The sequence below is a fragment of the Nostoc sp. genome (assembly GCF_036917615.1).
GTDB lineage: Bacteria > Cyanobacteriota > Cyanobacteriia > Cyanobacteriales > Nostocaceae > Nostoc.
In genome coordinates, this window is sequence record NZ_JBALCZ010000035.1 from 1 (window position 1) to 57,671 (window position 57,671).

Annotated in this window: 48 protein-coding genes, 1 tRNA gene and 4 pseudogenes (1 of these 53 running past the window's edge); 21 read left to right on the plus strand and 32 right to left on the minus strand. The window is 41.1% G+C overall.

Features of this window, described 5'->3' with window-relative positions; all coding sequences use genetic code 11:
- A partial coding sequence (locus tag V7K85_RS13135) for a hybrid sensor histidine kinase/response regulator (protein WP_334814105.1) occupies positions 1 to 2,931 on the plus strand: 2,931 nt, incomplete at its 5' end.
- 1,053 nt (positions 2,932 to 3,984) lie between these two features.
- Complete coding sequence (locus V7K85_RS13140) at positions 3,985 to 4,329, plus strand: DUF1815 family protein (protein WP_069074034.1); 345 nt, start codon at positions 3,985 to 3,987, stop codon at positions 4,327 to 4,329.
- An 87-nt stretch (positions 4,330 to 4,416) separates the two neighbouring features.
- On the opposite strand, the gene V7K85_RS13145 is transcribed toward V7K85_RS13140, so the two are convergent.
- Together V7K85_RS13145 and V7K85_RS13150 are read right to left on the minus strand one after the other, a co-directional pair.
- Entirely contained in the window at positions 4,417 to 4,566 is a 150-nt protein-coding gene (locus V7K85_RS13145; protein WP_334814106.1) for a hypothetical protein, read from the minus strand.
- 244 nt (positions 4,567 to 4,810) lie between these two features.
- A pseudogene (locus V7K85_RS13150) lies at positions 4,811 to 6,880 on the minus strand (CHAT domain-containing protein).
- 117 nt (positions 6,881 to 6,997) lie between these two features.
- Here V7K85_RS13150 and V7K85_RS13155 point away from each other — a divergent pair.
- The gene (locus V7K85_RS13155) at positions 6,998 to 7,498 is read left to right on the plus strand and encodes an acyl-CoA thioesterase (RefSeq protein ID WP_334814107.1); all 501 of its coding nucleotides are present in this window, start codon (positions 6,998 to 7,000) and stop codon (positions 7,496 to 7,498) included.
- A 116-nt stretch (positions 7,499 to 7,614) separates the two neighbouring features.
- On the opposite strand, the gene V7K85_RS13160 is transcribed toward V7K85_RS13155, so the two are convergent.
- The 3 genes from V7K85_RS13160 to V7K85_RS13170 all read right to left on the minus strand — a co-directional run bounded on the left by V7K85_RS13160 (position 7,615) and on the right by V7K85_RS13170 (position 10,922).
- Positions 7,615 to 7,812 (minus strand): hypothetical protein, encoded by a 198-nt coding sequence (locus V7K85_RS13160; RefSeq protein ID WP_334723505.1) that lies wholly within the window; start codon positions 7,810 to 7,812, stop codon positions 7,615 to 7,617.
- Between the two features lie 455 nt (positions 7,813 to 8,267).
- Positions 8,268 to 9,464: a 1-deoxy-D-xylulose-5-phosphate reductoisomerase gene (dxr, locus tag V7K85_RS13165; protein WP_334814108.1), complete on the minus strand. Its 1,197-nt coding sequence runs from the start codon at positions 9,462 to 9,464 to the stop codon at positions 8,268 to 8,270.
- 549 nt (positions 9,465 to 10,013) lie between these two features.
- Positions 10,014 to 10,922, minus strand: a complete 909-nt coding sequence (locus V7K85_RS13170) for a beta-1,6-N-acetylglucosaminyltransferase (RefSeq protein WP_334814109.1) — start codon at positions 10,920 to 10,922, stop codon at positions 10,014 to 10,016.
- Between the two features lie 533 nt (positions 10,923 to 11,455).
- Between V7K85_RS13170 and V7K85_RS13175 the strand changes: the two genes are divergently transcribed.
- Together V7K85_RS13175 and V7K85_RS13180 are read left to right on the plus strand one after the other, a co-directional pair.
- Complete coding sequence (locus V7K85_RS13175; protein WP_334814110.1) at positions 11,456 to 12,289, plus strand: hypothetical protein; 834 nt, start codon at positions 11,456 to 11,458, stop codon at positions 12,287 to 12,289.
- 671 nt (positions 12,290 to 12,960) lie between these two features.
- Complete coding sequence (locus V7K85_RS13180; protein ID WP_334814111.1) at positions 12,961 to 14,226, plus strand: hypothetical protein; 1,266 nt, start codon at positions 12,961 to 12,963, stop codon at positions 14,224 to 14,226.
- A 78-nt stretch (positions 14,227 to 14,304) separates the two neighbouring features.
- Here V7K85_RS13180 and V7K85_RS13185 read toward each other — a convergent pair.
- From V7K85_RS13185 to V7K85_RS13215, 8 genes and pseudogenes are all read right to left on the minus strand, one after another.
- A pseudogene (locus V7K85_RS13185) lies at positions 14,305 to 14,469 on the minus strand (Uma2 family endonuclease); the annotation flags it as partial.
- Between the two features lie 182 nt (positions 14,470 to 14,651).
- Complete coding sequence (locus V7K85_RS13190; RefSeq protein WP_334814146.1) at positions 14,652 to 16,196, minus strand: ArnT family glycosyltransferase; 1,545 nt, start codon at positions 16,194 to 16,196, stop codon at positions 14,652 to 14,654.
- A gap of 492 nt (positions 16,197 to 16,688) precedes the next feature.
- On the minus strand, positions 16,689 to 17,000 hold the full coding sequence (locus V7K85_RS13195; protein ID WP_334814112.1) for a DUF6887 family protein: 312 nt from the start codon (positions 16,998 to 17,000) through the stop codon (positions 16,689 to 16,691).
- Positions 17,001 to 17,003: 3 nt separating this feature from the next.
- Positions 17,004 to 17,123 carry a DUF6888 family protein gene (locus tag V7K85_RS36515; protein WP_442940580.1) on the minus strand — a complete coding sequence of 40 codons (120 nt, stop codon included), beginning with the start codon at positions 17,121 to 17,123 and terminating at the stop codon, positions 17,004 to 17,006.
- Positions 17,124 to 17,193: 70 nt separating this feature from the next.
- Positions 17,194 to 17,517: a clan AA aspartic protease gene (locus V7K85_RS13200; RefSeq protein ID WP_334814147.1), complete on the minus strand. Its 324-nt coding sequence runs from the start codon at positions 17,515 to 17,517 to the stop codon at positions 17,194 to 17,196.
- Position 17,518: 1 nt separating this feature from the next.
- Positions 17,519 to 17,995: a hypothetical protein gene (locus V7K85_RS13205; protein ID WP_334814113.1), complete on the minus strand. Its 477-nt coding sequence runs from the start codon at positions 17,993 to 17,995 to the stop codon at positions 17,519 to 17,521.
- 586 nt (positions 17,996 to 18,581) lie between these two features.
- Entirely contained in the window at positions 18,582 to 18,881 is a 300-nt protein-coding gene (locus tag V7K85_RS13210) for a type II toxin-antitoxin system RelE/ParE family toxin (protein WP_251956103.1), read from the minus strand.
- A 3-nt stretch (positions 18,882 to 18,884) separates the two neighbouring features.
- The gene (locus tag V7K85_RS13215; protein ID WP_229549494.1) at positions 18,885 to 19,118 is read right to left on the minus strand and encodes a type II toxin-antitoxin system ParD family antitoxin; all 234 of its coding nucleotides are present in this window, start codon (positions 19,116 to 19,118) and stop codon (positions 18,885 to 18,887) included.
- A gap of 328 nt (positions 19,119 to 19,446) precedes the next feature.
- Here V7K85_RS13215 and V7K85_RS13220 point away from each other — a divergent pair, with 328 nt between their 5' ends.
- Entirely contained in the window at positions 19,447 to 19,983 is a 537-nt protein-coding gene (locus V7K85_RS13220; protein WP_334814114.1) for an NUDIX domain-containing protein, read from the plus strand.
- Positions 19,984 to 20,028: 45 nt separating this feature from the next.
- On the opposite strand, the gene V7K85_RS13225 is transcribed toward V7K85_RS13220, so the two are convergent.
- The 5 genes from V7K85_RS13225 to rimI all read right to left on the minus strand — a co-directional run bounded on the left by V7K85_RS13225 (position 20,029) and on the right by rimI (position 26,906).
- The gene (locus V7K85_RS13225; RefSeq protein WP_334814115.1) at positions 20,029 to 20,913 is read right to left on the minus strand and encodes a hypothetical protein; all 885 of its coding nucleotides are present in this window, start codon (positions 20,911 to 20,913) and stop codon (positions 20,029 to 20,031) included.
- Between the two features lie 2 nt (positions 20,914 to 20,915).
- Positions 20,916 to 21,893 carry an AAA family ATPase gene (locus V7K85_RS13230; protein WP_334814116.1) on the minus strand — a complete coding sequence of 326 codons (978 nt, stop codon included), beginning with the start codon at positions 21,891 to 21,893 and terminating at the stop codon, positions 20,916 to 20,918.
- Positions 21,886 to 23,127, minus strand: a complete 1,242-nt coding sequence (locus tag V7K85_RS13235; RefSeq protein ID WP_334814117.1) for a TIR domain-containing protein — start codon at positions 23,125 to 23,127, stop codon at positions 21,886 to 21,888. Before V7K85_RS13235 ends, V7K85_RS13230 begins: the two co-directional genes overlap by 8 nt.
- A 259-nt stretch (positions 23,128 to 23,386) precedes the next feature.
- Complete coding sequence (locus tag V7K85_RS13240) at positions 23,387 to 25,855, minus strand: ATP-dependent Clp protease ATP-binding subunit (protein WP_334814118.1); 2,469 nt, start codon at positions 25,853 to 25,855, stop codon at positions 23,387 to 23,389.
- Between the two features lie 499 nt (positions 25,856 to 26,354).
- Entirely contained in the window at positions 26,355 to 26,906 is a 552-nt protein-coding gene (rimI, locus tag V7K85_RS13245; RefSeq protein WP_334814119.1) for a ribosomal protein S18-alanine N-acetyltransferase, read from the minus strand.
- A 92-nt stretch (positions 26,907 to 26,998) separates the two neighbouring features.
- On the opposite strand from rimI, the gene lysA reads away from it, so the two are divergent.
- From lysA to V7K85_RS13260, 3 genes are all read left to right on the plus strand, one after another.
- Positions 26,999 to 28,408, plus strand: a complete 1,410-nt coding sequence (gene lysA, locus V7K85_RS13250) for a diaminopimelate decarboxylase (protein ID WP_334814120.1) — start codon at positions 26,999 to 27,001, stop codon at positions 28,406 to 28,408.
- A gap of 225 nt (positions 28,409 to 28,633) precedes the next feature.
- Positions 28,634 to 29,557 (plus strand): diadenylate cyclase CdaA, encoded by a 924-nt coding sequence (gene cdaA / locus V7K85_RS13255; protein WP_334814121.1) that lies wholly within the window; start codon positions 28,634 to 28,636, stop codon positions 29,555 to 29,557.
- Positions 29,554 to 30,309 (plus strand): isoprenyl transferase, encoded by a 756-nt coding sequence (locus V7K85_RS13260; protein ID WP_334814122.1) that lies wholly within the window; start codon positions 29,554 to 29,556, stop codon positions 30,307 to 30,309. The genes cdaA and V7K85_RS13260 overlap by 4 nt, the downstream gene beginning before the upstream one ends.
- 385 nt (positions 30,310 to 30,694) lie before the next feature.
- On the opposite strand, the gene V7K85_RS13265 is transcribed toward V7K85_RS13260, so the two are convergent.
- The 4 genes from V7K85_RS13265 to dnaK form a co-directional block, all read right to left on the minus strand.
- The gene (locus tag V7K85_RS13265) at positions 30,695 to 30,967 is read right to left on the minus strand and encodes a DUF3143 domain-containing protein (RefSeq protein ID WP_334814123.1); all 273 of its coding nucleotides are present in this window, start codon (positions 30,965 to 30,967) and stop codon (positions 30,695 to 30,697) included.
- Between the two features lie 31 nt (positions 30,968 to 30,998).
- Complete coding sequence (locus tag V7K85_RS13270; protein ID WP_334814148.1) at positions 30,999 to 31,523, minus strand: J domain-containing protein; 525 nt, start codon at positions 31,521 to 31,523, stop codon at positions 30,999 to 31,001.
- Positions 31,524 to 31,676: 153 nt separating this feature from the next.
- Entirely contained in the window at positions 31,677 to 32,672 is a 996-nt protein-coding gene (locus tag V7K85_RS13275) for a J domain-containing protein (protein WP_334814124.1), read from the minus strand.
- Positions 32,673 to 32,831: 159 nt separating this feature from the next.
- On the minus strand, positions 32,832 to 34,934 hold the full coding sequence (gene dnaK, locus V7K85_RS13280) for a molecular chaperone DnaK (RefSeq protein ID WP_334814125.1): 2,103 nt from the start codon (positions 34,932 to 34,934) through the stop codon (positions 32,832 to 32,834).
- 317 nt (positions 34,935 to 35,251) lie between these two features.
- Between dnaK and V7K85_RS13285 the strand changes: the two genes are divergently transcribed.
- The 4 genes from V7K85_RS13285 (at position 35,252) to V7K85_RS13300 (ending at position 42,899) form a co-directional block, all read left to right on the plus strand.
- Positions 35,252 to 36,100 (plus strand): M28 family peptidase, encoded by an 849-nt coding sequence (locus V7K85_RS13285; protein WP_334814149.1) that lies wholly within the window; start codon positions 35,252 to 35,254, stop codon positions 36,098 to 36,100.
- Between the two features lie 448 nt (positions 36,101 to 36,548).
- Positions 36,549 to 38,081 (plus strand): SagB/ThcOx family dehydrogenase, encoded by a 1,533-nt coding sequence (locus V7K85_RS13290; RefSeq protein ID WP_334814150.1) that lies wholly within the window; start codon positions 36,549 to 36,551, stop codon positions 38,079 to 38,081.
- Positions 38,082 to 38,569: 488 nt separating this feature from the next.
- Positions 38,570 to 41,371 carry a PAS domain S-box protein gene (locus tag V7K85_RS13295; RefSeq protein WP_334814126.1) on the plus strand — a complete coding sequence of 934 codons (2,802 nt, stop codon included), beginning with the start codon at positions 38,570 to 38,572 and terminating at the stop codon, positions 41,369 to 41,371.
- Between the two features lie 7 nt (positions 41,372 to 41,378).
- Positions 41,379 to 42,899 (plus strand): hybrid sensor histidine kinase/response regulator, encoded by a 1,521-nt coding sequence (locus V7K85_RS13300; RefSeq protein ID WP_334814127.1) that lies wholly within the window; start codon positions 41,379 to 41,381, stop codon positions 42,897 to 42,899.
- Positions 42,900 to 42,924: 25 nt separating this feature from the next.
- On the opposite strand, the gene trhO is transcribed toward V7K85_RS13300, so the two are convergent.
- The gene (gene trhO / locus V7K85_RS13305; RefSeq protein ID WP_334814151.1) at positions 42,925 to 43,839 is read right to left on the minus strand and encodes an oxygen-dependent tRNA uridine(34) hydroxylase TrhO; all 915 of its coding nucleotides are present in this window, start codon (positions 43,837 to 43,839) and stop codon (positions 42,925 to 42,927) included.
- Positions 43,840 to 43,910: 71 nt separating this feature from the next.
- Between trhO and V7K85_RS13310 the strand changes: the two genes are divergently transcribed.
- A tRNA-Ala gene (locus tag V7K85_RS13310) sits at positions 43,911 to 43,983 on the plus strand.
- Positions 43,984 to 44,159: 176 nt separating this feature from the next.
- Here the strand turns inward: V7K85_RS13310 and V7K85_RS13315 are convergent.
- A complete protein-coding gene (locus tag V7K85_RS13315; protein WP_334814128.1) occupies positions 44,160 to 44,564 on the minus strand; it encodes a hypothetical protein in 405 nt (134 codons plus the stop codon).
- A 179-nt stretch (positions 44,565 to 44,743) separates the two neighbouring features.
- Between V7K85_RS13315 and V7K85_RS13320 the strand changes: the two genes are divergently transcribed.
- From V7K85_RS13320 to V7K85_RS13330, 3 genes are all read left to right on the plus strand, one after another.
- Positions 44,744 to 45,310 carry a DUF2127 domain-containing protein gene (locus V7K85_RS13320; protein WP_442940581.1) on the plus strand — a complete coding sequence of 189 codons (567 nt, stop codon included), beginning with the start codon at positions 44,744 to 44,746 and terminating at the stop codon, positions 45,308 to 45,310.
- A gap of 133 nt (positions 45,311 to 45,443) precedes the next feature.
- Positions 45,444 to 46,850 carry a 1-acyl-sn-glycerol-3-phosphate acyltransferase gene (locus tag V7K85_RS13325; protein WP_334814129.1) on the plus strand — a complete coding sequence of 469 codons (1,407 nt, stop codon included), beginning with the start codon at positions 45,444 to 45,446 and terminating at the stop codon, positions 46,848 to 46,850.
- Positions 46,851 to 47,207: 357 nt separating this feature from the next.
- A complete protein-coding gene (locus V7K85_RS13330; RefSeq protein WP_334814130.1) occupies positions 47,208 to 47,567 on the plus strand; it encodes a hypothetical protein in 360 nt (119 codons plus the stop codon).
- A gap of 82 nt (positions 47,568 to 47,649) precedes the next feature.
- Here the strand turns inward: V7K85_RS13330 and V7K85_RS13335 are convergent.
- The 5 genes and pseudogenes from V7K85_RS13335 to V7K85_RS13355 all read right to left on the minus strand — a co-directional run bounded on the left by V7K85_RS13335 (position 47,650) and on the right by V7K85_RS13355 (position 49,805).
- Positions 47,650 to 48,822 (minus strand): annotated as a pseudogene (locus V7K85_RS13335) (sulfate ABC transporter substrate-binding protein).
- 283 nt (positions 48,823 to 49,105) lie between these two features.
- Positions 49,106 to 49,393 carry a hypothetical protein gene (locus V7K85_RS13340; protein ID WP_334814131.1) on the minus strand — a complete coding sequence of 96 codons (288 nt, stop codon included), beginning with the start codon at positions 49,391 to 49,393 and terminating at the stop codon, positions 49,106 to 49,108.
- Positions 49,344 to 49,505 carry a hypothetical protein gene (locus V7K85_RS13345; protein ID WP_334814132.1) on the minus strand — a complete coding sequence of 54 codons (162 nt, stop codon included), beginning with the start codon at positions 49,503 to 49,505 and terminating at the stop codon, positions 49,344 to 49,346. The genes V7K85_RS13340 and V7K85_RS13345 overlap by 50 nt, the downstream gene beginning before the upstream one ends.
- A 12-nt stretch (positions 49,506 to 49,517) precedes the next feature.
- Complete coding sequence (locus tag V7K85_RS13350) at positions 49,518 to 49,676, minus strand: 2Fe-2S iron-sulfur cluster-binding protein (protein WP_334814133.1); 159 nt, start codon at positions 49,674 to 49,676, stop codon at positions 49,518 to 49,520.
- 18 nt (positions 49,677 to 49,694) lie between these two features.
- On the minus strand, positions 49,695 to 49,805 hold the full coding sequence (locus V7K85_RS13355; protein WP_334814134.1) for a DUF3598 family protein: 111 nt from the start codon (positions 49,803 to 49,805) through the stop codon (positions 49,695 to 49,697).
- Positions 49,806 to 50,017: 212 nt separating this feature from the next.
- Here V7K85_RS13355 and V7K85_RS13360 point away from each other — a divergent pair, with 212 nt between their 5' ends.
- Both V7K85_RS13360 and V7K85_RS13365 read left to right on the plus strand, forming a co-directional pair.
- The gene (locus tag V7K85_RS13360; RefSeq protein WP_334814135.1) at positions 50,018 to 50,212 is read left to right on the plus strand and encodes a hypothetical protein; all 195 of its coding nucleotides are present in this window, start codon (positions 50,018 to 50,020) and stop codon (positions 50,210 to 50,212) included.
- A 130-nt stretch (positions 50,213 to 50,342) separates the two neighbouring features.
- On the plus strand, positions 50,343 to 51,530 hold the full coding sequence (locus tag V7K85_RS13365; RefSeq protein WP_334814136.1) for an FAD-dependent oxidoreductase: 1,188 nt from the start codon (positions 50,343 to 50,345) through the stop codon (positions 51,528 to 51,530).
- 1,320 nt (positions 51,531 to 52,850) lie between these two features.
- On the opposite strand, the gene leuD is transcribed toward V7K85_RS13365, so the two are convergent.
- The 3 genes from leuD to V7K85_RS13380 form a co-directional block, all read right to left on the minus strand.
- Positions 52,851 to 53,459 carry a 3-isopropylmalate dehydratase small subunit gene (gene leuD / locus V7K85_RS13370; protein ID WP_334814137.1) on the minus strand — a complete coding sequence of 203 codons (609 nt, stop codon included), beginning with the start codon at positions 53,457 to 53,459 and terminating at the stop codon, positions 52,851 to 52,853.
- A 76-nt stretch (positions 53,460 to 53,535) separates the two neighbouring features.
- Positions 53,536 to 54,939 (minus strand): 3-isopropylmalate dehydratase large subunit, encoded by a 1,404-nt coding sequence (gene leuC / locus V7K85_RS13375; RefSeq protein ID WP_334814138.1) that lies wholly within the window; start codon positions 54,937 to 54,939, stop codon positions 53,536 to 53,538.
- Between the two features lie 129 nt (positions 54,940 to 55,068).
- Complete coding sequence (locus V7K85_RS13380) at positions 55,069 to 55,251, minus strand: hypothetical protein (protein ID WP_334814139.1); 183 nt, start codon at positions 55,249 to 55,251, stop codon at positions 55,069 to 55,071.
- Between V7K85_RS13380 and V7K85_RS13385 the strand changes: the two are divergent.
- Positions 55,244 to 56,614: pseudogene (locus V7K85_RS13385) on the plus strand (ATP-binding protein). The gene V7K85_RS13380 and the pseudogene V7K85_RS13385 overlap by 8 nt on opposite strands.
- Positions 56,615 to 56,819: 205 nt before the next feature.
- Positions 56,820 to 57,671, plus strand: partial view of a hypothetical protein gene (locus V7K85_RS13390; RefSeq protein ID WP_334814140.1) — the 5' end (the start) only. The gene runs 1,233 nt beyond the window's last position; the window shows 852 of its 2,085 coding nt (coding positions 1–852); it begins with the start codon at positions 56,820 to 56,822; the stop codon falls past the right edge of the window.

Sequence of the window (57,671 nt, forward strand, 5' to 3'; positions counted from 1 at the left end):
GAAGATGTAGCCACAGATAACTCCACCTATATTCAGATGGACACCACAGATAATACTGTGGATGAACAAGAAGCTAGAGAAACTTCTCTAGATATTAATTTTGGGGAAACTTCAGATTTAGTATCATCCCAAGCACAGCCAGGTGATTTGTTCGGCTCTTTCGATGAAAATTCGCAACTGCTGTTTGAAGATGTAGCCACAGATAACTCCACCTATATTCAGATGGACACCACAGATAATACTGTGGATGAACAAGAAGCTAGAGAAACTTCTCTAGATATCAGTTTTGGGGAAACTTCAGCTTCACCCCAGACAAGCCCAGAAGTTTTAGATACTGAAGGGAACAAGAACTTAGAAACTGCCTTTGAGTTCCCAGAAAATACAGATTTTGAAGCTACAGAACTAGATTTTGCAAATGATTTATTGTTTACAGAAACTGCTCTGCCAGAAGCAGCAAATCAGGAAGAATTAAGAGAAAACGCGGCAACAATTAACTCACAAGATGTCAATGACTTCACACAAACGGTTATTCAGGAAAATGTAGAAACCGATTTGTGGGATCTAGAAGAGACATCTGAGCCTGTACCAGTAGCAGAGGCAGAAAATGCTATTGTTGCTTCAACCGAAGAATTGGCAACTACAGAAACCGTTGAAGTAGTTGCTTCAGAAGATGAATTTGCATACTTGGCAGCATTACTAGGAGAGGAAGTAGCACCCATCCCCAAAGCTGCGTCAATAACAGAAGTAGATTTTGCTGCCCTAGAAGAATTGCTAGGTACAGATGACGATCACGATGTCTACGACGGGCTACACCAACGCCAGCCCTTGAACATTCAACCAGTCTTGGCTAAAAATGCCATTCCATCACCAGCCATAAAAGATGAATTTGGGGACTTGGAGAAGTTGCTGGCAGAAGCAGATCAAACAATATCCCATTCGCCAGTAGTAAAATATAACACCAGCAAAACTCCCCGCCCCTCTACTCGTCGGGCTGCGAGATTTGAAGAAACGATGAAGGTTCCAGTTAAGCAACTGGACGATATGAGTAATTTAGTTGGGGAGTTGGTGGTAAATCGCAATACTTTAGAGCAAGATCATGAACGGCTGCGGCAGTCATTAGATAACTTGCTGATTCAGGTACAACAACTCTCCGATGTGGGCGCAAGGATGCAGGAGTTGTACGAGCGATCGCTACTGGAAGCCTCTCTGTTAGCTGGACGCAAAAAGATAGACTCCGGCTTTCAAGCCCCTGATTCCAATGCCGATAGGGGTTTTAGCGAGTTAGAAATGGATCGTTTTACTCCTTTCCATACACTCTCACAGCAGATGATTGAGCGGATTGTGCGCGTGCGTGAGTCGGCAAGTGACATTGATTTCGTTACCGAAGAAACCGAGCGAGTAGCAAGGCAATTCCGCCAAGTAACCACCCAGCTACAAGAGGGATTAACAAGAGCGCGAATGGTGCATTTTGCCCAAACTATTGATCGCTGGCGGCGAGGAGTGCGCGACAACGCCATTAAGTGTGGCAAACAAGTGGAGTTGGTGATCGAAGGTGGCGATACCTTAATTGACAAGATGATTTTGGATCATCTTACCGATCCGTTAACTCATATGCTGAATAATGCGATCGCTCACGGTATTGAAACGCCACAAGAGAGGCAAGCTGCTGGGAAACCACCCGTGGGAATCATTACTATCCGTGCCTTCCACCAAGGCAATCAAACGATCATTTCCGTAGGTGATGATGGCGCAGGTATCGATTCAGCAAGGATTAAGGCTAAGGCGGTGAAGATTGGCATGATTACACAAGCGGAGGCAAAAGCCATGTCTCGCCTGGAAGTCTACGATCTGCTGTTCCAATCTGGTTTTACGATCAAAGACCAAGCAGATGAAATTTCTGGTCGTGGTGTAGGTATGGACGTAGTGCGCTCCGAGATTAGCGAAATTCGTGGGACAGTGAACACCGATTCTGCGCTCGGTAAGGGAACCACCTTCACCATTCGTTTACCACTGACTCTGAGTATTTGTAAAGCTCTCTGCTGCGTCTCTGATCGAGCTAGAATTGCCTTCCCGATGGATGGTGTAGAAGATACGCTGGATATACCAGTCAAAAATATCCAGCACGATGCCAATGGGCAATCATTTATTTCCTGGCGCGATACGGTGCTGCCATTCCGACCCCTAAAGGAACTTTTAACCTTTAATCGCCAGATCAGTCGGGGTAATGTTTATGGCGGCACCAGAGATGATGATATGGTTTCTGTAGTTGTGGTGCGATCGGCAAATACCCTGATTGCTTTACAGATTGACCTGGTGTTGAGCGAACAAGAAATTGTAATTAAGCAATTTGAAGGGCCAGCGCCTAAACCCATTGGTGTCGCTGGTGCTACAGTCCTGGGTGATGGTCGCATTATGCCTATTGCTGACGTGCTGGAAATAATTGACATTTTCCAAGGACGGATTTCTACAGAAATTGGTAGCAATTCTTGGCAACAGAAAGCTACTCCTCCAGATACCTCTCCTGCGAAGATTGACCCGACAGTGCTGATAGTCGATGATTCAATTACAGTTCGAGAATTGCTATCCCTAACGTTTAACAAAGCAGGTTATCGTGTAGAACAGGCGCGTGACGGGCAGGAAGCTTGGGATAAACTCCGTTCTGGTCTGCCTTGTGATATTGTATTTTGCGACATTGAAATGCCCCGTTGCGATGGTCTGGAGTTACTATCTCGCATTCAGAAAGACTCTAACCTCAACCACTTACCGATCGCTATGCTCACCTCGCGGGGTGCAGACAAGCACAGACAAATTGCAGCTCAACTCGGTGCTAGTGGCTACTTTACCAAGCCCTATCTCGAAGAAGCTCTACTTGAAGCTGCGGCGCGGATGTTGAAAGGGGAAAAACTTGTTAGCACTACAAGTAATGTTTAGTAAGTAAGTAATGCCGTGTGCGACTTTCTCTCAAACTTAACCCCTAACCCCTTACGCCAGCTGCTACAACTCTTGGAACCCCCGCAACGTACTGGCTCCCCTACTAGCATTGGGGAGTAAGAATCAAAGCCTCTCAGGAGCGTGGGACTCGGGGCCCCTTTTGGGGATTGGGGGAAAGAAGAATAGAAGCCGGGTTCCAAGAATAAGTTGCGCATCGCGTTAAGTAATAAAACACCTTGGCACTAAACCTGCCAAGGTGTTTTATTTAAACGAGATAAAAATTAAAATATAGCAACCGCCACAGAGTAAGTAAGTCGGCTAGAAAAATTCAATGTATATGAAGAAATATAAGCACCGACTTACTTAATCCCAAAATATCTGAAAATATTGCCTAAATGGCAACATTGCTCTCCTGAGTTTAGTTATTGTCAGTCTTGAGTTGATCCATTGTGGATTCTACACTAGACTTATCTACTCACGTACGTAAGTTTGTATAAAAGATTTTAATTAATCTTTTACTAGTACTGAATCTAAAATTTGCACTGCCATCGGCTCAACTTTATATATACAGGAGGAACGAATTTGGTATACCAAATCATTTGTCTATACCAAAATCTACGTTAGAAACAGAACAGATTAAACATCTAAGCAAAAGACACTATAACGATGCAAAACTACGTTATAGCCTCTAATAGCAGTGAATTTGGCTACACGTCGCCAATAAAAACGCAATATGTAGCTTTTCTGTAGTTGACTATTGCTAGATTTAAGTTACTCTTAAGGCGAATCGCTTCCTGTAAGAATCTACCCTGACAGAAATGTATAAAGATATAGTTAAATTTAGCAATTCTGTCCGAGATTTTTAATTTGTAAACTGAATAGTTTGATACGGCGCTCAAAACCCTGATGCACTACCCTAAACAAGGTAGTCAATTAACGACTCAATATCATCTGTCTGGTAATTGTATTGAATAGTTTACAATACCAGTGGATGAGAAAATCTAAAGAAAATATAAAAGAGACTCAAATGACTGTGGTGTCTGGAGGACAAAAGTGTTTCTGAGACTAGCACATCAACATCGACAATTCGTCCAAGACTTGGTAATGAACCTGCAAGCCTTGGCGGTTGTATTAGAGCGACGTGGGTATCCTGCGTCCTGCTACACCTGTGGCGACCAAATGAATAGTGCATCGTTTATGGTTAGCTTGGGTGATAACCATCTGATTCGGTTTTTAGTGTCCGATTACGGGATTACTTGGACGGAAATGCGGGATGACCGCGAATTGATGAAGTTAGAGGGTGCGGAGGCAATAAGCCAATTAGACGAACTGGCTAATCTTGTCAAGCAATCTATGCAAACTGATACAGGCTCTAAAACTCTTGCCAAGAAGTATTAAGGTTCCAAAGGTCGATCGCTTTCTTAGAAATTGATTATCGATAATTGGTAATGGTGGCTTAGTTGGCGATCGCTCTTACCTATTTCCTTACCTTAAGTGATTGGCTCGTCGCTGGCCCATCGCATATTTTTTTATATCTGCCAAAACCTCACGAGCCGGATTTTCAGCCTTTAGCTGGAAGGTGTTAAAACGCACCAAAGGCAGAGGTTGGGCAGTTAGCCGCTCCTCTTTGCCCAAAATATCATCAAAACGCGATAACTTCTCTACGAGACGCTACGCGTAGCTTCCCCGTAGGGGTACGTTAAGCTCCGCTAACGCAATTTTCCTTAGGGCTATGTAAAAGGATTCAGTAATGGAATATGGCAGCTACCGAAATCGCCGGTGTTACGCGTTACTAAGGTCAGATAGTGAATCTGGGTAGTAGCAACTATCATTATATCTGCTTGACTGTGTGTTTTCCCTAATTTATGAATTTTTACTCCTATTGTCCATTACCAATCAAAATAAAAGGTGCCCAATAGTACGGGTGACTAAAATCGCTAACTGCTGCTACGGGTACATTATGACTTATTGCCTTCCAGTCTCCAGTAATTAATGAGATTTGAGCTTGTCGTAAAGCTTCAGTTTTAGTCAATTTATCCGTGGAGAGGATACCATAAAAAGCACTCATAAGTACCTATGTACCACTATCATCCACAGACCACAACGAGGCGATCGCGGCTCTAGCGTCGGTTTGTTGCATCTGATAGCCAAAGCCCAAAATTTCCTCACCGTTATCCAACTTGCCTCCCAAGCCGGTTTCACAGGCGCTCAACACGATCAAATCTACATGGGGAAGTGACCAAGTGGCGACATTTCTAAAGTTAACGCGCTCGCCATTCCCGAATAAAATAAACGAATCTTCTGGTTTACCCACCACAAAGGCTGCATGAGTCGCTAAATGGACAATTGTATAATCATCTATTTGGGGTACAGTGACTCTGGGGCTAAAAGCATCGTCTAAAAGTGTCGTAGTTTCAGGAACCGTAGCTGCTAAACTCTCCACTTCCCGCGTTGCAAAGGGCAAACCAGCGAAAGCAACCTGCCGATTACCAACTTTGATTTGATAATTCCCTTTAGTAAAAGCACCAGCTAAAACCCGCAAAGTAGATTGTTTTGGGGTGTTTAAGTTAGTCAGGCTGGCAGATGTAATGTGATTCACATTGAAGCGCTGCACTAGCCATTGTTTGCCATCATATAAAGCAGTTAAAGGAATGTAGCGTAACTGGTCATCTGGAGCGTAAATCAGAGTTTGTGTACCTGATAGCTTCAGGTCTTTCTCTATCGGTTTAATTAGCCAGTCATATAATTGGCGTGCAGGTGCTTTAATGTTTCGACTGGGATTGGTTAAAGCTTGGCGGAAAGCAGCAATTGTTTGATGGAGGTTTTCACGTTTTACAGCAACGGTGCGATGAATTGGTGGAGAATCAGGAGTTACCAATACCAATTCCAAATTATCTTTTAAAATCAGCGGGTAAAGTAGTGCCGATTTTTGCGGCAATCGCGCCAAACTATCTCGAAGTTCGTTGAGATTCTCCAAATCCAAATTTTGCCGCCTAGCTGTGCGGCTAATTTGCTCTACCTGTGCTTTCACTGAAGGACTATTGATAAATTCGTTAAATCCATCCAGGAGTTGCTGTTGATTTAGGACTAATTGCTCGATCCGTTGTTTCTGTTCGAGCGATCGCTCTTTGGAGGAAATTTTCCGTAGTGTCGTCAGTTGTTTACCCAGCACAACAGCATTATCCAGAGTTTGCTCCAACTTTTGTTTAATTGGTTTTTCTCTTGCGGCTATATTAATACCTTTGACAGTACGTTGATTACCTGGCACATTCTGGAGATATTCTTCTAGTTCTTCAACTTTGAGTAAATCTATTGTCCTTTGTGCTTCAGCAACACGTTCTTGTTTGAGTAATCGTCCAGCTAAAATGCGATATGTCTGGCTAACAGTTATGCTATAAGCATCTGGTTGTGACGCACTCAGTGCTGATGGATTCAAGCGAGCTTTCTCACAATTAATCAAGCAGTGCTTATAGAAAAAAATTGCTAACTCTGGTTTGTTTTGGATATCGAATAAGTAACCTATGTTACTGTAGGTTTTGCCAACTCGAACGAGATCCCCAAGTTCTTTGTTAATTAAGAGAGCTTGCTGATAAGATTGAAGTGCTTCAGGATACTTTCTTTGACTTTGGTAGATTCTGCCGATATTATTGAATATTACCGCTTCCCAAGAGCGCTCTCCAAGTTCTCTGCTGATGGTTAATGCTTTTTGTAATCTCTGCAACGCTTCTTTAGATTGACCTTACCGAGATTCTTGGATAGCTTCTTCGTTGAGACTTTCAATTTCTGAGAGCTGATTATTCTTGAGTAAAGCTTGAGCTTTTTCTCCGGAGTCGTACCTCAACCTTGCATTTGTGCTTACCTGGTTCTTGTCTGGGTACGCCATCTCAAAACCTAGTAAACTAAGTAGAGTCAAAGTAACAACACTCACATACTGGAGATTAGGCTGCATAACAAAACACTCTCTATACTCGGAAGTGTAAATATTAAATTAACAAGTCTGGCAACGCAATTAATTTTTATGCTATTCAATGATTTGGAAAATTTATAGGTGCTTAGAAACTTGAAGATGTCAGAAGAAAAACCCAGTCAACCAAAACTACCACCAACCAGCGCCCTTGACAATCCATCAAGTCATGAATTTGGGAATTGGTTTGAATATCCTGTGAGAGTGCAACCCCACCACACTGACTATAGCGGTATTGTCTGGCACGGTTCCCATGTAGCTTGGATGGAAGAAGCACGGATTGAATGCTTACGATCTATAGGGATTGAATTTGCTGATTTAGTCGCTATAGGTTGTGATTTACCAGTTGTAGAACTGTCGGTGCGCTATCACCGTTCAATTCAATTAGGTATGACAGTAATGGTAAAAACGCGCATGGCTGAGGTGACTGGCGTCCGGATCAATTGGGATTATGCCATTGTCTCAACTGATGGACAACAATTGTACGTCACTGCCAAGGTGACTTTAGTAGCTTTAGATCGCGAAAGAGGCAAAATTATGCGTCAGTTGCCGGCGAGTGTTAAGGATGCGTTGGCTAAGATTTCAGCATTAAATAATAATTGACCAATAAAAGTTGTAAACACCACAGAAACTTTGACGCAACTGGCATTAAAGTTAAAAATTTTGTCATTTCATATTTTATACTTCACCTTTCATGAGAAAAAGTGAAGTAGAGATTTTTACTTGCCACTTTGGATCTGCGACAGATTTTGAGCAAACTGCGTTACGTAATGCCAAATATCTTGTGGAGTAATGCCAAAACCGATATTTAATAAAACAAGGATTGCCGCAATAGTCAATGCATTACTCACGGTTGCTTTCAACAACTTCCACAATATTATGAAGACGATCCAAGCTACAATCAGCGTAGCAATCATATATTAATATCCTTAATAATTGCCTTTATGTGAGAATGGGTTGATTCAGAAAGGGTAAGTTTTTGTTTTGGTAATAATCACTGGTACAAAAGATGCTAAACCCAATTTTTAATATCCACTATAATGAGACTTTTTGTGATAATTAGCCTGGGGATATTTTAGCTAAAAATGAGATAATTATTGATGTAAAATGCCGCCTTGTTTGCAAAGGTTTTGTAAGGATTTTTAATTTTTTTTTGGATATAAATTATAGATATACATAAAATTGATGGCTGATCCGGAAGCCACCGAATATTTTGAAGAAAGTTTAATTTGTTAACTTTTTGTAGTTCAGCTAGTATGTCTTTGTGATCAGCTTAAATGATTTCCATATTAATTGGATTAGAGGCTGGGGATTAAATATTGGGGACTAGGCATCAATTTCTAATCCCCAGTCGAATCAGCTCTAAAGGTTTTTATCGCAGAGAAATTATCCGCGAGTCAGTTTCTAACTTTTCAGTCGCTGTTAAAACTTCTTGTCTTGCCCATTTATCTGCTGCCAAAATGTCATCTAAAGAGGGATTTGCACGATTATCATTTTGATGGCGATCGCACACCCATTCGATACACCGGGGAATATCTAAAAACCGAATTTTTTCTGATAAAAATAAAGCCACAGCTTGCTCATTTGCGGCATTCAACACAGCTGGCATCGAACCACCAGCTTTACCCATAGCATAAGCCAACTGCATACAAGGATACTTCTGGTGATCTGGTTCACTGAAGGTTAAATTTCCAGCTTTAACTAAATCTAGTCGTTCCCAGTTGGTATAGATGCGATCGGGCCAAGATAGAGCATACAGTAAGGGTAAGCGCATATCTGGCCAACCGAGTTGGGCTAAAACTGAAGTATCTTGCAGTTCAATCAGCGAGTGAATAATGCTCTGGGGATGAATGACAATTTCGATATTGTCATAATCCAACCCAAACAGAAAGTGAGCCTCAATTACTTCCAGTCCTTTATTCATCAAAGTAGCAGAGTCTACTGTGATTTTACGCCCCATCGACCAATTAGGATGCTTGATGGCGTCAGCAACGGTCACTTCTGCTAACTTTTCTACATCCCAGTCTCGGAAAGCCCCACCAGATGCAGTGAGCAAAATTTTCCGTAAGCCGGACTTTGGCACGCCTTGGAGGCATTGAAAGATTGCGGAATGTTCGGAATCGGCTGGGAGTAATTTTACACCATGTTTTTCGACTAGGGGTAGAACCACAGGGGCCCCAGCAATCAGGGTTTCTTTGTTCGCTAAGGCAATATCTTTACCAGCTTCAATGGCTGCGATCGTAGGTAGCAAACCAGCACAACCAACGATACCAGTGACAACGGTTTGGGCATCGCCGTAACGAGCGACTTCAATAACTCCGGCGTCACCTGCCAGTAAAATCGGTTGGGGATCGAGGTCAATGATAGCTTCTTTGAGCGCTGGTAATTTCTCTTCTGAGCAAATTGCTGCTATTTTCGGTCGAAATTGCCGAATTTGAGCAGCGAACATTTCGACATTGCGCCCAGCTGCCAATCCCACAATCCGAAACTGATCTGGGTACTGAGTGACAATATCTAAAGTCTGAGTACCAATAGAACCAGTGGAACCAACGAGAGTAATCGCTTTCACAATTGCTTAAGGATTTACAGACAACTCTCACTATAAATTGCTTGGGACTATTTAATAACAGCAATCACTATAATCGATACACTGACGCAAAGGAGAGACGCAAAGAAAGAAAATATCCCCCTGTCCTCTATCCTCCTCAAAAGTGGTGATTATCATTTTTATTATCAATGTTTTGAGTATTTAAACTGATTGACAAAGGGCACTTTATCTTAATCTCTCACGGATGCTGGTGGACTGTCCGCTCGCCTAACAATGGCGGCTGGAGCAACTTCAACCTTGAGCAATCATCTGAGAACCTATCCCACTATTCTAAAAATCCCTACTTCTTTTCGTAAAATGTGCTTGAAAACCTTGATTTTTCGTTTTCAGTTCTCAATAAGCTTAAGCTTTGTAGCACAAATATTATTAGTGGGATAGGTTCGAGTGTTCTTGAAATTACGTTTGGTTCGCGGATATTTTACCCAAACCACTCTTTTTTGTCCAAAGTTCAATATTCAGGAACATTTATTATTTCTTCTCTACGACCAAAATTCAAAATTAATTTGCAAGTTAAGATTGACTCGATATCATTTCATCAACCATATCTAATATATCCGGGTCTATAGTCATATCAAACTTTCTGGCAAATAATTTTTCTGAGTCTCTAATTTTATCAAAATCATTTTTTTCTAAAATTTTGGGGTGAAGGGCATTAACGTTAGACCACTCTAGATATGTCAAGCGAGTGTTAATAATTTTATCCTTAAAAGGCGAATTTACAATTAGGATCTGGTAAAACAATTCATCTGGACAATAAGTGTAATTAAACCGATTAATAAACTTAGGGTTTTGCTTAACAAAATCATTTATCCATTTTATCGATTCTCCTGTTAAGCACCAAAATGCTGAACCTCCATAAAGAGCAAAGCCTTCAGGAAATTTATGTCTTTTCGGTAAAAGCAAAATCAACAATGAATATAAAAAAGAGTTAATGCGAGATTTAAACTCACGCTTTTCTGGTATCCAAAAATCCTTATCTTTCCAACGAATATACCAAGATTCTAATCTTGTTAAACCTCCACGATACCATTTATTACAAGGTAGTGGAAAATACTCTAAAAATTCTTTACCTTTATTTTGTTGGAGAAACTTCTTAATCTGTTCATTTGACTTGATCAAATAGTCTTGACCCGATAAGTATATAACATAATCGAAGTAAGTACCTGTTTCAACTATTGATTTTATTCCTTGAAGACTAGCTCTGACAATATCAAAACTTCCCCATGCTAAATGGTATCTTTTTATGAAAGAGACATTTGGAAAATCCTTGAATTGAGTCAGTACGTGATGATAAATTTTAGAATCCGCTTTTTTATCTATATGTATAAAAAATGAAACATCATCTGTGTTTAGTTTATAAATAAGACGTACTAATTGTTGCGGATATTTATGCGCCAAAATTATATATGCTATTTTCATAAAAACTGCCTTATTAAATAAATCAAGGTTCTTTGTTTACAAGCTGTTTTTGTGTCACCTCTAATTTAGCCAGGTTCAAAGCATTGCCTGTTTAATTACTCGCCGATTTAATTTCACAAACTCAAAGCCTTGGCTAAACTGTCGTCGGTAGGTCTTCTCCAAGATTTGACTATAGCGACTTAGATTTGTGAAGTTCACTTTTCCCAACATAATCCTAACTATAGTAAATAAAATTACTAAGTATTTATAATGAGGTTTGCTAAATTACCCATTTGGGCGAGTATCGTTTCTACCGTATTCATAGCTGATCTAGCGGTATGCTTTTTTTGAACTATTTGCAGCCTACAACAATAAGTGGCTTTTTTATCCATTGGGGCGAAAACTGTCCGGAGTATTGTTAAATTAAGCGAAAAGGCTGACGGAGGCGTCACAATTGTTTTGCAGATTCGTAGTAAAATCGAATTTAGGAAAAAATTATGTTGATGGTGTATGCTCTAACCTTTGCTCTAAATACAGTATGAAAGGATAAAGAAATGCAGAATATGCAAAATTTCAGTAATGATTTGTGGAAAAAAACATCATTTTCTACATGCTCATATATTAAGTCGTTACACGATTACCGTAGGTTCATTGTTTGTCGTGCTATACAAAGCTGGGCTAAAGTACTAGAGCTTCCTTTTGCCGAAAAAATATTTTTAGATGATAGTAGCCCTGATTTAAATGGGATGAAGCTACTTCAATCATCCAATCAAATCAATCATTTTGATTCTGTAAGATATAATACTATTAGCCATCCCCCTCATAGTAATTTTGGAATTCTTATTAGTCTGAATCTTTGTAAATCTGATTATATTTTACATCTGGATGACGATATTCAAATAGTGGGAACACATCAAGACTGTATTAATATCTTGGAACATGGTCTTACTATTCTTAATGAAGATAAAAATATTATGGGAATAAATTTAATGCATGTAGATAGAAGTGCTGGGGGACAGTGGGGTCCAGGTAAAGATTATTTTGCAAGTGATGTTTTTTCTCATCCCATTCAATATTTTGGAAATTCAGCATGTTTAATGAGAAGGGAACTTTTAGAAGTCGTGAGTTTAAACAAAATTTTTAATTGGGGCAAAGAACAGCCTACTAATTGGGAAGAGTTAGTCTCAAATTCAGATAATACTTCTTCGTTTCTTGTAGCTAAGGTTGGAACTCCCTTTACAGTTGATAATGATGCATGGTTATTCAAAAGTACATTTCGTGTGTCTACCTGGGAAACATATAAATATTTATTACTTAAGAAATTAGGTTTAGGCACGCTAGCATCCCAATTTTCCAAGATGATAAAAGAAAGGGAATATAATTCGTGATTGGAGCTTACAAATTAAAGTGGAAGACCATAAAATTGCAAAAACTTTGATAAAGATTTAAATATTCCTTACCATCTAAAAACGGTATACTACTAAAAAGTAACTTTTCACTCGCACCCCATTGAGTGGAATAAAATTCAGCCAGTTAAAACATTTGTTGATGCGGAAGTTAATATACTTTAACCAAGCTAATAAATATAAAGAACTCGCTAAGAACGCACCTAATCTTTATCAATGGGTTCTCAGTAACTTTTATAATATTCTTGTTCCCATAGGTTTAACTTTAAGTATATCTGCAATATTTTTATTGTCATATATTGTTTATAAAAGTAGATAAAAAATTACTCAGAACAGATTAATATACTTAGCCACTATATCAGTTTTATTTATGCGATATATCCTGCCCAAAATGCACGACAGATATTTTTATCCTGCTGATATATTTTCTCTGAGCTTTACCTTTTACTTTTCACGATATTTTTGGGTGGCTATCGTTGTGCAAATATCCTCATTTTTTGGCTATTTAGGTACTCCTATATATCCAATTGTTTTCTATACCTTTAGGTTTTACACTCTGGTTTGTTGTGCGAAATTGTGAGATGATTTATCCAAAATTAAAAGCTGAATTTTGCTAAAATATCAATCAAAAGTTAATTTATCTATCTGCAAAGATGAATATCAGGAAAAAATTTTTGGCTAATGGCTTATTTTTTGTCATGGCAATGTGGCTGTCTAGTAGGCTTCTAATAGCCATCACTATGTTACTGATTGCCCCATTGTTTCCAACTTCATCAGCTGGCGTTGCTGCCACCTTTAGTTGGGATGTTTTCTATGCTTGGGACAGTTTTTGGTATGAGAGAATTGTGACTTCTGGTTACGACTTTTCCAGTCAAGTAAAAGAAATGCACGCAGTTGCATTTTTCCCTTTATTTTCATTGTTAAGCCGGATAATTATGTTCATCGGCTTGCCTTTTAAAGTGGCAGGTATATTAGTTAATAATGGCGCTTTTTTAGCTGCCTTGATCATACTTTATTTTTGGGTACAGGAGCTTTACGGCACAAGCACAGCACGATGGGCAACAGCTACTTTAGCATGGTGTCCCTATTCCCTTTATGGAACCGTAATTTACACTGAAGGTCTGTTTTTGTTGTGTACCACATCTGCCTTACGAGCTTTTGATAAAAAGCAATATATTTGGGCAGCATTCTGGGGAGCATTATCTACAGCAACGCGACTACCTGGAGTTGCTCTCATCCCCGCTTTTATGTTTGTTTCTTGGAAAGAACGTAGAGGAATAAAAGCCTATATTGCCAGTTTAACTGTTGGTTTGGGTATATCTCTGTACAGTCTTTATTGTCAAATAAAATTTGGCGACGCTTTGGCTTTCATCCATGCACAAAAAGCGTGGCGTGGTGATGCGACAGGGTTTGCTTGGGAAGGTTGGTGGAAGATGCTGATGCAAATTACGGTAGGTCCCACTAATTTTAAATCTGGCTATATTCAAGACCCTTTGTATCCATTATTATTTTTAATAATTATTGGTAACGGCTGTTTGTTATGGCGCTTTCGTTTATATCTGGGGATGATTAAATTCCGCTATGGATTATATTTTTTATGGCTATTGTTATGGTTATTGACAGGAGATGAACTAGTGAAAATTGCACTAGTTTTTGGTGGGATCTATTTACTATGGTTATCACGCGCTAAAATTCCCCTTGTTACTGTTGCCTATGGGTTTTCTTCCTTCGCTTTAATTTTAAACACTGGGATTACAGCCTCGGCTGAACGCTACACTTACGGTATTATATCGCTGTCAATGGCATTCGGATTATTACTTGCCCGTTATCCTCGTTGGGGATACCTAATTATGTACTTTTTTGGAATACTAATGTTTACATTTTCTATTCGATTTGCCCGCGATCTTTGGGTAGCTTAGGTTGATAAGATCATTCATTGGTGGTTTACCGATAAATAAGATCCCCGACTTCTCAAAGAAGCCGGGGATTTGTGACTTTCAGTTACTAGCTTGAAAAATCTGTTCAGCAGTCAAATTCAACTGTGGGAAAGTTGGTGAGCCTATTTTGTTGCTACCCCTAAACTGGTTAATCTGATACTCATACTTAACCAACGAGTAAACTAATATAGTAGGCTGTTTCGGATTACCAACGAATTTATGAGCGCTTCTGTGTTGAGTCCAATACAGACTTAACAATAACAGCCCCAACCCTTGTAGCGTTGGGGGATAAGATTCAAAGCCTCTCTCCTAAAAAGAGAGAGGTCAGAGTGTATTTCATACAAACGAGAAACGCTATATGAGCGCTAATAGCAAGATAATCTACTATCCAATATTCATTGGTATAACTAATTTTTGGTAATCAGCGTAAATCCGTTAGCTGCTCCGATAATTTTACTACCAGTTAAATTGATTTGCTGTAAAGCCACATTGTCTAAGAGCAAATAAGATTTATTAGATAACATTTGTTGTAAAAGTGGCACAGTTGCAGGAGTTACTTTGCAATCGCTGTAAAAGTCCAAACTAGGACGCCCATAAGCAAAAGAGGTGTAAATTTGTGTTCCTGGTGAAACATTTGCCCGAATTAAGTCTGCAACTGGCTTGACTGGAAAAGCTTCTTTTAATTCCCAAATCCAAGATTGTGAACTCATCAATAGTGCTAAAACTAAATACATCCCTGTGAATAACACTGGAATAAAGTTGCGATCGTGTTGTTTAATTAGCCATGCTGCGATGCCCATACTTATTGCCGAAACAATGCTCATGACTATTAAAATAGGCTCTTTATTTGCAATAATAAAGTAAACACAACCTCCTAAACCAGCAACAGCAATAATAGCCAGAAATATTGTCCAACTTCGCACCTTAAAATGACCGTACTGCCAAATTTCACTAAGTTTAGCACCAATTGCCAAAGCTAAAAATGGATATACGGGCATAACATACCACGGGAGTTTAGTTTTTATTAAAGAGATAGTTCCTAAATAAACAATTGTACCAATAATAATTAGGCGACCCCAGGCAGTATGACGTTTTTTCCAAGCTAGATAAAAACCCCCCGGTAAAAATAATAGCCAAGGAAAACTATACTTAATTAACTCAATTAAATAGTACCAGGGAGGCCCAGTATGACCTTCAACAGATTGTCCAAGGCGATCAAAGGTTTGTGCTTGAAAATTTACTTGGAAGAAATTTTCGCCATAATGTTGCGATTGAGCAGCAAACCAAGCGATCGCTGGTGCATTTCCTAAAAACATTCCCAGTAATAAATAGGGGCTTGTTAACAAAGCAAGCTGCCGATCAGCAATCAGGAATAAAAAAGCGATCGCCCCTAGCAGCAAAACTATCATCCCTTTAGTGAGAGTGATTAACCCTAGACAAAATCCCACACCTAGAGCATACCGACGATTCTGACGTGCTTTTAGCAAACAAAATAACAATAGTAAGAAAAAGGTAATAGTTGTACCATCTAGCATTGCTAGCCGTCCGTGACGCAGCACAGGCAACATCGTCAGGTAAACTAAAGCGGCAAACAGAGCTGGTAAACTTTGGTTAAAAAGCAAACATCCCACCAAGTAAAGCAAAGGCACTCCCAAGGCAGTTAAGACTGCACCCGGTAGACGTGTTGTCCACTCATTCACGCCTGCGATGGAGTAAGTCCAAGCAATTAGTAAGTGCATTAGGGGTGGCTTATTATAATAAGGTTCACCTCCCAAGGTGGGGTAAAGCCAACGCATTGAACCAAGTGGGGCACGCCAAATTTCACGCGCAACCTGTGCCACAGTACCTTCATCCCAATCTCGTAAAGGGGAGTTTCCCAAAAATATCAGCCATAGAACTAGAGATATTATCAATAGGCTAAATAACCATTCTTTTTCTCGGAATAGACGCATATCTAAAATCGGGATAATCATTTCAAAGACTGTAAGGCGGTATTGTACCCCAGATTCTGCAATGGGAGTTTGGTTAATTTTGTTTTAAAAGCGGCGTTTATCCGGTGCGATCGCATTTTATTCTTATTCTGACAACTTCTCAAGTTCTGCGATAACGCGCCGAAGTAATTCAGCCATGATTTTAAAAAGCGGATAGTTTTTTATATGGCATCATAACGGCTTGCTAAACCAGTCTTTGGATACAGCGAAGTGTTAAGCTTCCTCTGCTGAGAAAATGAAGACTTCATCTGATGTATTCGGCCAAATAAATAAGTTCTGTTTTGCAAGATCCAGGTCAATAGCAACTGCTTCTATCTGATTTATAGAGTTATCTTGACCTCTATATTTGACTAATGTAGTTAATTCACCAATTTATAAACTTGGTTCATTGATACGTACTTGCACGGGCGGATTAATTTGAATTAGTTCCCAGATACCTGTTGCTTGCTCAATTTATATCCCAGTAATATGATGCTTTATAATAAGTTTATTATCTAACTGATGCCACCATTTAGTAATTGTCTGAGCTTCCTTTATATATTTTTGTGTATTATTACAGTACCAACGAATCTCATTTGAACTATATCTAATTGCTTGTTTAACTTGGTCTTCCCAGTTCTGATCATTCAAGTCAATGCTAATCATTCGCCCTTCAGATTTTGAGCGATTGATATACACATGGAAAGTTGCAACATCTTCCCGATGAGTGAGAATATGGCGACGTAGTTCATTGAGATTCATCGCTTCATGCTTAGCTACTGTCATTGTTCATACCCTCCAGTTGCGTTTAATCTCAAAGTCAAGATTTTCGCCAGCAAGTACGTATAAGTTGCCAGTCCGTTCATCTACCCTAATAAGTTCGATGTTTGTTTGAGACTCAAATCTCAAATCTTACTCAACCCTTTGGGGTAATAATTTTTATTGCTGTTAATAGAAAGCCGATATATCCCGAAAGCAACTACAACTCCTCAATTGTTACTAAACCGCCCTCAGTAAACTGTATAACAAGTTCATGCTCATCAAGTAAAGCAGTTCCTAGCAAAGGTCGCTTTCCTGTCTCAAGTACATTCACTTCCCGTTCTTCTTCATTCCAAATAATGTTAGCTTGATGTATTGGCAAGATTACATTACTATTGTCAGCTAAATTTGCATACATATCATACACAAAAGGAAAACCTAATAGAGTAACTGCTGCTGTGGGTAAGGAAAGAAACTCTGTAAAACCTGTATTGATAACAAATTCAATAGTAAAGTCTGGTTGATTAGGCAGCCGAAATATGATATTAACGGTTGCGCGTCCGTTCTTGTTGTTCTTTTAAGCTCATAAGTAAAGCTTGCTTTTCTACCCTTCGTCTCGCTATTTCCTTTCTTTTGGCTTCCTCTTTTTCTAATTTCCGTTTTTCCTCCTTTCGTATTTCTGTTTTATATCTTTCTCTCTCTAGGTTTTTTGCTTGCATTAATTGAAGAATTTCTTCATAACAAAAAGGCGGATCTATCTTATTGAATTCGCTAATAAATTCTTCTATCCTGAAGAATTTGCATCTGAGACAATCTCTAGCTCCAGCAGAGTCTCTTACAGTAATTGGTAAATCTACACGTATTTGTGATCCTTTTCCTCTATCGCATAATAAAACAATTCTTCCTCGCATTCCCCAAAAATTTATAACTTCTCTTCCAACTAAAAAATTCCAAAGGTTATCGTTATTGCCTATTAATTCTACAAAACTTTGAACATTATCAATCTGTGAACCGCTATACATACTTTGCTTTACTCTTAATCAACTGCTTGCAGCGACTTAAGCGCCTATCTATTCTCAGTTTTCCCGTAGACAGAGCATAATTAACAGCGAAGCAGAATTTATAGAAGGAATAAGGTTAGATTCATCTGCTGTTTGTGTTTTTGCCGTATTGATAGACAACAAAAAAACGGTACATAAGTTTTGTCTTCTACCGTTTTTTGAATATTGATTTTTATCTGCTTATTTAAATGAAGAATTGAAACTGACTTTTAACATCACTCTTCTATCAGTTGTCTCAGTTCATCGATATTTGAGGAAAACTTTAGTTCACTATTTTGCTGTTCTACTTGCGCCATCTGAAAATTTTGATAAATCTATTCACGCCTTTCTTCCCGTAGATATTGCTGCAATAACAGTTGAATTTCTAACTTTTCCTCACTGGAAAGACTTTTAATTGCTTCAACTACATCACTGAAGGTCATAACTTGGAATACCTTTTAGTGCTTATCGGATCAATCTAATATGCCAACGATAAAGCTAAAATTTTAAATCCTATTCAACCCCTTGGGGTAATAATTCTCATGTTAAAGAATAGGTTGTCTTTGGGTTAGTCTTCGTTGAAATAAGACTCCACATCCATACGATCATGCAAAATACGAATAATATCGATAGTTTCATTGGTTTCCTGATAAAAGATCAAATGTCGTCCGATGTGGTACTTGCGATATCCTGAGCGAATATCATCACAAGTACGTCCCCTGTGTGGCTCTCGTGCCAAGAGATGAAAGCAATCGTCCAAGATAGCAAGATAACGGTTTCTCTGCTCAGTTCCCCATGTTTTTTGGGTGTAGCGACCGATTGATAGCAAGTCTTGAGTGGCTAATTCAGTAAGGCGAAATGCTGACATGCGCTATTCACGATCAAGTTCTGCAAGCAATCCTGAGAGAGAATAGTCAGCAAATCCGCTGTTCTCCCCATCTGTCAATGCTCGTTGCAAAGCGGCAAGTTTTATTTCTCGCTCTTCTAAAAGGCGCAGTCCCGCTCGAATCGCTTCACTGGCGCTGGCAAAACGACCGCTGTCAACTTGATTGGCGATAAACGCTTCAAAATGCTCACCCAAGGTAACACTTGTATTTTTTTGCATACAATTTTCTCCTGTATAATACCAATATATAATATTTGTTGGTATTACTCCAGATGAAAGCTGAAAACAGCTAGATTCCAGAATTACGAGCAAAATCAAAACATAACGATCGCAAACTCAGATATTTTCACACAAAAAACGATATGAGTGAAGGAGCTATGGGGATTAATCCCAGAGACTCCACTATATTCACAAAGCAATTTTTATTTCTGTAAACCTTCCGTAGCAAGCGTTTCAGATTTTCCGTGGCGGCTCATCTCACCCTCGCTACTTTTACCCCAATTAGTGAGGTTGACATCTGAATAAATCAAGTACCGGAATATAGCCAATGGATACGGATAGAGTCATCTTTAGCACCCAGTGGATTGCTGTTAGGGAATCTTCTCAAGGATTTCAATATTTGGAACGAAATGGTAAGGATTCAGTTGCGGTATTTCTTTTGAGAAAGAGCGGCGAAAATCCGGCACAGTATGATGTCCTAATTCGACACCAGCATCTCTGTATTGATAATCAAGAGGTAAATGGAAGACTAAAGCTTTTTCCCTGCCCAATTACAGGTGCATTGGATGAGGGGGAATCACCAGAAGAAGCTGCCATTCGAGAGGTCTTTGAAGAGACAGGATATAGGGTTCAGGTTTTACCTTTAGGCAAGTATGTCGTTGGTACTCAAGTAAATGAAGTCTGTTATTTGTATTATGCAGATGTTACAGGTATAGTGCCGGATGAGGCTCAAGAGGATGGAACTTATTTGGAGTCCATTGGTAGAAACGAATGGCATCCCTTTAATTATTTAGAAATGTGTGAGTACTCGGCTTGTCAGATTGGATTCTTTAAGCTGCGAAAGATACTTTTTCAAGAGAGTTAGTTTTATTTTACAATCGAGTGGCTCTCGTTATAGTGGAGTACTATGTCAAGCAACGATCTGGACAGAGTTAAAGAGGATCGAGACTTTTTGATTAAACAAAGTGAAATGCTGCAATCTGTAATTAAACGTATGGCAGACAATTCGCTTGAAGCTAAAAAGTGGTTCTAGCACATCGTCATTGGCTCCTTCAGCAGGAACGTTGTGAAAGTAGTAAATTGCTGTATCTTCCAACCTCCCCGCCTGTTGAATTGCTTTACAAACCTCCTCACAAAAAGCATGGAAAGGAGTCATTGAACCTTGACGATCCACCAACAAAAGTAACCGAGCAACTTTGCGGCATCTAGGTCTTAAGATAACTGGTACTGCTACTCCGAGTTGAGAACGGCGGGTAATTGTAGCTTCCACATCCAGTTCTGTTGGTTGTCCTTCCCACACGGGACGGTGTAAGCGCCGCCAAGTCTGAGCCACTTCTCGGTAATTTAATGGGAATTGTGGTACAAAGATAAATCGACGTTTAAAAATCTCTGCATCGTTTGAGGAAATCTCAGGCAAGCCTGTAGGAGATTTAGTTACAGCTATCTCATCCTTATGAGGCTGCGACTCATCCAGAGGTTTCTTTTGTTTTGTTTGATTGGAGCTACCAGTATCAGAACCTTTTTCTTCTGGCACAGAAGATAATTGCCAAGCCTTGTCTTCTCCTGCCACTTGCTTAAACAAGAGAGTAAGAATTTCCTGTTCCTGGCGGGATTTTGCCCACAAACAATTACAAAGTTCCCGCAGTGCTAGTCCTTCTTGTGATGGCCAACCAAAACCAGCCTGTAATGACTGTCGCAATGCTTCTAAATCATCTGGTGTTAATGGGAATCCACGACGGCGTAAACTTTCAAATAATTGCCGAAGAAACTCAGGAAGCTTGGGCTGCTGTTTCACTGCTAGACAGACCCTCCATTTGCACGTTTGCGATCGCTCTCTTGCTTAAGCAGTGCGCCTATATATGGCAGTTTGTCAAGTTCCTCTATTGGTGTTCCCACTGCTTCTAAATAACCCACCCAGTCAAGCAGTTCGCTCAAACCCGGTGGCTTGTTCAAGTTTGGGTCGCGAAGCGCTAACAAGACTTCAATCGCCTTTTTGCTTAATTCTTGGTCAGTAATCTGGTAAGTTTTTAAAATCTCTAGCAAAAGCTCCTTGTCTTGGGGAAACTCTACGTAGTGAAAAATACATCGACGCAAAAATGCAGTGGGTAATGCTTTTTCTTCATTATGCGTGACAAATATAATTGGGCGTGGGTTGTCACCAACGCTGTAATGAATCTCTGGAGCTTCAGTTACCTGAAATTCTAACCGATCTAACTCCCATAACAAATCGTTGGGAAAGTCGAGGTCTGCTTTGTCGATTTCGTCAATCAGCACCACTGAGCGACGACCATACTGAGCGCGGGCAATTGCTCTGCCTAGTGAACCTAAATAAATATACTCCTTAATATCTAGGCTCATTGGCTTACCATCTTTTTTTTGCCGTTCATCAGGTTTCAACTGAGCATTGTAAAGACGATTAATTGCATCATAAGTGTAGAGTAAATCTTGGGCGCGACTGGTAGATTTGAGATAACTAACTTCCAAAGGTAAGCCTAAGGCATAGGCAACAGCATAAGCTAAGCGCGTTTTACCAGAACCAGGTTCGCCTTGTAAAAGTAAAGGGCGACCTAAGGCGATCGCTAAATCAACTGCTTCTGCTAGATCCTTATCAGGTAAGTAGGGTTCCTTGTCTATTCTTTGCTTTTCCTTTGGAGGGTCTTTCTCGGGATCGGGTATGGAATAAACCTGAAGGTCTTCGATTTCAATAAAGTCTGGTAAAGAGTTGTAATCAATAGTAGAGAACCTGGTAGTAGTATCAATAGGGTGTCTAGACATCAGCCGGAATCCTTTGCTTAAGTTCTTCTAGAAACGCTTTTGCTGGAGGTGGAGGGTTTCTTCGCAAAAGTTCCTGACTGTAGCTCAAATGGTCATACACACTTCCGATATCCATCTGTTCACTTGGAGAATGGCTGGGACGACAGTCAGTAATCATCGTTTGCATCCATTCCTGTATAATATCTTCTTCCCACCTCCGTATCTTACTGATTTTGATAACCCATTGACGCACATCCACTTCTTCAAACTTTGGAGGTTCTAGCTTCTTCACGTCTTTTGGAAAAATTTTGTCTTTACTGCCCACCATAATTATGATTAAACGACGTTCAACATTTGGGAATGCAGTACATATTTCCTGCCAAAATTCATCTGAATAGCTTTTATCCTTTTTGTTAACCTCAACTCGAATAGGACAAATAATATCTTCTTTTTCTAAACATTTTTTGTACCTTTTTATAGAATTTACTGTATATTCTAAATTACTCTTTTTACGATCCAATGTCAGAGTATTTATGATTCTGGCGTTACTTATACCATCATCCTCCTTCAAACGCTCACAGAAGTGATTCCGAAAAGCATCATCGTTGCAGGGGATAGCCAGCCCAAAAAGTCCCTGCGTCTTGACCAGTAATACCTTCATACTTTCTCTAATTAATTGCTCCAAGTCAAAGTTGCATGGATTCAGCAATGTATAAGAATGTTTAGAGGAATTTGCCTTTACTTTTGATGCCTTCAAGTCAGTAACAGGATTTTTTGACCCTAAAACAGGCTTATCCTCATAATTCTGAGTTATATTGTTACTGTTCAGTCGCTTAATAATAAACGAAGCAATTTCAGGCGGTGAGAATTTACCTGCATGAATGAAACCGGCATTTGGAGGCACCCCATCTACAGCGCCATCATCCATCCGAATTAGCATAATTAATTTGTTTCCATTCGGTTTGATGAAATCTAAACCACGAATAGTCTGCCATTCTACCTTGCACCAAGGCTTTTTGTTATAGAACTCGCCAATGAACACGACAATTAATTCACATTCTTCGCGATAAATTTTTTGCAGATGTATGTCTAAATCAAAGCCAGCAAATTCAGCTATATAATTGTAGTCATAAAAAACTTTTTCTTGACCCAATGTCTCAGTTAATTGTTCAGCAACCTTTTCTACATAATCTCGATCTTCGCCTGCAAACGAAAGCCCTACTCGAAATCGAAAACCATTTTCTATTATTTCCATCGATTTTAGTGCCTATAAAAATAAAGTTTTTTTACATAGATTCCCTAGCTAATAAAGACCATTGGAGAATTAATAATTTGATTGACCATCTTATTCAGTATATAATACAAGGCGGTTTAGAGATATACTACCGCAGACTAAATGCTACTAGATCCAAATTTGAAGCACTTAATTAATATTTAGTAAAAAACGGTAGAGCAATAAATACTCTACCGTTTGCTAATTTTCTATTTGAGATTTAAATCCCAAACTCTAAATCTTACTCAACACCTTGGGGTAACAATTCCCGACGCTGTTGAGAACTAACTTGGACAACGCCATTTTCATCCACATCAACAAGGGCTGTATCGCCATCCTTAATGCGACCAGACAGAATTTCTTCTGCTAGGCTATCTTCTAACAGGCGCATAATTGCCCGACGTAATGGCCTTGCGCCGTAGCTGGGACTGTAACCTTCAGTGATCAACCGATCCTTGAAGCGATCGGTGACTTCTAAGGTGATACCCTTTTCCGTCAGACGACCAAATACTTCCTTGAGCATAATTTCGGCGATTTGGGTCACTTCAGGCTTGCTCAACTGACGGAAGACGATAATTTCATCGAGTCGGTTGAGGAACTCTGGACGGAAGTATTGCTTCAATTCTTCGTTCACCAAAGAGCGAATCCGGTTGTAAGTTGACTCGCTGGCATCTTCGGAGAATTCAAAGCCGATACCGCTACCGCCTTTTTCAATTACCTTAGAACCAATATTGGAAGTTAAAATCAGCAAGGTGTTCTTGAAGTCTACCGTGCGACCTTTGGCATCGGTTAACCGACCGTCTTCCAAAATTTGCAGCAGCATATTGAATACATCGGGGTGGGCTTTTTCGATTTCGTCGAACAACACCACGGTGTAAGGACGCCGCCGCACGGCTTCGGTCAGCTGACCACCTTCGTTATAACCAACATAACCTGGAGGCGAACCAATCAGCTTGCTGACGGTGTGACGCTCCATGTATTCCGACATATCCAAGCGGATCATTGCTTCTTCGGAACCGAAGAAGTAGGCAGCCAAGGATTTCGCCAACTCGGTTTTACCTACACCAGTCGGCCCAGAGAAGACAAAGCTAGCTATGGGTCGATTGGGATTTTTCAAACCGACACGAGCGCGACGAATTGCTCGTGAAACTGCCCTTACAGCTTCATCCTGACCAATTAAACGCTGATGCAAGGTGTCTTCCATGTGCAGCAGCTTTTCAGATTCAGATTCGGTGAGTTTGTTCACCGGTACCCCAGTCCAGGAAGCGACAATGTGAGCAATGTCTTCTTCTGTAACTACAGGTTCTTCACCTTCTGTGCCAGTTGCATTAGTCTTGCTTTGAGCGATCGCCCGAATTTCGGCTTTAATTTCCATCTCCCGATCGCGCAATTCCCCAGCTTTGTCAAAGTCTTGAGAGCGCACCGCGTCATCTTTTTCTTTTAATATCTGACGCAGCTCTTTGTCTAACTCTTTGGCTGCGGGTGGCAGCTGGGAGTTAATCAAGCGCACCCTAGAACCAGCTTCATCAACTAAGTCGATGGCTTTGTCTGGGAGGTAGCGATCGCTAATGTAACGGTCTGATAACTTCGCCGCCGCTACCAATGCTTCGTCGGAGATTTTCAGTTTGTGGTGTTGCTCGTAGCGTTCGCGCAAACCATATAAAATTTCAATTGTTTCATCTACAGTGGGTTCGCCAACCATCACTGGTTGGAAACGCCGCTCTAGCGCTGCATCTCGCTCGATGTGCTTCCGGTATTCATCTAAAGTTGTAGCTCCGATGCACTGCAACTCACCCCTGGCCAAGGCTGGCTTGAGGATATTTGCTGCGTCTATGGCACCTTCTGCCGCACCTGCACCAATTAAGGTGTGTACCTCATCAATCACGAGAATGACATTACCCGCAGAGCGGATTTCATCCATGATTTTTTTCAAGCGTTCTTCAAATTCACCCCGGTACTTGGTTCCTGCTACGAGCAAACCAATGTCCAGCGTGACGACGCGTTTATCTTCGAGGATGTCAGGGACATCTTTAGTGGAAATGCGTGAAGCTAAACCTTCAGCGATCGCTGTTTTACCAACCCCTGGCTCCCCAATCAGCACTGGGTTATTTTTAGTTCGGCGACCCAAAATCTGGATCACCCGCTCAATTTCCTTGGCGCGTCCCACCACCGGATCAAGCTTATTGTCTATTGCCATCTGGGTCAGGTTTGAGCCAAATTCATCCAGAGTCGGGGTTTTTGTGCGCCCGGATGAACCGCCTGGTGAAACTTCGGCAGTTTCTCCCAACATGCGGATGACTTGGGTTCTTACCTTAGATAGATCCACACCGAGGTTTTCTAGCACCCTGGCTGCTACGCCTTCCCCTTCGCGGATTAGGCCCAACAGCAGATGCTCGGTGCCAATGTAGTTATGCCCCAGTTGGCGTGCTTCTTCCAAGGAGAGTTCTAGAACTCGCTTTGCCCGTGGCGTAAACGGAATTTCCACGGCAACAAAGCCTGATCCCCGACCTATAATTTTTTCAACTTCGATTCGGGCATCTTTGAGATTGACGCCCATTGATTTCAGCACCTTGGCAGCCACACCAGTGCCTTCCCCAATCAGACCCAAGAGGATCTGTTCGGTTCCGACAAAGTTGTGACCTAAACGGCGGGCCTCTTCTTGGGCCAGCATGATTACCTTAATGGCTTTTTCTGTGAAGCGTTCAAACATGGCATTTTTCCCATCACCTGCGGTCGTGCCGGTATGCTGATTTTAGCACAGGCAAAGCTTTTGGATGCCTGTATAACAGATTATAGACATCCTGAAGCTATGACTTGGGTTGATGAGCTAATTGTTAACTCTTGACTACTTTTATCTAGCTAGTGTACTGAGGAGCTTTAGTTCACCAGCGTTTTTGGGATTTATTACAAATAGCTGACTGCTTATATTAGGAGTTTCTTGACTTAATCCCAAACACTTATACTTAACATATGTATTTTTTCATGTCAAGCACAAATTTTAACATAGTTTTTTATTATATTAAACTAGTTTAATATAAAATATTTAAATATGATTATGCGCGGCAAAGTTGCATTTTTTTGCTGAAGCTGATCACAAACCCTGATAATCCAAAATTAATAATCCGCAACTACTTAAAATAATTCGTAATGACGCTCTTGCTAGCTTGCTTCTTTGCAGGAGTACGCAAACTCGCTAACGTAATGCGTAATTAGTTAAAACGCAAGTGCCAAGAGGATTTGTCCAGGCGATCGCTGATCATGGAATACCACTGGTCTAGAGTTGCTTGAAATTTGGGGTGTTGTAAGTCTGAGAGCCAAAGGATTAGGGCGTCCTCATCGTTATCTTGGTAGTAACGCCGACGCCGCCCAGCTGTTTTGAAGCCAAATTTTTGATATAAAGATATAGCCCCCAAGTTGGAAGCTCGCACTTCGAGGGTAGCTCGCTCCATTTTGCGATCGCAAGCTGTCTTAATGAGTGAATATAGTAAAGCCTGTCCCATTCCTTGACGGTGATATTGGGGATGAACCGCCAAAATTGTAATGTGGGCTTCCTCTAAAATTGACCAAAAGCAACCCATTCCCAGCAGTCTGGAATTAGAGACAGAGGAAAATAAACCCAGCAGATCGCTGTTGGGACTATCCAACTCACGCCCGTAAGCCTCCATTGTCCATAAACCGCCAAAACAGGCTTGATCCAGTTCCAGCAATGCACTCACATGCTCTTTTTTCAGTAATTTAATTTCTAAGTCTAATGAGATCACATTTATTGAATAAGATTACAAACCCTTTGTAAACTGGGAATCGGGAGACGAACTCAAAGCCCCTAATTTGAACAAGGACAACTTTTATAGTTATGGTATCGACTCACCCCACTGGGGTTCAACATTCTGGAAGTCAGTATTTACCTCAAAGGCGCGACACCAGCCCAAATCCATCGCCTAATCAAGAACTTTTACCCTTGACTGCCAGAGTTCATAATCATGACCTCCTGGAAATTGGTGAGTGTGATGTCACAACCCTAGTTGAGCAGTTTGGTTCACCTTTATATATTTTAGATGAAGAAACCCTGCGTTCGGCTTGTCAGCAATACCGAGATGCTTTCAAGCAATACTACAAGGGTGAATCTCAAGTATTGTATGCCTCAAAAGCTTGGAATTGTTTAGCAGTTTGTGCGATCGCGGCATCAGAAGGATTAGGAATAGATGTAGCATCTGGGGGGGAACTCTACACCGCCCTACAAGCGGGTGTCAGTGCTGATAAAATCTACCTCCATAACAATAACAAGTCTCGTGAAGAACTAATTTTTGCCATAGAATCCGGTTGCACTATTGTGGTGGATAACTGGCACGAGTTACGTACTCTAGTAGAAATTGTAGAGAAGTTGTATACAACTTTACGAAACCCTCAAATTATGCTGCGGTTGACTCCAGGTATCGAATGTCATACGCACGAATATATCCGCACGGGACAACTAGATAGTAAATTTGGCTTTGATCCCAATCAGCTAGGGGAATTGTTTACTTTTGTCAGTCAACAATCTGTCCTTAACTGCGTAGGAGTACACGCTCATATTGGTTCCCAAATTTTTGAGCGCCAACCGCATCAGGATTTAGCTGCTCTCATGGTACAGTGGTTGCGGGAAGCGGCAAAGTATGGTTTAAAACTGACAGAGTTAAACGTCGGTGGTGGTTTAGGGATTAAGTATACAGAATCAGACGATCCCCCTAGCATTGAAGAGTGGGTAAAACCGATTTGTGAAGTAATCCAAGAAGCTTGTATAATCGAAAATCTGCCTTTGCCGAAGTTACTGTGTGAACCGGGGCGATCGCTAATTGCTACAGCTTGCGTCACTGCCTACACCGTCGGTTCATCCAAAGTCATTCCAGAAATTCGTACCTACGTGGCAATTGATGGAGGAATGTCTGACAATCCCCGCCCGATTACTTACCAATCAGTTTATCGAGCAGTCGTTGCCAACAAAATGTCTTCTCCCTTAACCCAAACAGTCACAATTGCTGGTAAACATTGTGAATCAGGAGATATTCTGATTAAAAATGCACTACTCCCAAAGACTGAACCAGGGGATATTCTCGTAGTTATGGGAACTGGTGCGTACAATTACAGTATGGCATCTAACTATAACCGCTTGCCCCGACCGGCAGCAGTCGTAGTGGCGAATGGCGAAGCAAATTTAATTTTGCAACGTGAAACTTATCAAGACTTAATTCGACAAGATCGCTTACCAGAAAGACTAAAGAAATAGTCATTTGTCCTTAGTGAGTCCAGCACTGCGCGAGGAAAACCCTTCTGCAAGTGACTGGCAGACCTGTAAGGGTCATTAAGAGCCACTACGTTGCTTTAGTCAAGAGAGTTAAAGCAAGTGGCGTTCATTAGCCAGGAACTAATTACTAGTTACTAATGACTAATGACTAATGACTAATGACTAATGACTAACTGTAATTAGAGGCAAAAGTGTAATCCAGATGTCATGACAGATTGGTGGAAGCAATGGCTGACAAACCTGGGATGGTCGCAGTCCTTGCTGCTTGAAACTCTGGATATTGTATTAGTGCTGGCGCTGACGTACATAATACTAGTTATTATTAGTGAGCGCCGGACACTGTGGATGGTGCGGGGATTCATTATCTTAATGTTAGCCTCAGCACTAAGTAACAAATTAGGGCTACCTCTGCTAAATTTTGTACTGGAAAAGTTAGTGATTGGTTGTGCTGTAGCAATGGCAGTTGCTCTACAGTCAGAGTTTCGACGGTTTTTAGAGCAATTGGGGCGTGGCGAATTCCGCCAGCTGTTTCAACCTGACCGTCTGGCAATCCCTAAGTCTGATAGTGTAATTGATGAAATTGTTGAGGCTGTTAAAGAATTGTCAAAAAACCGCATTGGAGCTTTACTAATTTTGGAAACCACAAGTCCAATTGATGAGCGAGATTTTTCTGTGCCAGGAGTAAAGCTAAATGCGGAGGTTTCTAAAGAACTGATCCAAACAATTTTTCAGCCGAAAACTTTGTTACACGATGGAGCGACATTAATTCGTGGTTCGCGGATCGTGTCATCGGGTATAATTTTACCACTTTCGGGACGCACAGCCTCGCGCCAGTTGGGAACACGCCACCGGGCGGCAATGGGAATTACTGAGCGGGTCGAAAATTGCATTTGTGTCGTTGTATCTGAAGAAACCGGTTCCATTTCCTTAGCGGAACGGGGAACCCTAAATAGACCGCTGACGATTAGGAAGCTGAAAGAGTCATTAGAGGCTCTTGTGTCCCCAAGCGTTGATAGGGAAGCTGTTGCTCCTGGTCTGTTGAGTTTTGTTCGTCAGATAAGTGGAAAGACACTAGCACTGGTTTCACGTTTACTCAGATTACCATCGACCGCTTCTCGAGATAAAAAATGACAGCACAACAAACTAAACTACAAGATTTGCCTACTGACTTAAAACAAGAACTATTGCCCCAACATGTTGCGGTAATTATGGATGGCAATGGTCGATGGGCTAAACGTCAGGGTTTACCTCGGATTATGGGTCATAAGCGAGGAGTAGATGCTCTCAAGGATTTACTTCGCTGTTGTCAAGATTGGGGAATTCAGGCGCTGACGGCTTATGCTTTTTCAACAGAGAACTGGAAAAGACCACAGGAAGAGGTGGATTTTTTGATGACTCTGTTTCAAAGAGTTTTGCGCCAAGAACTGCGGGAAATGGTCGAAGAGAATGTTCAAATTAAGTTTGTGGGAAATTTGCAAGACCTGCCACAATCGCTCCAAAAAGAAATATCGCGTTCAATGGCAGAAACCAAAAATAATCGCGGTATCCGGTTTTCAGTAGCAACTAATTATGGCGGACGGCAGGAAATTTTACAAGCTTGTCAGGCGATCGCAAAGCAAGTTCAGCAAGGTCTACTACAACCCGATGAAATTGATGAACAAGTGTTTGAGAGCCACTTGTACACAGCAGGAATTACTGACCCAGATTTGTTAATCCGCACAAGTGGAGAAATGCGCCTCTCAAATTTCCTTCTCTGGCAAATGGCTTATGGGGAAATTTACATCACCGATACTTTCTGGCCCGATTTTGACCGGGCTGAGTTTCACCGCGCCTTGTGTGCCTACCAGCAACGGGAACGGCGGTTTGGGAAAGTAGTAAAATAGTGCTGAGTAGAAGACGCAATTATCCTCTTAAGGCAAATCTCCAAGGCTCTAGCAAAAAAAAGAATTGAAAAAGACCTAAGAATTGCGTCAATTGCTCTGGCTCACGATACAACAATAGTTACACGCAATTCCAGAGATTTTTCCCAAATTTCCAACCTAAAGATAGAAAATTGGGCAGAGTGAAAATTTCATAAAAGCGGTAACTTTGTTAAGCTTTCCTGCGGAACGCTGCGCGTAGCTTGCTTGTATTGTAGGGGTACGCTAACGCATTTTGTGAAAACCACAACAAGTAACACCAAATTATACTAAAAGCGATCGCATTCTCCAAAACGCGATCGCTATCGACTTTTGTCTAAATTTACAGTGAATTGTACTTAGCACTTTTTTATGGGCCTGAAAACACAGCTTGTTCTATATCATCCCGACTAAGAGAATACTTGAATGAACGTTGGATATCTTGTCCATTTTCCCCAGATTGGACATAGCGGACGATGATTTGCTCAACATCAAGCCATAGTTCAGCTTGCCAACTAGACCGCTGCACACGCCAGCAATGCCTCTGTGTTTCGTCTTGTTGACAGCCTTGCTCTTTTAGCCACTGCTCAATTTGTGGCAGGGGATGATTATATAGGGGGGTATCAGAGGGAAGAAGAGGCATAGGAATTTTAGATTTTGGATTAGGAAATTTTTTAATTTTTAATTACCATAGGGGTAATTGGTTGCGACACATGGATAATGTGCTGTTGTACAGATGGAGCTGGTTGTAGCAAATGCGTTTGGAAAGCTGCCTCACCACGAGTTAAGCCGATGCCTACTGCTAGTAATAGACAACCTACAAATGTTAACACCAGCATAAATAAAGCAAAGATTTCGCCAGATGAGAGAGGGCGATCGCTCGGATCAAGGTAAGCTGATTTTGACCAGTCATGAGAACGTGAGACGGGATGATTCAAGTCAGGAGGTGGTTGAATCACTCCAAACCGGGAATAGCCAATTTTTAAATCGTAGCTTAAGCGACGTTCTGGATGGCTAAGGGTGGCGTAGGCTTCGTTGATTTGCTGAAATTTGAGAGTGGCGATCGCAGTAGGCAAATCTGTAGTATCAGGATGATAGCGTTTACTAAGTTCTCGATAAGCACGACGAATGTCAATTACCGATGCCGAGGGATGCAGTCCTAGCAGGGAGTAATAAGTTGATTTACTGCTTTGTGGCATTGCCCCGTTGTGATTCACGGCTGTTTGAGTCACTTTGCTCAAAGATATTTTTTATATTTTAAATCCATTGATAGATTAAGTTGCTCTGTCAATGAATTACGAATTATGAGTTAGTAATTATTTTGGTCAATAGCTTGATATGCGACTTCATGCCTAACGCAGTAAATCAGCACGGGGTTTAAAAGTTTCAATTTGCCGCAACTTTTCGTACAGTTCCCGTTCTTCTTGATTAATATTTTTCGGGGTAACTATTTGAATTTCCACTAATTGATCGCCACGTTTCCCGTCATCGCTGGGGTAGCCTTTATTCCCTAGTCGAAATTTTTGACCCGACCTAACTCCTGGGGGAATTGTCATTTTCACTGGGCCGTCCAAAGTTGGTGCTTCTACCTGTCCTCCTAAAACTGCCTCACTGGGAGTAACTGGTACTTGGCAGACTATATTTAAACCTTCTAGCTTAAATAATGGATGAGGTTCAACGGTAATTTTTAAGTAGAGGTCGCCATCACCAACGCCTTGGTTCCGCAAACGGATGGTTTGACCTGTTACCATACCTGGAGGCATATTAACTTCTAGCGATCGCCCATCTTCTAAACGAATACGTTCATTGCCACCTTGATAAGCTTTTTCTAGTGGAAGCGTTAATCTGGCTTCTATATCCCGACGGGTAGTGCGAGGTGGTGTGTTAACGGTGTAGGCAACTTTTGTTCTGGGGGAACGAAACGGATCGCTAGTATTGCCATTACTGGAGTTACTTGTACCATTCTTATTTTTGACGCCGATAACTTGATTAATAAAGCTTTCAAAGTCAGAGAATTGGCTTGGATCTACGTCCTGATTCAGGTTGCGATCAGCTTGGCTACTCTGCCAAGTTTTAGCCTTTGGCGTTTGTTTGTTGCCTGCAAAGCCTTTTTGCTTCCAGTAGCGGCTAAACTGGTCGTACTGCGATCGCTTGCCTGGGTCTGAAAGGACTTCATAAGCCTCGCCGATATCCTTAAATTTTTCCTCAGATTCTTTGTTACCCGGATTGAGATCGGGGTGATATTGCCTTGCTAACCGCCGATAAACCTTTTTTATTTCCTCACTAGAGGCGTCTTTAGATACTCCTAAAATTTCGTAGTAATCTCGAAAGTTCGGCAAATTTTGCATAGTCAGTTATTTAAATTTTAGATTTTAGATTTTTGATCTTGGATTAATTAGCAGGTAGAAGTTAGGAGTTAAGAGTTATGAGTTTAAATATTTAATTTTTAACTTCTTACTTCTCACTTCTCACTTCTCACTCCTCACTCCTAACTTTTATTAAAAGTATTACAACCAATCATTGTCTTCTTCATCATCCCAGTTATCTTGGTAACTTGGACGGGATTTGCGTGAAGGACGGCTGTCATCTGAGGAAGAACGACTGTCTCGGCTATAGTCTTTACCGTAATCTCTGCCATAGTCTTTCCCATAGTCTTTACCGTAATCTCTGTCATAGTCCTTACCATAGGAGTCGCGTTCCCGATATGTATCTCTGGGAGATTCGCGTTCTTTATCCTTATCACCAGTAAAGATGTCACGGATAGTACCAAACAAGTCGTCGTCTTCGTCTTCAGCATAAATCTGGCGGACTTCCCGATTTAGCTCATATAGAGCATCTTGCAAGTCGGCGTAGGCTTGGTCAATACCGCGATCGCTATTTTCTTTGAGACTCTCTTTTAGTTCTCGGCAAATATTATCAATTCTTTGGCGGCGGCTGCGGGCAAACTGCATACCAAATTCCAGCGCTACTTCTCTGAGTTGTCGTTCTGCTTGGAAAATCAACGCCTCAGAACGAGTCCGCTTTTCTACTCTTTCTTTACGTTCGCGATCAACATCAGCGTATTTCTGAGCGTCTTGAATCATCCGATTTACTTCCGACTCGTTCAAGGTGGAAGCACCTTGAATAGTGATACTCTGTTCTCGCCCAGTGGTTCTATCTAGGGCTGTTACCTGTAAAATACCGTTTGCATCGATATCAAATGACACCTGAACTTGGGGAATTCCTCGTGGCGCTGGGGGGATGCCATACAGCTTGAACCGTCCTAAAGACTTGTTATTTCCTGCCATTTCCCGTTCGCCCTGGACTACGTGAATTTCCACAGTATTTTGGTTATTTTCAGACGTGGAAAAAATGTCAGAACGGCGGACTGGGATCGTGGTGTTGCGAGGAATGAGTTTTTTCATCACGCCGCCGATGGTTTCCAATCCCAAAGAGAGGGGTGTGACATCCAAAAGCAGCACATCTTTGAGTTCGCCTGCGAGAATGCCTGCCTGAATTGCTGCACCCACTCCCACTACTTCATCGGGGTTGACGTTCTCGTTAGGTTCTGTACCAATCAAGTCCCGCACAAGCTGTTTCACCATTGGCATCCGTGTAGAACCGCCAACTAGCACAACTTCTTCAATGTCTCTGGGTGAGAGTCCGGCATCTTTGAGGGCGCGTTTCACTGGTGTCCGCAAACGCCCCACCAAATCACCACACAAACCTTCAAACTGGGAACGAGTTAAACGAGTTTCAAGATGTTTGGGGCCATCTTCAGTGGCGGTGATGAAGGGTAAGTTAATATCGGTGACGCTGACAGCAGAAAGCTCAATTTTGGCTTTTTCCGCCGCTTCCATCAGACGTTGCAAAGCTTGGCGATCGCGTCTTAAGTCTACCTCTTCTGTTTCCAGAAATTGCTCTGCTAACCAATCTACTATTTTTTTGTCAAAGTCATTACCACCAAGTTGCGTATCTCCACTGGTAGCTTTGACTTCAAATATGCCATCACCAACTTCTAAAATCGATACGTCAAAGGTGCCACCACCCAAGTCAAATACTAAGATAGTTTCCGTTTCACCCCGATCTAATCCATAAGCCAAAGATGCAGCAGTCGGTTCATTAAGAATCCGCAGCACCTCTAAACCGGCAATTCTGCCAGCATCGCGGGTTGCCTGCCGCTGAGAATCGTTAAAATAAGCGGGTACTGTAATCACTGCCCCTGTGACTGGTTCACCCAAATAGCGACTAGCATCGTCTGCCAATTTCTTCAGCACCATTGCCGAAATTTCTTCTGGGGCGAATTCCTTATTCAGACGAGGACAAGCAACTTTGATATTACCTACTTCGTCTTTGCGGATAGTGTAGGGTACACGCTTGGAATCTGGGTTAAGTTCGCCATATTTGCGCCCAATGAAGCGTTTAACTGCGAAAAAGGTATTTTGGGGATTGAGGACGGTTTGTCGCCGTGCCATTTGCCCAACCACTCTTTCACCTTCTTTGCTGAAGCCAACTACGGAGGGGGTTGTTCGCATTCCTTCTGCATTGGCAATCACCACCGGCTTGCCACCCTCCATAACGGCGACTACTGAGTTGGTTGTACCCAAGTCGATGCCGACTACCTTGCCCATGCGTTACTCTTCTCCTAAAGTGTCTTATATATTTATTATGATTGGGCGGAACTACCTCTAGCTTTGTGCCACAGGATGAAAACACCTCAATGGTATAATAGTCATCATTAAAGCAGTAAGCTAAGAAGTGCAGCTAAAGGAGATAGTTGCAAGACTAGGATAGCATTGACGATGATTGGTGTGTCCAAGCAGCGTCAATTCTTGTGAGCTAGCTACTTCTATGCACTGTATCTGCAAGTTTGTAAATGCACCTTAATAATACTTGTTCTGCTTGTTTGAGTGTCGGAAAACTCTAATATTGCCACTATTTGAAAGATTTGAATTTAACAGAGCGATTACAAACTTCCCTGAGTGAGATAGCGCGAGAACGCGATCCTTACATGGCAACGGCTGGACATTTTTTTGTCCAAGAATACATCCGCCAGCAATTTTCCCAATGGGGAAGTGTGGAAATCCACACCTTTGAAGTCAGAGGTAAAGCTTGTAATAACTTGATATTAAATTTACCATCCCAAAGTAGAGGGCAAAAAAAGGATTTGCCACCTATTTTAATTGGTGCTCATTATGATGGCGTTCCGGGAACACTAGGAGCTGATGATAATGCCACAGGTGTGGCGGTGTTGCTGGAATTGGCCAGAAAGTTTGCTGCCGAACCTGTAAGATATCCCTTAAGGCTAGTTGCTTTCGATATGGAAGAATACGGCTTACTGGGTAGTGCTGACTATGCAGCCCTGTTGCACCAACAAAAGCGATCGCTACGCTTAATGATCTCCCTAGAAATGCTAGGGTATAAGGATTCTACACCCGGCTCCCAAAGTTACCCTCCTCCTCTGGAACGCTTCTACCCAGACAGAGGAGATTTTATTGCTTTAATTGGCAACTTGCGGACATTGCCTGATTTAATTGGCATGAGCCGTAATATTCGCAAAGCTGGCGTATCTAGTCAATGGCTACCCGTGCCGAATCGAGGTTTAATAGTTCCCCAAACCAGACTTAGTGATCATGCACCTTTCTGGGATTTGGGTTATCCGGCAATTATGGTCACAGATACGGCATTCTTGCGAAATCCACATTATCACAAACCTAGTGATGCGATCGCTACTTTGGATTTAGATTTTCTTAGCGGTGTATGTGAAGGGTTGGAAATTGCGATTCGGCGGTTGTGAAAAATATTAGGGTGAATGATCATCTGCTTGACGAGTAGTTCTCTGACAGTTGAGGGAATACCTTGTCCGACATTTCACCAGAAGCTGTTCCATTACTAATGTTTTTCATCCTTCTTATACCTCCTTTCTAGATCTAAGAAGGAAATGCACTTGATTGGGCTGCTGCCGCGAGTCAGGAAGGCGGCAGCCCTCCCAGTAGGCATTAGCTCTTAACGAGGCAATAAGCCTGATTAATCAGTATCAAAGACTGATTAAACTTATGTTGACACCAAGTTGGATTTTAAAACATATCTCCTGTGCCCCTCTGCCTCTTGTGCCCAATGCCCCAATTCAGTTGTTACCAATTACCACTTTGTGACTATGAGAATTGTACTAATTGACACGAAATAATCAGGCTAATGAATGCCAAGATCAAAAAAAAGGATGCCCCAAGGATATTGAAAGTACTATGCCAGAATTACACCAATCAATTGCTCAGCATTATCACGAACGGACTAAATACAACCCTGAGACTGTCGCCTCCAAAAATCACAGCTTAGACTGGGCTAAACAGCCTGTGCCCTTCAAAGAGTACAAAATTGGCTCTACTTTTGATCTCAAACCTTATATCCAAGAAAAACCAGAGGGATTTGCTAATAACCCAGATGCTCAATGGTGGCAAAGACTTTCACAGCTGCTGTTTCGCAGCTATGGATTGACGGCGAAAATGCCTTCTATGGGTAGTACGGTATATTTACGTGCTGCTCCTAGTGCAGGCGGACTATACCCTGCCGAAGTCTATGTGGTTTCCCGTGGCACGTCGTTATTGCCACCTGGTCTGTATAACTACCAATGTCGGACTAATTCCCTGATGCATTATTGGGAAAGTGATGTTTGGCAAACTCTCCAAACAGCTTGTTTGTGGCATCCTTCTTTAGAAAATACCCAACTGGCAATTATTGTGACTGCGGTTTTCTATCGTTCTGCATGGCGCTATAAAGATCGGGCTTACCGCCGGATTTTTTTAGATGCGGGACACCTGTTGGGCAATATCGAATTGGCTGGTGCTATTACTGACTTTCGCCCCCATTTAATCGGCGGTTTTGTGGATGAATCGGTAAACGATCTACTTTATATCGATCCGCAACAAGAAGGTGCGATCGCTGTCTTACCTCTGGCAGACTTGTTAGATGTCAATCAAAATTTGCCCTTGGGATGTACTGCTTTACCTTCCGCCACCGAAACCAGTTATCCCCAAATCCCCGATGGTGAATTGCTGACATATTTCCATCGACACACCCAGATCCAATCAGGTATAACTGGCAATCTCAATCTACCAGCTATCAAACAAGAAAAATCTTTGGAGGATAAATACAATTTTCCTTTCTGTTTGAAAATTCTCACCACCACTGCGCCTATAGACTGGGGAGAAAAGCTGTCAGAGCTCGAAAGTACTATGTACAAGCGACGCTCTACCCGCGCCTACAATGGTGATGATTTAACCTTCGATGAATTGAAAAGTTTACTCGATTTCACTTACCAGCCGCAAAATTACATCGATCAAAGTTTAGATATTTCTCCAGACTACTTTGATCTGAATTTGATAGAAACATTCATTGCTGTTTCCGGAGTCCAAGGATTGGAGGCAGGTTGTTACTATTACGCACCCAAAGCCCAAGAATTACGCCAAATTCGGTTTAAAAACTTTCGGCGAGAGTTACATTTTCTCTGTTTAGGGCAAGAATTAGGACGGGATGCAGCAGCGGTGTTGTTTCATACAGCCGATCTGAAAGCTGCGATCGCCATACTGGGCGATCGCGTTTACCGTTACTTACATATGGATGCCGGCCATTTGGGACAACGCCTGAATTTAGCCGCAATGCAACTGAATGTAGGCGTCAGTGGTATCGGTGGATTCTTTGATGACCAAGTAAATGAAGTTTTAGGTATTCCTGTTGAAGAAGCAGTTGTATATATCACTACACTTGGACGCCCAAGATAAAAATCATCTTAGAGGCGCAAAGAATGCAGAGAGTTTCTTTCTGTGTCCTTTTCGTCTCTGTACAAGTGCTCTTTGCCTAGTGTAAACTATCAGACATACTTGACACTACGAAAGTTTTTTAGACTCTAATCTGGAACCTTTGAAAAATACGTTGGCAAATCTTACCATTTTAGACCCTGCACAAAATACTTATGGTGGAAATAATACTTTCGTTGAAAAAAACCACTTGATCAAGCTTCATCTATGTTATTGAATAGAGATATAGCAGTGCAAACAAATTGGACTCAGCAACAAATAAACAATCATAAAGATTTACTCGGAAATGTTGCTCTCAAGGTTTTTTATCTATAAATGATCAGCTGTTCCATATTTAAATTGCAAATTTAATACATCACAAAATTCGCAGATTTTACAAAAATTTAATTATTTTTTCAGATTTAAGCAAATTAAATCTGATATTTTGAAAAATTTTTGTCACACAACCACTAATGCTACTTCCAGAAAATGAAAGCCAACGGCTAGAAGTACTTAATCAGTATCAAATTCTAGATACGCCACCAGAAGAAATCTTTGATGAACTAGCTCAACTAGCTGCTAACCTTTGTGAAACACCAATCGCTCTGATTAGCTTAGTTGATGCAGAACGGGAATGGTTCAAGTCAAAAATCGGAATAACTATATCGGAAGTTCCTCGAAGCATTTCCTTTGGTAAGTATACTATCTTGCAAAGTCAAATATTAATCATCCCGGACGCTTTGCAAGATGAACGGTTTGCTACAAATCCTTTTGTAACATCAAATCATTATTTCCGCTTTTATGCGGGTGTTCCCCTAATTACCTCAAGCGGCTTTGCATTAGGTAGTCTTTGTGTAATTGATTTTGCACCGCGAAACTTGAGTGTTAAAGAACAAGTAGCCTTACAACAGTTAGCTCGACAATTAATCAGGTATTTAGAGTTACATCGGCAACAAGTAATTGATGATAGCCAAAGGAGTTTTAATCTCCTTTTCTCTAAAAACCCCAATCCAATGTGGGTATATAACCAGAATAATCTGCAATTTTTAGATGTAAATGAAGCTGCTGTTGTTCACTACGGTTACTCACGAGAAGAGTTCTTGCAAATGCGAAAAACTGACATTTGCCCTCCAGAAGATGTGCCTATATTGCTGAAATATTTAGAACAAAACTACCCTAACTTACACTTTGCTGGACAATGGCGACATCGGCGAAAAGATGGACAGATTATTGATGTTGAAATTGTTACAGATACAATAAACTATGGCAATTATAACGCTCGGTTGGTTAATATCCGAGACCTCACAGAACACAAACGAATAGAAAGAACTCTTCAGGAAACTGAAGCCAGATTTCGAGTCATTTCTGAAGCCATTCCTGTTCCATTCATTATTTCCCGTGTGTCTGATGGGTTGATTTTATACGCTAATCCAGAGTTGCTTCAAACATTTCGGTTTTCTCCAGAGTTCAAAGTTAATCACAAATATTTATTAGATTTATACCAGAATTTCGCCGATTTAAAAACCCTGTTAAAACTTTTTAATCAACATGGCTTTGTTCATAATTATGAACTTCAATTAAAAAGAGCAGATGGGACTGATTTTTGGGCGATCGCTTCACTACAATATTTAAATTTTAATAATGAAGCTGCAATTTTAACAGTATTTTATGATATTAATGATCGCAAAAATCTAGAAAAAAAACTCCAAGAGCAAAATGACTTTTTGCAGATAATTTTTGAGAGTATACCGTTGATGATTGCCTTGATTGATCCTAATGGAAAACTCCAGTGGGTGAACCAAGAATGGGAAAATGTTCTAGGTTGGAAATTTCAACATTTCCAAACTTGCGATGTCTTTGAAGCGTTATACCCTAATCCGGAATATCGACAGTATGTAATTAATTTTATTCAGTCTGCACAACACAATTGGGGTGACTTTAGAACTCAGGTGCGCGATGGTCGTTTACTGGATACGTCTTGGACTAATGTTTACCTTTCAAATGGTCAAATTATCGGTATTGGGCAAGACATCACAGAACGTAAGCGAACTGAACTAGCTCTAAAAGCCCAAGCCGAGCGGGAGCAATTGATGCGAACCGTTGCTCAACGGATTCGTCAATCTTTGAATCTTCAAGATATTTTGAATGCAACAGTTCAAGAAGTGCGAGATTTACTTGGGGTTGATCGAGTAATTGTTTATCAGTTTGATTCCGAGATGATCGGCACAATTATGGCGGAATCAGTGCAACCTGGATGGACAGTTTCTTTGGGCGTAAAGATTCATGATACTTGTTTTAAAACAGGCGCAGGAGTGGAGTATTATCAGGGACACAAACGAGCGATCGCTGATATTTATGAAGCTGGACTGACTGATTGCCATATTGGCTTATTAGAACAGTTTGAAGTCAAAGCAAATTTAGTCATGCCCATTTTACTAAAAGTAAGCTCTAAAAACCCTGGCTGTCACCTTTGGGGTTTACTGGTTGCTCACCAATGCTCTGGTTTGCGCGAGTGGGAAGAAAATCAATTAGATTTGCTCGATCAACTTACAGTCCAATTGGCGATCGCAATTCAACAATCCAGTATCCTTGAGCAAGCTCAAACTGAACTTGTTCAAAAACAAAAAGCTCAAGTTAAATTAAAAAATGCCTTGGCTGAAAAAGAAGTTCTCTTAAAGGAAGTTCACCATCGAGTTAAAAATAATTTACAAATTGTCTCCAGTCTATTACAACTCCAGTCTCAAACACTCAAAGATCCAGAAGTAATTAAAGTTCTTCGAGAAAGTCAGAACAGAATTGAGTCAATATCTCTAATTCATAAAAATTTATATACCTCCGCCAATATTGGACAAATTGATGTTGGTGAATATATCGATAATTTGGCAGCAAGCTTGCTAATTTCCTATCAAATATGGCCTGGTAGAATCGCTCTAGAAACTGATATAGATTCAGTAAGTTTGAATGTTGACCAAGCTATTGCCTGTGGACTGGTGATCAACGAATTAATCTCCAATGCCCTCAAGCACGCTTTTCCCAACCAACAACTAGGCACAATCAGCATTGCTTTACGTAATGTTGGCAATAGTATCCAGATGACTATCCGAGATAATGGGATTGGTTTACCAGATAATTTAGATTGGACAAATACTGATTCTTTGGGTCTGTCATTAGTATATGACTTGGTTACAGAACAACTAGAAGGCGATATTACTCTAGAACGCAATCATGGAACAGTATTCAAAATCCAATTTACGCAGTTAACTTTGCATCAGTAAATATCAAATGGCTCAAGCTAGGATTTTAGTCGTTGAAGATGAAGTGATTGTGGCTAGAACTATTGCCAGCCAACTCAGTCAACTAGGATACATTGTTACAGGTACAGCTTCATCTGGAAAAGTTGCCATTGCCAAAGCATCGGAAACTCAACCAGAACTAGTATTAATGGATATTATCCTTAAAGGTGAGATGGACGGTATTGCTACTGCCAGTCAGATTCGTGAGCAGTTAGACGTTCCTGTGATTTTTTTAACTGCATATGGCGATGAGCATACTTTAGAAAGAGCAAAAATTACCCAACCTTTCGGATATATCGTTAAACCATTTACTATCAAAGATTTAAGAATAGCGATCGAGATCGGTCTGTTAAAACACCAGTTAGAACGTGACCTGCGAGAGAATCGAGATCAGTTAGCAACCCTTTTAAACTCAATGAGTGATGCTGTAATTGCCACTAATGAGCAGGGAACGGTGACATTCATGAATCCCGCAGCTGAGGCGCTGACTGGTTGGCAGCAAAAAGATGCTTTAGGAAATGAGGTGGCGGAAATTTTTCATATTGTCGATGAAATTACAGAAGATACGTTAGAAAACCCTGTGACAAAAGTGCTGCGGGAGCAACAGGTTGTTTATTTAGGGGAATTCACATCTCTGATTACAAAAGACGGAAAAAAAGTTCCAATTGGCGATAGTGCTTCACCACTGAAGCGACGACCTGACCAGATAAATGGTGTAGTAGTTGTTTTCCGGGATCTTAGCGAACGACGCCATACAAAATTGTTAGAGCAAGCATTGGAGAAGGAGCAAGAACTTAACCGTCTTAAGTCCTTATTTATCTCTACCGTATCTCATGAGTTCCGTAATCCCCTGACTGTTATTCAAACGGCAGTAGAACTCATAGAAATGCAAGGAGCAAATTTGACAGATGCAAAAAGAGGTATTTATTTAAAGCGAATTCAAGGTGCTGTGCAATCTCTGGAAAAACTCATGGAAGAGGTGCTGTTTATGGGTCGAGCGGAAGCAGAAAAACTCGTATACAACCCTGCTCCACTTAACTTAGAGCAATTCTGTCGAGAGTTAATCGAAGATTTTTCTATTGTTGAAAGTAGCGTCTGTGAAATTGTTTTTTCTTGTCATAGCGATCGTACCGACGCTGTAATGGATGAAGGACTCTTACATTACATGTTTAAGAATCTCCTCTCAAACGCTGTTAAATATTCTCCAAGAGATGGCAACATTCAGTTTGATTTAATATGCGACCCGATTGAGAAAGTAGCAATTTTTTATATTCAAGATCAAGGTATGGGCATTCCGGAACCAGACCAAGCTCGACTTTTTGAATCATTTTACCGAGCCTCAAATGTTCAATCAATCAAGGGTACCGGATTGGGGTTAGTAATCGTTAAAAGGTGCGTTGATGCTCACAGGGGTAAAATCAGTGTCACAAGTCAAGTTGGAGTCGGTACTACATTTACAGTAATTTTGCCCTTAAATACCGAATTATCCTTGACTGAAGCTAATGAATGACCGCATTTAAAACTTGCTTTTGTGATTAACTCACATCCCGATTTTTGTTACCAACTTGGCTTTGATAGTGCCGCCATTTTTCCTGCTGACGCGCTCTTTTCTCCTGGGTAAGGCTATCAAAACAATAGGGACAGGAGATACCTTGCTCATACTTACCAGACAGCTTATCTTCCTCAGAAATCGGACGCCCACAACAGAAGCACCGCTCACAACTCCCTTCATCCAACCCATGACTAACGGCTACCCGCTCATCAAAGACAAAACATTCCCCTTCCCATAAACTTTCTTGTGCTGGAACTTCCTGCAAATACTTGAGAATGCCGCCCTTGAGATGATAGACTTCTGCAAAGCCTTGGGCAAGCATGAAGGATGAGGCTTTTTCACAGCGAATACCGCCCGTACAAAACAGAGCAACTTTTTTGTGTTTAGTTGGGTCGAGGTGGTGTAGCACATAATCGGGGAATTCCCGGAATGAGCCAGTTTGGGGATTTTCTGCCCCTTGGAAAGTACCGATATTCACTTCATAATCATTGCGGGTGTCAATCACAGTTACTTCTGGGTCACAAATCAAATTATTCCATTCCTGGGGACTGACATAAGTGCCAACTTGCTCACTTGGGTCAATTTCAGGCAACCCCAAAGTGACAATTTCTGGCTTTAACCGCACCTTCATCCGCTCAAAGGGCGGGGTTTCAGTATGGGACTCTTTGTATTCTAAGTCTGCTAGACGAGGGTCAGAACGCAGAAACCAGAGAACAGAATCAATCGCCTGACGCGAACCCGCAATTGTACCATTAATCCCTTCTTGTGCCAGCAAAATTGTTCCCTTGACAGCTTGTGCTTGGCAGTAAGACAGCAGAGGATCTCGTTTATCGGCAAAATCTGGCAGCTTGACAAATTTATACAGTGCTGCAACAACTTGGATATTTTCTGGCTTCATCCCTTTGGTCACGGAACAATATTAAGTTACAATAACAACGGCAATCAAAGTTACCTACTATTTTAATTTTAGGGGGTTTAGCTCAGTTGGTAGAGCGCCTGCTTTGCAAGCAGGATGTCAGCGGTTCGAGTCCGCTAACCTCCATTGGATATGATTTATCTCAATGTACGATGCCTGCGGTTCTTGCTAGCCTACGCACATACTATGTTAATCAAAAGCCCATTCCTTCATCGGGAATGGGCTTATTTTCCTTAGTATACAAGGAGTAAGAGGAGAGGGAAGTTGGTCTTGCATCTAATTGCCCCTATCCGAAACCGTACTTAGTTAGAGAAATCTCTGGATAAGGAGGTGAACTCTGACTTAACAGCACTAAGGTAATTTTGATCCTTTAAAATTTGCGGCGGTAATTTGTTAGCACTGACAGCAGCCTTAACTAAATCTTCCGCAACAATATTTTTGTTCTGGCGTTCAAAAATCAAAGTTCCCCCACTAGGAATGCCTTGCTGCTCTAAACCACCTTGATAAGCAAGAGAAACGAGATTAAAGGGTTTCAGGTAGCTGGCATTCTTATAACTACTGTTTAATGTGTTAGAGTTGATAGCTATATTTGTTTGCCCAGCATCAGCATAGTTGTTATTTGTGGGTGGTTCAGCGTTAGCAATTCCAGATGTAAGGGCAAAAGCACCAATAATAACTACAGAATTAATCAAAGTTGCAAGTTTCATAGAGTTATCCTTAACCATGTAAGGTTTAATCACTTTATTTCTAGTAACAGTGTCTTCTTTGTTCTAAACCTTAACCTCCTACACTTAGCTAATCCGATGGGTTGAATGTTTCTCAACCATTTGGGTGAAGCTATGAAGCTGTCAGGAATAGCGTAATACTCAAAATTGAGTTTACTTGTTTGGACAAAGGGGAAAATGGTAAAGATGGGGCGATTAAGTATTGCTACAATAGGCGTCTTAGTTGGCATCATCCAGAGCCAGTTAATCAAAGTTGGGCTTATATATACTTAGGGGGTTGTTTGAAAAAGCGTCCATTGGGATTAATGGCAATTGTTTTTTACAAATCATTTACTGCCTTGCTGCTTATGGTTACTTCGCTCGCTTTATTATTGACATTAAAAAATTATCAAACTCTAGAGGTTTTTTCAGAAAATTATGTTTTAGAAGGAAAATCGATAATTATTGATTGGCTTTTAAAGAAAGTTATTAATTTAAATCCCAGAACTTTGGCATTTAGCGGCATTGGAACAGGAATCTATGCTATTGTTACTACTATTGAAGCCGTTGGTTTATGGTACGAAAAGCGCTGGGCACATGTCTTGGTGTTAGGACTTGTCGGTATCAGTATTCCACCAGAGATTTATGAATTGATTCTGGGTATCTCTACTATAAAAATATTGATTTTCTTGTTGAACTTAGCAGTGTTTGGCTATTTATTCCGAAATTTTCCTAAACATGCAAAATAATTTTTTATCCGATATTTAGGTCTATCGTTGAAGAGGTAAAACTGAGCGATGTCTAACTATAAGAGGCTGCGGGTCTACGCAAAACCAAGACCTCACGTTGTACAATCGCTAGAAATACAATCTGGAGAGCGACTTGCCTAGATCGATTCAGTCTACTCAACCACCACTGAAATTTATTCCCCAACGGTTGAACCCGCTGGTACTCAAGATTGTTCGGTGGTTACTGCCGATCGCACTACGGTTCCGCACTCGACCTTGGCTAACGGCTGGTATTGTCCGTGTTGAAGCCAAAAATGTTGAGGTATTAGCTGAACTTTATCAACAATTTCAGGCTGGAAAGATTCGCTTTTTGTTAGCATTTCGCCACCCAGAGGTAGAAGATCCTCTGTGTATGCTGTATTTGCTTTCTCGCATTGTGCCACAGGTTGCTCGTCAGGAAGGTATTAGACTGCGATCGCTTGTTCACAGCTATTTTCTCTATGACCGGGGGATGACGGTTTGGGCTGGAGATTGGCTGGGTTGGTTGTTTTCTCGGATTGGAGGTGTGCCGGTTCATCGTGGTAGGCGACTAGATCGCCAAGCTATTCAAACAGCACGGCAGTTGTTTGCTAATGGCGAACTACCGATCGCAGTTGCACCGGAAGGCGGTACTAATGGTCATAGTGGTATTGTTAGCCCACTGGAACCTGGTGTTGCTCAATTGGGATTCTGGTGTGTAGAAGACTTGCAAAAAGCCAACCGTTCTGAGACTGTGATCATTGTGCCGATCGCTATCCAATATCGCTACGTTGAGCCACCTTGGTTTAGACTGGATTGGCTATTGAGTAAATTGGAAGCTGATAGTGGCTTGCCGATAATAGAAATTGATTCGGGCGAGCGCGAAGAGATTTACTATCAACGCCTGTGTAAATTGGCTGAATATCTGATTACCGAGATGGAAGAGTTTTATCGTCGCTTCTATCATCAAGACATCCCAAAAACCATCTCAACTGATGAATCTGCTAGTCCTAATCAGGTGTTGATTGCCCGACTGCATCGCTTACTAGATAAGTCTTTACAAGTTGCCGAACAATATTTTGGAGTTCAGGCGCAGGGTAATTTTATTGACCGCTGTCGCCGTTTGGAAGAGGCTGGCTGGAATTACATTTATCGGGAAGATTTGCCAGATATTAATGCTTTACCACCCTTTAAACGTGGTTTGGCAGACTGGATTGCCCAAGAAGCAGACTTGCGAATGCGGCATATGCGGATAGTGGAAAGTTTTGTTGCAGTCACAGCTAGTTATATTCAGGAACAACCGACTGCGGAACGGTTTGCGGAAACAGCTTTGCTTGTATTCGATATGCTTTCTAGAATTCAGGATACAACGCTTCCGGGGCGACCGAGGTTAGGTTTGCGACAAGCACAAATCACCGTAGGGGAACCAATTTCAGTTACTGAACGCTCTCAAAATTGTCAGGGCGATCACTATGCAGCTAGACAGGCTGTGAGCGATTTGACAAAAGATTTGCAAATCGCTTTAGAAAAAATGATTGGTTGATTACCGATTGTCTGCTTCTTGCAGGGTACGGTTGCTTGGAGTTGATTAACGGGGTGTTTCTGGCTACTGAATAATCCGCTTTCAACGCTTTTATCAAACCTTCGCCACTTTTTGCAACACAATTTATATGACTCTAAGGGGTAATAGTACCCTTAGGGGTACTATTAAATACATTTTTTAGTTGATATCGTAGCTTCTTTAGTAGAGCAAAAGAGGTAACTTGCCTTCTAGCTTGCACTAAAAATTACAAATTGAACAAAGAAAATTATCATGAATTCACTAAAAAAGTCCATGTACTTGGCAACTATTTTGGCATTTACTCTGTCATTTCTGGTGTTCTGTTTCCCTAGATCAGCGATGGCAATTCCAAGCACCTTTGCTACCTTAAGTATCACCGAAGAAGCTCAAATTAGTGCAGGTAACTTCAGTATCAATAAAACAATTCCTTTACAAAGTAAAACAGTTGTTCGCTCTGCTAAACTTTTCTTACCTATTGGTGAAACTGGAACAATCAATAAGATTCAAATTACTGGTCCAAATGGACTTGAATTCGGTTGTCAAGATATTAAAGTAAAGGACGGTGTTGATTTAATTAAGGCCTGTGGTGGCCCTGGTGCTTTAGAAGGAGGAGGAGAGATTAATTATGTAGCTGAAGGAAGTGATTTTGAACCGGAACTTAACACCAAGCTAAAAGTTGTTTTATCGGATGATTTCTAGTCAATAGTTCGTCGCTTGTAGAGTGGGCATTGTAATGCCCACTCTACTGGGCTCTATTCTGTAATAACTGCAAGCCTAATATTTAAAACTTTTTCGCTCGAATTTTGTCAAATATTGCACCTTCATCAAAGAATTTCTTTTGTATTTCATCCCATCCTCCTAAATCTTGAGCTTTGAAGATAGTTTTAATTTTGGGAAATTTGCCTTCCACTTCTTTTGTAACAGTCAGGTCAACGGGACGAAATCCTAATTTGGTAAACTCTCATTGCGAGTCTGGGGTGTAAATAAATTTGATAAACGCTTCCGCAATCGGGCGAGTACCGTGTTTATCGACATTTTTGTCTACAACAGCAACAGGATTGTCGATAGAGATATTGACATCAGGCACAACATATGAAATTTTATCGCCATTTTCTGCTGATAAAATCATCTCGTTTTCATAGTTGAGCAGAACATCACCTAGACCATCTTTGAAAAACAGTTCGCTGGCATTGCGAGCAGTTTTAGGTAATAAAGGTGCATTATTATAGACTTTGGAGATAAAGTCTATTGCTTGATTTTCATTTCCGCCAGTTTTTGTCACAGATCCCCAAAGACTAAGGAAGTTCCAGCGAGCACCACCAGAGGTTCTAGGGTCAGGTGTCACCACATTTACGCCATCTCGTGCTAAATCTACCCAAGTTTTGATATTTTTGGGATTACCTTGACGGATAGCGATCGCATCTAGAGATTTGGTAACAATTGCATCATTAGGCGCTTCTTTTTCCCAACCCGGTTGAATAAAACCTGCCTCAACAAGTTTATTAATGTCAAGGGCAAGTGACAGATGTACCACATCAGCTTCTTTACCGTCAATCACGGCAATAGTCTGGGAACCTGAGCCATCATAGCTTTGATTGAAAGTGACGTTTTGGTTATGTTCTTTCTTCCACTGTGCGATAAATTTGGGAATGATCTGCTGGTATGCTGCACTAGTAACGGAGTAGGAAACAAACGTTAGGGTTACATCACTCTGGGAAGTTGCACTAGCATTACCAGTATTATTGACATTACGTGGAGAGCAGGCAGCCATCACGATACTCAAGCTAACTCCGACCAAGAATAGGGATGCAACACCCCACGCAGAATACTTGTACAACCATCGTATTAGTTGTACGCGCCACTGTCTTGCAGCGTGTAAAGCTTTAACAATATAAGTCTGAACTAATTCAGTCAAATATCTCCTTGATTTAGGAGTACGTTGCCCCTGGTTCATCAAATTTTTCCCCTGAATCTGCGGTAACTTGAGCTAGATACTGTAGTTAAGGGGCATTATAAAACATTGGTTAAGGATAAATAACTTTTTATAAGGGAGATACCGAAAACCCTTTAAGTCATCGAATAGACCTCGTGCGGCGGGCTACGCCAACGCCAATAATGCGATAACCTTTCAAAGACGGAGAGGCAAATATATCATCAAGTTTGCGTCCCACAGCAAACTTCTCTTCAGGTGTAATTAAGGCTACAACGGGTAAAGTGGAATTTTGACCAGCATTTGGTTATGCATCTGCAATGCCTTGCCAACGAGCTAACCAAAATATCACAATTAATACCCAGGATACTATGACTATCTCATTGACTAGCGATCGCACAAACGTAACTAAGCGCAGTTGCCCAGAACTAAATTCAGCCAGAGATTTTAGCCGTTTAGCTGTCCATGAGCTTTCGCGTTGGATTGCAGAGATGATGCGACTCAGTAGTAATTGGCTTGCAGAGACTACCGGATCACTGATGATCTTAATTAACCATAATGTTGCCTGAATGGCGTAGCTTGCCGCCGTAGGCATCGCAGCTAGAAAAAAAGCGATTGCACTTTTGCATATTGCCTAGCCATCGCACATCCCGAATCGCCGCAATAATATTAGAATATGCTCCACAATGGCAAAAGTTTCCACTCATCTTTTCTCTAATTTATGCCTCCGATTTTGGCGGTTCTTCTAATATCATTTCCACTGCTGATACAATTTGACCCGATGTGCAATAGCCACATTGAAAAGCATCATGGGTAATAAAGGCTGTTTGCATGGGGTAAAGTTTACCATCTTGTGCTAATCCCTGAATTGTGGTCAATAATTCGTCATCAATTTTTCAAATAGAAATTCGCTTCTCAACTATTAACGTTATGCCTTTTAATTTTCCATCTTCTGTAAAAATTTGGCTAGTGCGACATCTATTATCATTATTTACAAGATTAATCATTTCCGTTATCAATAATTGTCCCGTCGCTTTATTCCAGGTATTAAAAATGATAATTTTATCTCCATGTTCACGGGCAATAGCAAGGTTTTCTATCTGTTTTTACTTTATACATTAGAGAGCGGCACTCATGGAAAAATATTTTATATTTCTTCACTCACGGAGTTTCACAAAACTAGCACAGCCATATTCCGCATCCCACAAGCTAATCGGGCGTGTTGGCAAATTTTCACACACAAGTTTTAATTGTGCCGATTGAAGCTGGGATGGCAATTGTATTGTGGATTGTGATTGTGATTGTCGCTCAAAGCTTTACAGCCACCCCGTCACGTAGTAAAGCTATAATTGGGATGCAAGAGAAGCCAGATACACTTCGGAGCGATCGCAATGGCAGAATTAATGATTCATAGTAATGTTAGAGGTAGGCTCTAAATAACATTTGGATCATATGCAAAAATCTTATATTTAAAAATCTCTATTTAAGATTTGATATAATTCCCTACTAAATATTGTTTTAGCCCATCTAATAAACCTAATAACATGGAAAATCTAACTCAGAAATTATCCAAACCGATAGTAGAGAAAGTTGCCATTGTCGGTGCTGGCCCAGGTGGTTTGGCTGCTGCTATAGCATTGAGAAGCCAAGGGATAGACGTTCAAGTGTACGAAAAAGCCCAAGAATTTCGTCCAGCTGGAACTGGACTAGGACTGGCTCCTAACGGCTTGAATTTTTTAGATGCGATCGCGCCGGGAATAGTCGAATCCCTCAAAAGTTCAGGATGCGAGGTTCACCACACGGTTTTAAAGAATATTCAGGGAGAAACAATCCGAACTAACGCAACCAAATACTTAGAGCAATATGGACAACCGTTGTTGACTGTTTGGTGGTATCGTTTGCAGCAAGTTTTAGCGTCTAGATTGCCATCTGACATCATTCACCTCAATCATCGCTGCATCGGCTTTGAGCAAGATGAAAACGGTGTGGAAATTAATTTTGATGGCGAAAAATCGGTATATGCAGATTTGCTGATTGGGGCTGATGGCGTCAACTCTGTAATTAGAGAAACTTTATTTGGCGAGGGTAAGCCTAATTATATTGGTAGTATGTGTTGGCGTGCCGTTATCAAATATCACTACGAGCTATTTAATGACTATGAACTAGTTTTTGTCAAAGGCAATAAACAGTTTATGTACATTCTCAATGTGGGCGGCGGCTATACCAGTTGGATTAGTCGGAAGTTATCGCCTGAGTACTCTCTTTCCCACAGTGCTGATCAAGTGAAATCTCGCATTCTCCATGAATTAGCTGATTGGGATAAATCCTTTCGGGCGGTGGTCGAAGCGACACCAGCCGAGCAAATTTGGGAGGGGCCAATTTGCGATCGCTCTCCGTTGACTCACTGGAGTCAAGGCAGAGTTACTCTTTTAGGCGATGCTGCTCATCCAATGGCACCTGCGATGGCACAGGGAGCAAATACCACTTTTGAAGATGCATACGAACTGGGAGAGTGTTTTTCCCAGTCAGCTAATCTCCAAGAAGCTCTCACCAGCTACGAACAGCGTCGCATTGAGCGGACAAAAATCATTCAAGCTCGTAGTGCTTTGGGTGAGATGCGCTACTACGACGACACATCGACATCTCCTGGACAGACACAGCAACGGCAAATAACGCTCAATGAAGATTTTTCTAAATGGTTGTATAATTACAAGCCATCTTTAACAAGTTAAATCTTACTGTTACAAATTGAGATTGCGGAAGGCATTGCTAGTTTTTTTCAAAGTAACAACATAAATTTGAGAAATGAGCTAAAAAAGTTAAACTTAGTGCTAATCTTCTCGAGTAATTTGAGGATATCAAAAGTGACTGTTTTTAGTCAAGTCCTCAAACACAATAAATTCGTTGCATAGTTGAAAATTATTCGCGAAAAATTTAACACAACTTAATCAAAATATTAAGTTTGTTAATATAAGAAATTTCTCTAGTTTTCCATGTAGTAATGAAAGCATAGATATAGCGATCGCTTGACAATTAAACTAAGAGAGATTGCTCTATATGATTGCTCTGATTTAAATTTATCAGAATCGATATTCTTCTAATTAAATCGCAAATTCACACAAATAAACGCAGATAAATTATCTTTGTGACTGCTATAATTTAAAGGCACATCAAATCATAATATCGTCCAGAGTTGTGTTTGGACGCGGGTCGTTTTTATGAATTGTGTACCGACAGTTGAATAAACAAAAAGGAAGAAAAAATGAGCAATCTATATGCTTATTTTGGTTTTGCTATGCTGACACAGCTAACTACCCTAGGGTTAATCATCCTAGGGCTTAGCATTGTGTCATTAGGACATTAAGCAAGGTTTAGAATATACAGGTTAGCAAAGTGCCAACTTTACTAACTTACATAGTGGTAGAGTTTCAATGTTATTTAGGAACTCTACCCTTTTTTAGCGCAATTCTATTATAGCAAGAATTAAAGCTAGTAATATATGTGATTGAATTAGATATATTACTGAACATATGTGATCTAATTATATAGATTAAATAATTCATGTTTGACTGTAATACTGTATATCCTATGTAATATGTCTATGACTTTAAGTAAAAAAGTCACTTTTTAATCTGCAATTAAATTGCAAAATCAGACTCATTCCTAACTTAAATATGAAAATTAAGGCTGTAGGGCTACTTAACTCAACTGTCAGTAATAGAGACAGAGCCTCAGATCAGGATTTGGACGCAAGACACTTTAAGGGCACAACAATGTTGTACCTGAAATCTAGCTAGTGAGTCAAGATAGTGACTAAGGTGACTTAAACATTTTTGAGGGAGAAACAAGCCTCAAACCCATGCAGGGTAAGGGAGATACACCAAATGCTCAAAAATAGCCCAAACCCAGAATCAATAAACCAAGCAAAACGATATCAAGTTTTGGCTTAAGTTGACACCAATGAACAATGTTGTCCCCCTACGACGAAAAAGCTATATCTTACACTTGAAAGTCTGAAACTTAGTTTCGAGAGAAACAAAAGAATCACACTTCTAACTCGCGGCTAAATTGCCCCAACCGAGGTAGGGTAATTTTGCAGCAGTTGCCCGAACTTGGTCAGCATTCGCCACCAACTGACCGCAAGCATCCCAAGTCCCAGAAATAAATGTGCTTCTAGTCCCTTCTTCGATCGCAACTGCGGCAGTGTAATCACCAATTTGCACTTGCAAGGTTTCCAAATTCACTGTCACGGCAGCTTGAGGATTGGCAGCCACTAACTCTTGCAGTTGTTTAACAGTAGCAGCATCGGCTGTCAGACAAGGTATACCCATCGCCACACAGTTACCGAAAAAGATTTCGGCGAAACTTTCACCGATTAAAGCTTGGATTCCCCATTTTGCGATCGCTTGGGGTGCATGTTCTCGTGATGAACCACAGCCAAAATTTCTATTGACTATTAAAATCTTCGCGCCTTGGTACTGGGGTTGGTCAAAGGGATGTTCACCTTTGAGTGCTGTCCGGTCATCAATAAACGCGCCTTCGCCTAACCCATCAAAGGTAACGGCTTTCAAATATCGCGCCGGAATAATCCGATCGGTATCTATATCATTGCCCACTAAAGGTATACCGCGCCCTGAAACTGTTTTAACTTCACTCACCATAAATTTAAATTTTTACTTGAATTATTGAGATTTCTCCATTCCCCTCCCCGCAACTGAGGAGGGGTTAGGGGTGGGGTTAGAGCAACTCGCGCACATCAGAAACTTCGCCTTTAATCGCAGCAGTGGCGACCATCGCCGGACTCATTAACAATGTCCGACCGGAGGATGAACCCTGTCTTCCTTTAAAGTTGCGGTTAGAGGAGGAAGCACTGATTTGTCTTCCTTGTAGCTTGTCGGGGTTCATGGCTAGGCACATGGAACATCCCGGTTCACGCCACTCAAATCCGGCTTCCTCAAAGATTTTGTCCAGTCCTTCAGCTTCCGCCTCTTCCTTTACCCTTTCAGAACCAGGGACAACGAAGGCTTTGATTCCCTCTGCAACGTGGCGACCTTTGGCGATTTTCGCAGCTTCCCGTAAATCACTAATTCTGCCGTTGGTGCAACTACCAATAAAGCAGACATCTATTTTGGTACCCTTGATGGGTTGACCGGGGAACAAATCCATGTAGCGGTAAGCTTCTTCGGCAATGAATCGGTCTTCTTCAAGCAGTTCTTCCGGTTGAGGTACTGACTGGTTGACACCGATACCTTGACCGGGAGTAATCCCCCAGGTAACAGTAGGAGAAATTTCAGCCGCGTCGAATACCACTACATCATCGTATTGGGCATCAGCATCGCTCTTGATCGAATCCCACCAAGCCACTGCTTTATCCCAATCTACATCTTTGGGTGCAAAATCTCTGCCTTTGAGGTAATCGTAGGTGACTTGATCGGGATTGACGTAGCCGCATCTAGCACCGCCTTCGATCGCCATATTGCAAACTGTCATCCTCTCTTCCATATTCATTTGCTCAAATGTCGTACCTGCAAATTCGTAGCCATAGCCTACGCCACCTTTAACGCCAAGGGTGCGGATGATATGCAGGATGACATCTTTGGCGAAAACTCCAGGGTTGAGAGTGCCGTTAACTTCAATTTTGCGGACTTTCAGTTTAGAAAGGGCAAGAGTTTGGGAAGCGAGAACATCCCGGACTTGGCTAGTACCGATACCAAATGCGATCGCACCAAATGCCCCATGACTGGAAGTGTGACTATCTCCACAAGCGATCGTCATTCCTGGCTGGGTGATTCCTAGTTCTGGAGCGATGACATGAACTATACCCTGACTGCCAGAACCAATGTTATAAAAAGTTATGTTATTTTCTTGACAGTTATTTTCCAGCGCCTGAATCATTTCCTCTGCCAAGCTATCGGCAAAGGGACGCGCCTGATTTTCTGTGGGCACAATATGATCGACTGTGGCAACGGTACGCTCTGGAAACAGTACTTTTAGACCCCTCTCACGTAACATAGCAAAAGCCTGGGGACTGGTGACTTCATGAATTAGATGAAGCCCGATAAATAGTTGCGTCAGCCCTGAGGGAAGTGTACCAACGGTGTGTAAGTCCCAAACTTTGTCAAACAGGGTACCTTTGCTCATACGTCAATCAATATTTAAAGAGTCCGGTCTTAAATAGTATCAAAAAAAAGTATAGGTTTTTGCAGATAACTTAATATTACTTACATCTTTACACTCTTATTTCTCTGTGTTCTCAGCGTCTCTGTGGTTTCAATCTTCTTTAACGAACCGCAGAGGCACTGAGAACACAGAGGAAGAGAGAACAGAGGTAATATCAACCTTTGAGGCAGCAAATCCGAAATATTGAGATGCAAAGATGTAAATAACTTTATCCTTTTGCACAAGGATATCTAGGACAATACGAGATAATTGCACTACCAGCTTTATGCCCATAGATTTACGGGAATTTTATCAAGTTAGCGACCCCAGCAGAACTCTGTTTGTCAACAATAGCTCTGATGGCAAGTATTACATAGATTTTTCTTCAGTCCGAGGTGGTGATATTCTTGGCAAGCTGAAGCAGAAAATTACTTATTTGAAGCCCAATGAACCCACCTGCACTTTATTTACTGGGCATATTGGTTGTGGTAAATCGACAGAACTATTACGGTTACAGGCAGAACTGGAAAAATTAGGCTTTCACGTCGTCTATTTTGAGTCCAGTGATGACCTGGAAATGACCGATGTCGATATTGCTGATGTGCTGCTGGCGTTGGCGTAGCCCACCGAAGGTATCGCTCGTCGGGTGAGTCAAAGTCTGGATAAAATTACACTGGAGTCACCCAATAAGTTTAATAAGTTGCTCCAAGGGGCTTGGAAGGTCTTAAACTCTGAGGTGACGGGGGTAAAAGTTAAGGTTCCCAATGTCGGCGATTTTGGTGTCACCTCTGAAAAAGAAAAACTTTCTCTGTCTGTAGGCATTGGGGAAATCACTACCAAGATGAAAAATGACCCAACGCTGCGAGAAAAACTCAATCAGTATTTGGCACCGCAAAAAACTAAACTGCTGGAAGTGATTAATCAAGAATTGTTGGAACCTGCCGTGGCTAAACTCAAACAGCAGGGTAAAAATGGTCTGGTGGTAATTGTCGATAATCTTGACCGTATAGATAATCGTGCCAAACCTTGGGGTCGTCCGCAGCAAGAATATTTATTTGTCGATCAGGGTGAGTTTTTGACAAGGCTTAATTGTCATCTCCTCTACACTATGCCCTTGGCTTTGAAGTTTTCCAATGATTACGGAATGCTGACTCAGCGTTTCCCAGAAGATCCCAAGGTATTACCAATGGTACCTATACAAAGGACTGATGGTAGTGTTCATGTAGAGGGAATGGCACTCATGCAGCAGATGGTATTAGCTAGAGCTTTTCCTGACTTGACACCAGAGGAGCGTTTAAATCAAGCTACTGAGATTTTTGATAGTGCTGCTAGCCTAGAGCGGTTATGTAAAATGAGCGGTGGTCATGTGCGCGACGTGCTGAGGCTGCTGAATACCTGGATTATGGAAGAAATGAGTCTTCCCTTAACCCGTGACACCTTAGAGCAAGTTATTCGTTCTCGTCGCAATGAAATAATGTTGCCGATTTCTGATGATGAGTGGCAATTGTTACGTCATGTCAAGGAAAGGAAAAAGGTGAGTGATGACCAGGGATATCAAAAACTGATCCGCAGTCGGTTTGTGTTTGAATATCGGGATGGTAGCGAGTCTTGGTTTGATGTTAATCCCATTTTGGCTGAAGCAAGGGAGTTGCAGTGAAGTATCTTTCGCTTACCTACTCACCCGCCAGGGATTAAAATCTCTGGCTAATAGCTAAAGTCCTCTCAAGAGGACTAATAATTGCTTCCAGTCCACTTTAGTGGACTGGAAGCAATTAGCCTTGCACTTGAGTGCAAGGCGGGATATGTTGACTCAACGTCAAAATATATGGTAAAAATTCGCACCCGAAAAGCATATTAGCTTTATGAGTACACAGCAACCACCAGAAGATGACCATGTAAATAGCAATCGCTCTGTTGCACAATTAGCTTGGGCGATTGAGTCCTCTGTGGGACAGTTTAAGCTGATTTTGTCCCGGTGTAATTATGCTAGTTTGCGCGATCGCCTCATCCAGAAATTGCGGGAAATTTGTCAAGTCGAAATTCGTGTTTTGGCAGTGCAGCAATCTCGCAAAACTCTTTATACTGCGATTCAGGAAGAATTCGGCGAAGAAATACCAGCCTGTGTGATGGTTGTGGGTTTGGAATCAGTGCAGAATTTGTCTGTGATGTTAACTTCTGCTAATCAGGTGCGGGAAGAGTTTCGCAAGAATTTTGCTTTTCCCTTAGTATTGTGGATTGACGATGAAATCTATAAGCAACTAATCCAGCTTGCGCCGGATTTGGAAAGTTGGGCAACTACGAGAAATTTTGACATATCAACACAAGAATTAGTAGATTTTATCATCGAAACTGCTAATCAATGGTTTAGTAAGAACTTAAAACTTAGTAAAGATGTATATATCAAACTGGAAAATGAGTTAGAAACAGCGCAAAGATATTTACTCAATCAGTCAGATGTTTATAATTTAGAAATTAAAGCTAAGTTAGAATCTTTATTAGGTTTTGTTAAACAGATAAATAATCACAAAGATTCGGCTTTAGAGCATTATCACAAAGCTTTAGAACTTTGGCAGGAAAGTAATAATTTAGAAAAACAAGCAACCATCCTCGGTGAGATTGGCGTTTGTTATTATCTCAAAGCTTTTAAACATCAAGATATCAATCATCCAGATTGGCAAGCGACTTGGTATTATGTTCAAGAGTATATTAAATTT

Excerpts from the sequence above, each read along its gene's own strand:
- V7K85_RS13155 (WP_334814107.1), top strand. The coding sequence starts at position 6,998 with ATGTCAGAAGAAAAACCCAGTCAACCAAAACTACCACCAACCAGCGCC.
- V7K85_RS13160 (WP_334723505.1), bottom strand. The coding sequence starts at position 7,812 with ATGATTGCTACGCTGATTGTAGCTTGGATCGTCTTCATAATATTGTGG.
- V7K85_RS13170 (WP_334814109.1), bottom strand. The coding sequence starts at position 10,922 with ATGAAAATAGCATATATAATTTTGGCGCATAAATATCCGCAACAATTA.
- V7K85_RS13175 (WP_334814110.1), top strand. The coding sequence starts at position 11,456 with ATGCAGAATATGCAAAATTTCAGTAATGATTTGTGGAAAAAAACATCA.
- V7K85_RS13180 (WP_334814111.1), top strand. The coding sequence starts at position 12,961 with ATGAATATCAGGAAAAAATTTTTGGCTAATGGCTTATTTTTTGTCATG.
- V7K85_RS13190 (WP_334814146.1), bottom strand. The coding sequence starts at position 16,196 with ATGCGTCTATTCCGAGAAAAAGAATGGTTATTTAGCCTATTGATAATA.
- V7K85_RS13195 (WP_334814112.1), bottom strand. The coding sequence starts at position 17,000 with ATGACAGTAGCTAAGCATGAAGCGATGAATCTCAATGAACTACGTCGC.
- V7K85_RS13205 (WP_334814113.1), bottom strand. The coding sequence starts at position 17,995 with ATGTATAGCGGTTCACAGATTGATAATGTTCAAAGTTTTGTAGAATTA.
- V7K85_RS13210 (WP_251956103.1), bottom strand. The coding sequence starts at position 18,881 with ATGTCAGCATTTCGCCTTACTGAATTAGCCACTCAAGACTTGCTATCA.
- V7K85_RS13215 (WP_229549494.1), bottom strand. The coding sequence starts at position 19,118 with ATGCAAAAAAATACAAGTGTTACCTTGGGTGAGCATTTTGAAGCGTTT.
- V7K85_RS13220 (WP_334814114.1), top strand. The coding sequence starts at position 19,447 with ATGGATACGGATAGAGTCATCTTTAGCACCCAGTGGATTGCTGTTAGG.
- V7K85_RS13230 (WP_334814116.1), bottom strand. The coding sequence starts at position 21,893 with ATGTCTAGACACCCTATTGATACTACTACCAGGTTCTCTACTATTGAT.
- V7K85_RS13235 (WP_334814117.1), bottom strand. The coding sequence starts at position 23,127 with ATGGAAATAATAGAAAATGGTTTTCGATTTCGAGTAGGGCTTTCGTTT.
- V7K85_RS13240 (WP_334814118.1), bottom strand. The coding sequence starts at position 25,855 with ATGTTTGAACGCTTCACAGAAAAAGCCATTAAGGTAATCATGCTGGCC.
- lysA (WP_334814120.1), top strand. The coding sequence starts at position 26,999 with ATGGTATCGACTCACCCCACTGGGGTTCAACATTCTGGAAGTCAGTAT.
- cdaA (WP_334814121.1), top strand. The coding sequence starts at position 28,634 with ATGACAGATTGGTGGAAGCAATGGCTGACAAACCTGGGATGGTCGCAG.
- V7K85_RS13260 (WP_334814122.1), top strand. The coding sequence starts at position 29,554 with ATGACAGCACAACAAACTAAACTACAAGATTTGCCTACTGACTTAAAA.
- V7K85_RS13265 (WP_334814123.1), bottom strand. The coding sequence starts at position 30,967 with ATGCCTCTTCTTCCCTCTGATACCCCCCTATATAATCATCCCCTGCCA.
- V7K85_RS13270 (WP_334814148.1), bottom strand. The coding sequence starts at position 31,523 with ATGCCACAAAGCAGTAAATCAACTTATTACTCCCTGCTAGGACTGCAT.
- V7K85_RS13275 (WP_334814124.1), bottom strand. The coding sequence starts at position 32,672 with ATGCAAAATTTGCCGAACTTTCGAGATTACTACGAAATTTTAGGAGTA.
- dnaK (WP_334814125.1), bottom strand. The coding sequence starts at position 34,934 with ATGGGCAAGGTAGTCGGCATCGACTTGGGTACAACCAACTCAGTAGTC.
- V7K85_RS13290 (WP_334814150.1), top strand. The coding sequence starts at position 36,549 with ATGCCAGAATTACACCAATCAATTGCTCAGCATTATCACGAACGGACT.
- V7K85_RS13295 (WP_334814126.1), top strand. The coding sequence starts at position 38,570 with ATGCTACTTCCAGAAAATGAAAGCCAACGGCTAGAAGTACTTAATCAG.
- V7K85_RS13300 (WP_334814127.1), top strand. The coding sequence starts at position 41,379 with ATGGCTCAAGCTAGGATTTTAGTCGTTGAAGATGAAGTGATTGTGGCT.
- trhO (WP_334814151.1), bottom strand. The coding sequence starts at position 43,839 with ATGAAGCCAGAAAATATCCAAGTTGTTGCAGCACTGTATAAATTTGTC.
- V7K85_RS13315 (WP_334814128.1), bottom strand. The coding sequence starts at position 44,564 with ATGAAACTTGCAACTTTGATTAATTCTGTAGTTATTATTGGTGCTTTT.
- V7K85_RS13330 (WP_334814130.1), top strand. The coding sequence starts at position 47,208 with ATGGCAATTCCAAGCACCTTTGCTACCTTAAGTATCACCGAAGAAGCT.
- V7K85_RS13340 (WP_334814131.1), bottom strand. The coding sequence starts at position 49,393 with ATGCCTACGGCGGCAAGCTACGCCATTCAGGCAACATTATGGTTAATT.
- V7K85_RS13345 (WP_334814132.1), bottom strand. The coding sequence starts at position 49,505 with ATGAGTGGAAACTTTTGCCATTGTGGAGCATATTCTAATATTATTGCG.
- V7K85_RS13355 (WP_334814134.1), bottom strand. The coding sequence starts at position 49,805 with ATGATTAATCTTGTAAATAATGATAATAGATGTCGCACTAGCCAAATT.
- V7K85_RS13365 (WP_334814136.1), top strand. The coding sequence starts at position 50,343 with ATGGAAAATCTAACTCAGAAATTATCCAAACCGATAGTAGAGAAAGTT.
- leuD (WP_334814137.1), bottom strand. The coding sequence starts at position 53,459 with ATGGTGAGTGAAGTTAAAACAGTTTCAGGGCGCGGTATACCTTTAGTG.
- leuC (WP_334814138.1), bottom strand. The coding sequence starts at position 54,939 with ATGAGCAAAGGTACCCTGTTTGACAAAGTTTGGGACTTACACACCGTT.
- V7K85_RS13380 (WP_334814139.1), bottom strand. The coding sequence starts at position 55,251 with ATGGGCATAAAGCTGGTAGTGCAATTATCTCGTATTGTCCTAGATATC.